The following is a 57,252-nucleotide window of genomic DNA, read 5'->3' on the forward strand; positions in this document are numbered from 1 at the left end:
TGGGAGGTCCGCGACCGGGCCGTCGGGGTGCTGGGCGCCGGGCCGATGGCGGTGCACCAGGCGCTGCTGTGGCGCCAGTGGAGCGCCGACGTCGTGTTCTTCCGCCACACCCGGGCGACGGGCGACGAGGAGCTGGAGCAGCTCGTCGTGCGCGGCATCCGGGTGGTGCCGGGCGAGGTGGCGTCCGTGGAGGTGGTCGACGACCGGGTGGGCGGCGTGCGGCTGGTCGACGGGACGCTGGTGGCGCGCGAGGTGCTGGCCGTGCCGACGCGGATGGTGGCGCGCACGGGGTTCCTCGCGGGGCTCGGGCTGCGGGCGGTCGAGCACCCGATGGGCGTCGGTGAGCACGTGCCCACCGACGCCGCGGGGCGGACCGAGGTGCCCGGGGTGTGGGTGGCGGGCAACGTCACCGACCTGACCGCGCAGGTCGGCGCCGCCGCGGCGGCGGGGGCGGCGGCCGCGGCGCAGATCAACGCCGACCTGGTGGCCGAGGAGACCCGGCTGGCCGTGGCCGCGCACCGGGACGTGTTCTCGGCCGCGTCGGAGTCGCGCGTGTCCGCGCTGGTGGTGGGCGACCGCCGGCACGGCCTGCGGGTGTGAGCGGTTCGCGAGCCGGCGGGGGTGGGCGGTTCGCGAACCCGCGAGGGCCGGCCGCCACCCGGGCGGCCACCCCGACCCGCCACACCCCGACCCGCCACACCCCAGGCACCCACACCCCAGGCACCACTCCGGGCACCCACCCCGGGCACCCACCCCAGGGCACCCACCCCAGGCACCCACCCCCGGCCCCCCCCCCAGGCCCCCACCCCAGGCACCCACCCCAGGCACCCACCCCAGGCACCCACCCCAGGCACCCACTACGTGCGAGCCGCTGAAGCCCCGACCGGGGCACCCGGCGACCGGCAAGCGCATGCCCCTACCCCCCGTAGGCGACGTCCAGCCCGCTCAGCACGCCCGCGAGGTGGCGCCGCACGTCGTCCAGCCCCATCAGCTCGCGGAACGTCGTCCGCAGCGCCTCCGCCTCCGGGCCGCCCAGCAGCAGCTGCTCCTGGGTGAGCACGTTGGCCAGCACCCGGCCGCCCTCGGCGTGCCGCTCCTCCGAGTAGCTGTCCAGCAGGCCCGGCGGCGCCCAGCCCCGAACCTCGGCGGCCAGCTTCCACCCCAGGTTCACCGCGTCCTGCAACCCCAGGTTGAGGGCCTGGCCGCCGATCGGCATGTGCCAGTGCGCGGCGTCGCCGGCGAGCAGCACGCGGCCGCGCCGGTAGCCGGTCACGTGGCCGTGCCGGTTGTCGAACGCGTCGACCCACAGCGGCCGGCCGGCCGAGATGTCCTCGCCGGTGACCTCCGCCCAGTTGGCCACCACCTCGTCGAACGACGGCGGCCCGGACCGCTCCCGGGGCGCGCGGCCGAACGCGTGCACCATGACCCGGGTGACGCCGTTGGCGGTCGCGGCGATGGCCAGGCCACGCGGGAACCGCTCGAACCGCCGGTCCGGGACGTCGATCCCGGCCACGTCCGCGCGCAGCAGCTCCCTGGTCGCGGCCGCGCCCTCGTGCCCGAAACCGGCGAGCCGCCGCACGGTGCTGTCCGCGCCGTCGCAGCCGACCACGTAGTCGGCCACCACGCGGACCGGGCCGTCGGCGGCGCCCAGGCCGCACACCACCCGGTCGCCCTCGTCGGACAGCTCGCACAGCTCGTGGCCGCGCAGCAGCCGCGCGCCCAGCCCGACCGCCCACCCGGCGAGCGCGGCCTCGGTCCGGTGCTGGGGCACCTTCCGGTAGCCCGCCCACGGGCTGTCCACGTCGGACACCGACAGCCGCAGGCCGCCGAAGTGCCCGGACGGCTCCGGCCGGGCGGCCTCCAGCAGGTCGGTCAGCCCGCGTTCGGCGAACAGCTCGGCCGTGCGGGAGTTGAGCTGGCTCGCCCGGGACTCGGTCATCGGGCTCGCCAGCCGGTCGACCACGACCGCGCCCACCCCGCACCGGGCCAGCTCGCCGGCCAGCAGGAGGCCGACCGGGCCGGCGCCGACCACCAGGACCCGGGTCCGCGTCACGCCCGGCGCTCCGCGTAGGTCTTGGCGTGCCCGAGCGTGGCCAGGCTGTTGGCGCTCAACGCCTTCTGCACGAACTCGCGCGCCGCCGGCACGTCCGCGCCCGGGCCGAGGACCGAGGTGATGTTGTCCTCGTTGATGCGCACGGTGTGCCGGGAGGTGACCACGAGCCCGCCGCCGGGCCGCTGGTCGATCTGCCACCGGCCGGTGTGCAGGGTCATCAGCGCGGGCACCCTGATCTGCTTGTAGACGATCGTGGTGGGTGCCAGGCACACGCGGACCGACGTGGTGGTGTGGGTCTTGCCGTCCTTGGTCCTGGTGTCCATGTCCAGCAGTTGCAGGCCGGGCGTGTCCTCCTCCAGCCTGACCCGCGCCACGTGCGGCAGCCGCTCGGACCACCGGTCGGCCTCGTTGATGAAGTCGAACACGTCCCGCGCGTGGCCGTCGACCTCGACGCTGTCGGCGAAGCCGAACAGCAGCCCGTCGTGCGCGCCCTCGGCGGTGGCCTTCAAAGCGGCCAGCTCGGCGTGGCTGTTGCGGTCCACGGCCGCCTCGATCCAGGCCAGCTTCTCCGGGTCGTCGTCCACCGGGCGGTAGTCGTGCAGCAGCCGCACCCGGCACTCGTCGGCGGACAGGGGTTCGACCAGCCAGCAGCCGCCCATGGCGCCGACCGGCGCCTGCGAGACCTCCTGGCGGAACTCGACCCGCAGCCGCCCGGGGTCCAGCTCGCGGCGCGAGGTCCAGGTCTTGGCGGTGCCGTTGGCGGTCGCCCAGATGCGGATGCGCTCGCCGGTCTCGCCGCGCTCCAGGTGCTCGACGTGCACGGTGGGCGGGAAGACCTGCGGCCAGTCGGCCACGTCGGCGATGAGGTCGTACACGGCGCGCGCGGACGCGCGGACGGTGATGTCGTGCTCGACCTCGCGGGCGAGGCTCGTGGTCATCCTTTGCTCCTCGGTGGTCGTCGGTGGGCGGCGGTGGCGGCCTGGGGGATCGACGCGCCACCGCCGCCCGGTTCGGGGGGAACGGGGTCAGAAGTTGCCGAGCCCGCCGCACACGTTGATCGCCTGCGACGTGACCGAGGCCGCGCGGTGGCCGACCAGGTAGCCGACCATGCCCGCCACCTCCTCCGGCGTGGAGTAGCGGCCGAGCGGGATCTTGGCCTGGAACCGGTCGAGCACGTCGTCCTCGCCGATGCCCCAGGCCGCGGCGTAGCCCTGCCGGACCCGCTGCGCCATCGGGGTCTCCACGTAGCCGGGGCACACGGCGTTGACCGTGATCCCGGTCTTGGCCAGCTCGTTGCCCAGCGCCTTGGTGAAGCCCACGACGCCGTGCTTGGACGCGGAGTAGGGCGCGCCGAGCACGACGCCCTGCTTGCCCGCGGTGGACGCGACGTTGACGATGCGGCCCCAGCCCTTGTCGCGCATGCCGCCCACCGACAGCACGTCCCGGGTCATCAGGAACACGCTGTCGAGGTTGGTGGCGATCACGTCGAACCACAGCTCGTCGGCGAGGTCGGCGGTGACGCCGCCACCGCTGCGCCCGGCGTTGTTGACCAGGATGTCGACGGTGCCGTAGCGCTCGACCGCGGCGGTGACGAATCCTCGCACCGCCTCGGGCGAGCGCACGTCGCAGCTCGCGCCGTCGACGTCGTAGCCCTTGTCCTGCAACTGCTTCACCGTGTGCGCCACGTTGTCCGCGTCGCGCGCGCACAGGAACACCCGGTGGCCGAGCTCACCGAGCAGGTCGGCCACCGCGAGCCCGATGCCGCTGGTGGCGCCGGTGACGATCGCGGTCTTGCCGGCGTGGTCCGCCATTGCTCCTCCTGGGTAGGTCGAAAGGGTCACCCCGCCGCGCGGTGCGGTCCGTGCTGCTCGTCGAGCACCTGCCCGACGATCGCGGTGCTGTGCGTGCCGGCCCGGAAGGACTCGTGGGCCAGCACGCGCCGCAGGAAGGCCGTTGTCGTGCGCACGCCCGGCCCGGCGATCCGGAACTCGGCCAGGGCCCGGTCCATCCGGGCCAGCGCGGTGGGCCGGTCCGGCGCCCACACCAGCACCTTGGCCAGCATCGAGTCGTAGCTCGCGGGCACCCGGTAGCCCGGGTAGCCGTGCGTGTCGACCCGCACGAACGGGCCGCCCGGCGGGCTGAACTCCACCAGCCGCCCCGGCGCGGGCGCGAAGTCCCGCTCGGGGTCCTCCACGTTGACCCGGCACTCGATCGCCACGCCGCGCGGCACCACGTCCTGCTGCCGCAGGCCCAGTTCGGCGCCCGCCGCGACCTCGATCTGCGCGCGCACCAGGTCCAGGCCGGTGACCAGCTCGGTGACCGGGTGCTCGACCTGGATGCGGGTGTTGACCTCCATGAAGTAGAACCGCCCGTCCGGCCCGACCAGGAACTCGAACGTGCCGGCGCCGACGTAGCCGACGGCCCGCGCGCCGGCCACCGACACCTCGCCCATGCGCTCGACCAGCTCGCGCGGCAGGCCCGGCGCGGGCGTCTCCTCGACCAGCTTCTGGTGCCTGCGCTGGGTCGAGCAGTCGCGCTCGCCCAGGTGCACCGCGTTGCCGTGCCGGTCGCACAGGACCTGGATCTCGACGTGCCTGGCGGTGGCCAGGTACCGCTCCACGTACACCCGCGGGTCGCCGAACAACGCCTGCGCCACCGCGACGGTCTCCCGGTGGGCGCGCCCGAACTCCGCCGCGTCGTGCACCACCCGCATGCCCCGGCCGCCGCCGCCCGCGGCCGCCTTGATGATCACCGGGTAGCCGATGTCGTCGGCCAGGGACCGCGCCTCGGATGCCGAGCCCAGCGGGTCCAGGCTGCCCGGCAGCAGCGGCAGCCCGGCCCGCGCCATGACCCCGCGCGCGGCCGTCTTGTCCCCCAGCTGGGCGATGACCTCCGGCGGGGGGCCGATGAACACCAGGCCGTTGTCCCGGCACACCTCGGCGAAGTCCGGGTCCTCGGACAGGAACCCGTAGCCCGGGTGGACCGCCTCGGCGCCGGTGCGCAGGGCGGCCTCGACCACCGCGGCGATGTCGAGGTAGCTCTTCCTGGCCGGCGCCGGTCCGATCTGGACGGACTCGTCGGCGTAGGACACCACCGCGGAGTCGCGGTCGTCCGTGGAGTGCACCGCGACCGTGCGGATGCCCATCTCGCGGCACGTGCGGGCCACCCGGAGGGCGATCTCGCCCCGGTTGGCGATGAGGACCTTGTCGAACACGGCCTACCCCGCCGTCCGGTCGGGGGGTGCCAGCTCGAACAGCCGGGTGCCGTACTCGACGGTCTCGCCGTCGGCGGCCAGGGCCCGCGCGACCAGGCCGGCCCGGTCCGCCTCGACCGGGATCATCAGCTTCATCGCCTCGACGATGCCGACCTGCTGGCCCGGCCGCACCCGGTCGCCCTCGGCGACGAACGGCGGCGCACCGGGCTGCGGCGCCCGGTAGAACACGCCGACCGTCGGCGAGGTCAGGTACTCGCCCTCCGGGGCGGGCGGCTCGGGCGCGGCGGGCGCCCCGGCCGCGACGACGGTGACCGGCTGCCCCGCGTCGTCCCACTCCACCTCGACGACCACGTCGCCCGCCTGCACGCGCAGCCGCTTCGGCGCGGTCGGCACGTCGGCCAGCAGCCGCACCACCGAGCGCCGGGTCTCCTCCAGCAGCGCCCGGTGCCCGTCGAGGCGCTCGGTCAGGCCGTTGAACAGCTCGTGGCCGTTGTCGGTGATCACACCCTGCGTCACGGGGTTCCCTCCCTGTCGAACCATTCCGGCGAGCCGAAGGCCCGGAACCTGCGCCACCGCCGCTCCACCAGGTCGTCCCGGTCCAGGGCGGACAGCCGGTCCAGGGCCGCGGCGAGCGCGGACCGCAGCCGGTCGGCCGCGGCGCGGTGGTCGGCCTGGCTGCCGCCCGCCGGCTCCGGCACCACGCCGTCCACCACGCCCAGCCGCAGCAGGCTGCGCGCGTCGACCCGGAGCGCGTCGGCCGCGGTCGGGGCCATCGCCGGGTCGCTCCACAGGATCGAGGCGCACCCCTCCGGGCTGATCACGGAGTACGTGCCCCGCTCGCAGATCAGCACCTCGTCGGCCGCGGCCAGGGCCAGCGCCCCGCCACTGCCGCCCTCGCCGATGACGACCGCCACCACCGGCACGCGCAGCCCGGTCATCAGGCGGATGCTCTCCGCGATGGCCACGGCCTGCCCGTTCTCCTCGGCCTCCACGCCGGGGTGGGCGCCGGGCGTGTCCACCAGCGTGACCACGGGCAGGGACAGCTTCTCGGCCAGCCGCATCAGCCGGGCCGCCTTGCGGTACCCCCGCGGCGAGGCCATGCCGTAGTTGCGCCTGGCCAGCTCGGCGGGCGTGTGGCCCTTCTGGTGGCCGAGGACCACGACCGGGCGGCCGCCCAGCCGGGCGATGCCGCCGACGAGGGCGGCGCAGTCGCCGCCGATCCGGTCGCCGCGCAGCTCCTCGAAACCGTCGAAGGCCAGCGCCAGGTAGTCGAGCGCGGTGGGCCGGTCGATGTCCCTGGCCTGCCGCACGGTTTCCCAGCGGTCCACCGGGGGCAGCCGGTCGGGGTCGCGGATGACGGGGTCCGGACCGGTGCCGGGGTGAGGGGGTGCCTCGGCCGGCCGGGCGGCGCCGGCGGACCGGGCGACGCCGCCCGCCTGCTCTGCGTCGGCCGGTTGCCGGCTCCCGACGGCCCGCCCGCCCTCCCCCTCCCCCTCCCCCTCCACCCCACCCCGCTCCACCCCACCCCGCGCGGCCGCGAGCAGCGCGCCCAGAGCGGCCCGCAGCTCACCCCGCGGCCGGATCGCGTCGACCAGCCCGTGCGCCAGCAGGAACTCCGCCGTCTGGAACGCGGGCGGCAGCTCCTGCCGGATGGTCTGCTCGATCACCCGCCGCCCGGCGAAGCCCAGGCGCGCGCCCGGCTCGGCGACGATCACGTCGCACAGCGTCGCGAACGAGGCCGCCACCCCGCCGTAGGTCGGGTCGGTGACCAGCGAGACGGTCAGCACCCCCGCCCGGTCCAGCCGACCCAGCGCCTGGCTGGTCTTCGCCATCTGCATCAGCGAGACGGCGCCCTCCTGCATCCGCGCCCCGCCGGACGCCGGCACGAGCAGCAGCGGCCACCGCCGCTCCAGCGCGACCTCCGCCGCCCCGGTGACCAGCTCGCCGACCGCCGCGCCGAGGCTGCCGCCCAGGAACCGGAAGTCCATCACGGCCGCGACCACCGGTTCACCGCCGATCCGGCCGGTCACCACCAGCACGGCCTCGGTCAGGCCGGTGGCCCGGCGCGCGGCGGCCAGCCGCTCCGGGTAGGGCTTGCGGTCGACGAAGCCGAGCACGTCGACGCTGCGCGCGGGCAGGTCGACGACCTCCGCGCTGCCGGGGTCGAACAGCAGGTCGACGCGCTCGGCCGCGGTGAGCCGGTGGTGGTGGTCGCACTCCGGGCAGACCCCGCCGCCGCGCGCCAACCGCTTCCCGTACAGCACCGCCCGGCAGCCGGGGCACAGCACCCAGTCGGTGCCGGTGTCCCCCTCCAGGGCTCTGGTCATGCTCTCCCCCTCCTCCGACGCGACGGCACCGCGCCGCCCGCCCTCACCCGCCGTTGATCAGCGCCAGCAGCTCGCGCGGGGTCTTCGCCGACGCGACGGTGTCGTCGAGCGGGACGCCGCTCTCGCGGCTGATCCGCGACGCGGTCTCCAGCAGCGCGATCGAGTCGTAGCCGAGGTCGTCGAACTCGACGTCGAGGATGTCGCCGGCCAGGTCGACCCCCTCGTCGGCGCCGGCGCCCTCGACGAGCACGCGCCGCAGGTCGTCGAGGGTGAACTTGGTGTCCTGCATCTGCTCTCCTCCTGTAGTGGTTCAGCGCCCGTCCCGGACCACGAGCGCCGAGTTGAAGCCGTCCTGGCCGCGGGCGACCACCAGCGCCGTGCGCACCGGCACCTCGCGGGCACCGCCCAGCACGAGGTCGAGCCGGTGGCGCGGGTCGGGGTCGACGTTGACCGTCGGCGGGACGACGCCGTCGCGGATGGCCAGCAGGGCGGAGGCCACGTCGAGCGCGCCACCGCCCGCGCACAGCCGGCCGGTCATGGTCTTCGGCGCGGTCACCGGCACGCCGCCCGGCCCGAACACCGCGGTCAGGGCCTCGGCCTCGACGCGGTCGAGGTCGGCGACCGCGGCGGCGTCGGCGAAGACCACGTCGACGTCGCCCGGTGCCGCGCCCGCGTCGCGCAGCGCCTGCTCGATCGCCCGGCGCAGCGCCGGTCCCCGGTCGGTGCCCGGCCGCGGGTCGAACGTGGCGGCGTACCCGGCGACCTCGCCGTACACCTCGGCGCCGCGGGCGCGGGCCGCCTCCCGGTCCTCGACGACCAGGATCGCGCCGCCCTCGCCGGGCACGTGCCCGGCGGCCCGCGGGTCGAACGGCAGGTACGCCGCGTCCGGGTCGTCTGCCGTGCTGAGCCTGCCGCCGGCCATCTGCGCGACCCAGCCCCACGGGCAGATCGACCCGTCCACGCCGCCGGCGACGACGAGCCTGCTGCCCCTGCGGAGCTGCCTGCGGGCCTGCGCGAGCGAGTCCAGCCCGCCCGCGCCGTCGGTGACGACCACCCCGCTCGGCCCCTTCAGGCCGTGCCGGATGGAGATCTGGCCGGTGTTGACCGCGTAGAACCAGGCGAAGGACTGGTACGCGCTGACGTGCGCGCTGCCCTTGCTCCACAGGTTCCGCAGCTCCTGCTGGCCGAACTCGAAGCCGCCCGCCGAGGACGCGGTGACCACGCCGGTGTCGAACGCGGGCAGGTCGCCCGGCTCCACCCCGGCGTCGGCCAGCGCCCAGTCGGCCGCGACCAGCGCCAGCCTCGTCATGTGGTCGGTCTGCGGCAGCAGCCTGCCGGGCAGGTGGTCCCGGGGCGCGAACCCCGGGACCTCGCCCGCCAGCGTGACCGGGTAGCCGGTGGCGTCGAACCGGCTGACCGGCCCGATGCCGCTGACCCCGGCGCAGGTGGCCGACCAGTAGTCCTCCGTGCCCAGGCCGTTCGGCGCGGTCACGCCGATGCCCGTCACCACCGCGCTCATGCCGCCGGGCCCTCCGGGTCGCGCAGCACCATCGCGCTCTGGAACCCGCCGAACCCGCTGCCCACGGTCAGCACCGCGTCCGTGCGCCACTCCCGGGCGGTGACCGGGACGTAGTCCAGGTCGCACTCCGGGTCCGGGGTGCGCAGGTTCGCCGTCGGCGGCACCACGTCGTACTTCATGGCCAGCACCGAGGCGGCGATCTCCAGCGAGCCGATGGCGCCCAGCGAGTGCCCGATCATGGACTTCACCGAGCTGATCGGCGTGCGGTAGGCGTGCTCGCCCAGGCTGCGCTTGAACGCCGCGGTCTCGTGCCGGTCGTTCTGCTTGGTGCCCGAACCGTGCGCGTTGACGTAGTCGATGTCCTCGGGGTTCATCCACGCCTCGTCCAGCGCCCTGGTGATGGCCTCGGCCATCTCCGCGCCGTCGGGCCGCAGCCCGGTCATGTGGAAGGCGTTGCACCGGGTCGCGAACCCGGCGATCTCGGCGTAGACCTGGGCGCCGCGCCGGCGCGCGGACTCCAGCTCCTCCAGCACGAACACCGCCGCGCCCTCGCCCAGCACGAAACCGCTGCGGGTCCCGTCGAACGGGCGCGAGGCGTGCGCGGGGTCGTCGTTGTCGGGCGTGGTGGCCTTGATGGCGTCGAAGCAGGCCAGGGTGATCGGCGAGATCGGCGCGTCGGTGGCACCCGCGACCACGACGTCCGCCGAGCCCTCCCGCACCAGCTCGCAGGCGTGCCCCACCGCGTCCAGGCCCGAGGTGCAGCCGGTGGACACCACGGTCACCGGCCCCTCGGCGCCCACCTGCCACGCCACCTCGGCCGCGAACGAGCTGGGCACCAGGTGGCCGTACAGGTGCGGGGTCGTGTACCGGTGGTCGACCAGGTGCAGCCTGCCGTCGTCGCTGACCACCCGGTACTCCCGCTCCAGGCTCGTGGTGGCGCCGACCGCGGTGCCGATGGTCACCCCGACCCGGGACGGGTCGAGCCCGGCGAACTCCACCCCGCTGTCCGCGACCGCCTCGGCGGCGGCCACGACGGCGAGCTGGGAGGCCCGGTCCATCCGCCGGACCTGCTGCGGGCCCAGCCCGTGCATCTCCGGGTAGAAGTCGATCTCCGCGGCCACCCGGGAGCGGAACGGCGCCGGGTCGAAGAAGCTGATCCGCCTGGTCGCGGTTCGCCCCTCGGACAGCAGGCTCCAGAAGTTCTTCACCCCGATCCCACCGGGCGCGACGGTGCCCACCCCGGTGATCACTACCCGCCGTGTCACTGGCGATCTCCTTTCACGGCGTCCGCGCGCCCGCGACGGGCGCGCTGGTCGATCGGTCAGCCCTGGGCCGACCAGTGGTAGAAGCGCGTGGCCATCGCGTCCTTGGGCGAGCGCCACGTCCCCGGGTCGTACGCCTCGATGAACTCCTTGAGGTCGTTGCTGATCCGCACGAACTCGGGCTCGCCCTTGGCCGCCTCGACCGCCTCGCCGCCCTGGTCGTCGTCGAAGTCCTGGAGGTGGAAGTACAGGCCCTGGTAGGAGAAGAGCTGGCGCCGGCGCGTGCCCATCCGGTGCGGCATGGCGCCCGCGTCGAACTCGGCGAACAGCCTGGCCACGTCCTCGCCCGACTCCGGGCGCATCCGGGCCACGATCAGCGTGCTGTGCATGGGTGTCAGACCTCCGCGTTCGAGTTGTGGGGTGCGCCGAACCACCGGCGCAGGGCCTCGCCCGGGTCGCCGCCGGGCGCCTCGGCGACCCAGGCCACGTGCCCGTCCGGGCGCACCAGGACCGCCGCGAGGCCGGTCAGGGGGCCGCCGGCCGGCGCGCCGGTGACCACGTCGACCCGGTCGGCCCAGCCGGCCGCGGCCCGGCGCAGGCCCGCGTCGTCGGCCAGGTCCAGCAGCACGCCCCGGCCCCGTCCGGTCCCGACCTCGACCGGCGGCAGCCGGCGGCCGACCACACCGCGGTCGGCCCCGGCGGGCAGTGCCCGCGGCGTGCGGGCGACCTCTTCCACGGCCGCCCCCTCAGCCCCGGTCGAGCGGGCCGAACCACCGCTCCAGCGCCACGGCCAGGTCGCCGCCGCCCGGCGAGGTCCAGGCCACGTACCCGTCCGGCCGCACCAGCACCGCGGCCGTGCCCGCCGCCACGTCGTCGGGCTCCGCCCCGATGACCGCCGCCGTCACGCACGTGACGCGGTCCGACCAGTCCTCGGCGATCTCGCGCACCTTGGGGTCGTCGGCCAGGTCGAGCAGCACGCCCCGGCCGGTGTGCAGCAGCTCGGTGGTCGTCGTCTCACCGGACGAGGTGGTCAGCGAGCGCTTCGGCAGGCGGCGACCGAGCAGCGGGTGGTCGCCCTCGGCCACCTCGTAGGCGACCTCCAGGTGGCTGACCATGCCCGCCAGGTGGCGGCTGACGTCCGGGTAGGCGATCAGCTCGGCGAACACCTCGCGCAGCGGCTCGACCTCCTCGCCGCTGAGGAACAGCACGCCCTGGGCCCTGGTGTTCATCAGCAGCCGCGCCCCGACCGGGTGCCGCTCGGCGTGGTAGCTGTCCAGCAGCCCCGGCGCGGCCGTGCCGCGCACCTCGGCGGCCAGCTTCCAGCCGAGGTTCACCGCGTCCTGCACGCCCGTGCTCAGGCCCTGCCCGCCCGCCGGGAGGTGGATGTGGGCCGCGTCCCCGGCCAGCAGCACGCGGCCGCGCCGGTAGTGCGCGACCTGGCGGGCGGCGTCGGTGAAGGAGCTGACCCACGAGGCGGAGCCGCCGCTGATGTCCTCGCCGGTGAGCCGCTGCCAGGCGGCGGCGACCTCGGCGAAGGTCGGCGGTTCGGCGCGCTCGGTGGGCGGGACGCCGCGCTCGCAGATGATGACGCGGTCCACGCCACCGCCGAGCGGGGCCGACATCACCATGCCGCCCGCCACGCGCTCGCCCAGGAACCGCGGCCGCAGGTCGCAGCCGACCACGTCGGCCAGGTACATCTCGCGCGTGGCCGGCGAACCCGGGAAGTCGAACCCGGCGGCCCTGCGCACCGGGCTCTGGCCGCCGTCGCAGCCGACCAGGTACGCCGCCCGCAGGGTGCGTTGACCATCCGGTGTGGACACGGTGACGTCCACACCGGACCCGTCGTCGTTCAGGCCCGTGAACTCCCAGCCGCGGCGGATGTCCGCGCCCAGTCCCAGGGCCCACTCCTCCAGCACCGCCTCGGTGCGCGACTGCGGGATGCTGCGCGCCCCGAAGTGCGCGCCCTCCAGCACGGTGTAGTCGAACAGCAGGCCGCCGAAGTGGCCCACGGCGCTGGTCTCGACCTCGCCGAACGCGGGCAGCAGCCCCCGCTGGTCGAAGACCTCGACGGTGCGCGCGGTGAACCCCAGCCCCCGCGACTGGCCGGTCGGCTCGGCCAGCCGCTCCACCAGCACGACGCGCGCGCCGCCCAGGCGCAGCTCGCCGGCGAGCATCAGGCCCGTGGGCCCGGCGCCCACGACTACGACATCGGTGTCCATCTCCGGCTCCCCCGTGGTCAAGGTCGATCGGGTCCGATCACCGCGAGGAGCCGGCCCAGCGCGGTGGCGGGCGACGGCATGGCCCGCATCTCCACCGCGACCTCCCGGCTCGCCGCGCGGTAGGACGGGTCGCGCAGCACGTCGGCGACCACCGGCGCGAGGTCGTCGGCCGTGGTGCCCGACATCGGCAGCATGGCGCCCGCGCCGCGCTCGCACGCGGTGCGCGCGTTCGGCAGGCTGTCGTCGGGCAGGGTCAGCACCACCTGCGGCACGCCCGCGTCGAACGCGGTGTACATGGTGCCCATCCCGCCGTGGTGGATCACCAGGTCGCCGGTCGCCAGCAACTGCCGCAGCGGCACCCAGCCCACCGCGGTCACGTGGGGCGGCAGCGGGGTCGGCAACGCCGCGAGGCTCGCGTCACCGGTGGCCAGCACCAGCTCGACGCCCAGGTCGGCGGTGCCCTGGACGACCTCGCGCAGCACGTCGCCGTCGCCGTAGATGCCCGGGATGGATCCCAGGGTGACCACCACCCGCGGCCGCGCGCCGCGGGTGAGCAGCCCGCGGGTCAGCTCCGCGCCGCCGTTGTACGGGGTGTAGCGCATCCGCACGGTCGGCACCCCGGCCGGCCGCACGGGCGCGTCCTGGGTGAACCGCGGCAGCGACGCCGGGCTGAGGTCGACCTCCACGTCCGCCTCGCCGGGCGCCACCACACCGGCCCGGTCGACCGCCTTGAGCAGGTGCACCAGGGCGGGCCGGAACGTCGGCCGCGGCGTGCCGATGCCGTGCAGCACGGCGGGCACGCCGACCGCGCGCGCCGCCACCAGCCCGGCCACGTGCGGCGGCGGGTAGACCACGGCCTCGGCGCCCCACGTGCGGGCGGCGTCGACCAGGCGGTCCAGCATGATCTCGCCCATGCGCCCGAAGACCGAGGCGATGTAGTCGATGTGCTCGGCATCGGTGATCCGGGCGCCCGTGGAGCGCTCGGCCACCATGTGCGCCAGCTTCTCGTAGGTCTGCCCGGCCTCGCCGTCGTCGATCGCGATCGCGGGCAGCCCCGCGCCCACCGCGACGCGCAGCGCCGAGCCGCTCGCCGCGACCAGCACCTCGTGGCCCGCCGCCAGCGCCGCGTGCGCCAGCGGCACCAGCGGCAGCATGTGGGAGGCGCCGGGGATGGTGGTGAACAGCAACCGCACGTCAGCGGCCCCCCATCAACTGCTTCTCGATGAGCTTGCACTGGTGGTAGTCGGGCAGCACGCCCCGCTCGGCCGCCTCGGCCAGGGTGATGGCCACCCGGTCGCGCTCGGACAGGACCGGCTCGATGCCCTCCGGGATCGGCAGGCCCAGGGCCGGGTCGAGCACGGCCAGGGCCTGCTCGTGCGCGGGCACGTAGGAGCCGGTGAGGATGTAGGACATCACCGTCCGGTCGCCGAGCGCGACGAACGCGTGGCCCACGCCGACCGGGAAGTACATGCCGCGGAAGTGGCGCTGGTCCATGTGCACCGCGTCCCACTTGCCGAACGTCGGCGAGCCGACCCGGATGTCGACGACGATGTCGATCGCCTCGCCGGTGGCGCAGTAGACGTACTTGGCCATGCCGGGCGGGGTGGTGGTGTAGTGGATGCCGCGGACCACGCCGCGGCGGGACTCGCTGTGGTTGGACTGCGCGACCGGGAAGTGGTCGCCGCCCACGGCGTCGCGGAAGGCCGGGCCCTGGAAGGGCGAGACGAACAGGCCCCGCTCGTCCGGGAACACGTCCGGGGTGAACTCCAGGGCACCCTCGACCGCGAGTTGGCGAACCTGCATGGTGCTTCCTCCTGGTGGTCTACAGCGTCCTGAGCACTTCGCGCACCGCGCTGATCACCTTGTCCTGCAGGTCCGGTGTCAGCGAGGCGTACATCGGCAGCGAGAAGATCCGGCCGGCCAGGTCCTCGGTCACCGGCAGCGAACCGGCGGGCACGCCGAGGTGGGCGAACCCGGACATGGTGTGCACCGGCCACGGGTAGCTGATGTTGAGGTGGATGTCGTAGCCCTTGAGGCGTTCGATGATCTCGTCGCGGCGCGGGTGCCGGACGACGTAGACGTAGTACACGTGCTCGTTGCCCTCGGCGACCCGCGGCAGCTCCAGCCCCGTGTCGGCCAGCCCCTCGGCGTAGCGGCGCGCGACCTCGCGGCGGGCGGCGACGTAGTCGTCGAGCCTGCGCAGCTTGCGGCGCAGGATCTCGGCGTGCACCTCGTCGAGCCGGCTGTTGTGGCCCGGCGTCTCGACGACGTAGTAGCGCTCCTCCATGCCGTAGTAGCGCAGCCGGCGGAGGTTCCGCTCGACGTCGTCGTGCGGCGTGGTGATCGCGCCGCCGTCGCCGTACGCGCCGAGCACCTTCGTGGGGTAGAAGGAGAACGCGGCCGCGTCACCCATCGTCCCGGCCAGGGCGCCGTGGTGCCGGGCGCCGTGCGCCTGCGCGCAGTCCTCCAGCAGCCGCAGGTCGTACTCGTCGGCGAGCGCCCGCAGCGGCGCCATGTCCACGCACTGGCCGTAGAGGTGCACCGGCAGCAGGCAGCGGGTCCGCTCGGTGATCGCGGCCTCCACCTGGTCGGTGTCCATCAGGAAGTCGTCCTCGCGGACGTCCACGAACACCGGCGTGGCGCCGACCGCGTCGATGGCGACCACGGTCGGTGCGGCGGTGTTGGACACCGTGATCACCTCGTCGCCCGGCCCGACGCCCAGCGCCTGGAGGCCGAGCTTGACGGCGTTGGTGCCGTTGTCCACGCCGACGCAGTGCGCGGTGCCGTGCCGGCCGGCGAACTCCTCCTCGAAGCGGCGCACGCTCTCGCCCAGGACGAGCTGCCCCGAGCGGAAGACCGTCTCCACGGCGTCGAGCACGTCCTCGCGCTCCGCCTCGTACTCGGCCAGGTAGTCCCACACCCGAATGGTCATCAGTGCCCACTCCCCTTCGCCGGAACGGCTGTGAAAATCCCGCGCCCGCCCTGGACGCCCTCGGTGTAGGTGGCGTCGAGGCCGGCGGCGGCGAACGCGCCCTCGTACTCGGCCCGGGTGAACAGCCGGTGCCGGTACCGCTCGCTGACGTGCCGCACGCCGCTCTTCGGGTCGGCGACGAGGAAGTGCACGTCCATGTCCCACATGTCGCCGTCGCGCGCGGTGTGCGAGACGCGGCTGATGGTCGTCCCGCCCGCCTCGACGACGTCCGCGGCGACGTGGCCGTCGAGGAAGTTCTCCCGGAACCAGCGCGGTTCCACCACGACGACACCGCCCGCGGCCACGTGCCGCGCGAAGCACCTCAGCGCGCCGGTCAGCTCGGCCACGCTCGCGCAGTGCGCGATGGAGGCGAACAGGCAGACCACGGCGTCGAACCGGCGACCCAGGTCGAACGACCGCATGTCGCCCCGGTGCAGCGGGACGCCGGGCAGCTTGCCCCCGGCCACCGCCAGCATCGACTCGGACAGGTCCAGGCCCACCACGTGGTCGAACAGCCCGGCGAAGGTCACCAGGTGGGCGCCCGTGCCGCAGCCGACGTCGAGCAGCGAGCGCGCGTGCGGCGCCCGCTCGCGGACCACCTTGGTGACGTACTCGGCCTCGGCGGGGTAGTCCTTGCCGCGCAGCACGTACAGGTCGTCGTGGATCGGCGCGACCTCAGGTCCGTACACGGGTGGCCTCCCGGGTCAGCAACGCGGAGACGGTGCGGTCGACGGCCTCGGCCAGGGGCACCCGGGCGGACCAGCCGCAGGCGCGCCCGAACGGCTCCGGGTCGATGAACACGCCGAGGAAGTCGGTGTCCGGGGCGCCCGCGGGCGGCGGCACCGACACCACCTCGACCGGCGGCTCGCCGGTGTGCCGGGCGACCGAGCGGGCCACCAGGCGGAACACGTCGCCCAGCCGGTCGCCGCGGCCGGCGCCGACCAGCCAGTGCCTGCCGACCAGCGCGTCGGGCCGGTCCAGGGCGGCCAGGAACGCCGCGGCGACGTCCTCGACGTAGGTCACGTCGCGGGCGACCGTGCCGTCGTGCCACATGGTGATCGGCTCGCCGCGCAGCGCCCGGCGGGTCATCGCGCTCACCACGCCCACGTCGTCCGCGGCACCCAGCGCGCTGTGGCCGAACACCGTGGGCAGCCGCAGGCTGACGCCCCGGACCGCACCCGCCGCGGTGGCGTCGAGCAGGACGCGTTCGGCCGCCAGCTTCTGGCGGTCGTACTCGGTGTCCGGCTCGTCCGGCTCGCTGCCGTCGAGCGGGCGGTCCGGCGGCCTGCCGACCTGCGAGGCGGCCCCGGCGAACACCACCAGCGGCGGCTCGGGCCGGGCGCCCAGCACGTCGACCAGGTCCCGCATCACGCCGACGGTCACCGCGGCGCTGCCCGCCGGGTCGCGCTCGGCGTCGCGCCAGCTCCCGCTGCTCTTGACGAAGTGCAGCACCGCGTCCGCGCCGGCCACGGCCTCGGCCAGCCGGGCACGGTCGGTCAGGTCGGCCGGCACCACCTCCACGTCGGCCACCGCCTGCTCGGGCGGCTCGTACGACCCGCGGGCCACGGCGCGCAGCCGGACCGGCCGCCGCGCCAGCAGCCCGGTGACGACCGAGCCCACGTAGCCCGACGCGCCGAGCACCACGACGAGTGGTCGCGTCACCGCGCCGCTCCCTTCACCCCGGCCGCCACCAGGTCCCGCGCGGGCGCGGGCGTGGTGATCAGCGATCCCATGGCGGCCAGGAGGGTCCTGGCCTGCACGTTGACGTAGTGGCTGTGCCGCAGCAGCCCGGTGAGCTGGTGCAGGGTCATCCAGCGGAAGCCGGGGTGCTCGACGAGGTCGTCGGTCTCCACCACCAGGTAGCGGTTGCGGGTGTGGAAGAACCGGCCGCCCTCCTCGGACAGGACCGTGTCGTAGCGGACCGCGCCCGGCGGCGCGCCCAGCACCTCGTCGAGCAGCGGCGGCTTCGGGATGTCCCCGAGCACGTGGTTCTCCGGCGTGCACTGCACGGTCGGCGCCAGCTCGGCGACGTCGGAGAAGCCCGGCTCCACCCTGGTGCTGACCAGCACGTGCAGCACGCCGTGGACGCGGGTCACCAGGAAGGCGGCCAGGCCGACGTCGCGCGCGGCGATCATCGGCTGGTCCCAGCGGCCGACCTCGCGCCCGCCCGCCTCGACCCGGACGCCGACGACGTCGAAGAACCGCCCGCTCTCGTGGGAGATCACGTCGCCGTCGTGGTGCCAGCCCGACAGCTCGGTCAGCGGCACCGGGCGCAGCTCCACGTCGGTGCGGGTGCGCACGTCGGTGATCCAGCTCAGCAGCTCCGGCGTGCCGTGCACGCTGCGCGGGTCGCCGCTGAGGGAGCGGATGAGCGAGAGCGTGAACTCGTCCCGGTCCAGCGCGACCGTCGGGCCCAGGGCCTCCAGCACCGGCAGGCACGACAGCACCGAGCGGGCGTCCATGTTGACCAGGTCCTCGACCCGCAGCAGGTGGTGCAGCTCCGCCGCGGTCAGCCAGCCGAAGCCGTCGAGGACCGGCACCCGGCCGTCCACCTCGACGATCATGTTGCGGTTGCGCTTGCGCAGGAACCAGCTGCCCTGCTCGGACTGGCGGGCGTCGTAGACCACGCGGTGGCGCTGGTGCTCCCGGAAGTACTCCAGGTACGGCACCGCGCTGCCGCCGTGCACGCGGGTGTAGTTGCTGCGCGTGGCCTGCACCGTCGGCGAGACCTGGATGCCGTTGCGGTTGCCGGGCTCGGCCTTGAGCTGCATCAGGTAGTGCGGGACGCCGTCGAACCTCCTGGTCAGGATGCCCAGCACGCCGACCTCGGGCTGGTGGATGATCGGCTGCCGCCACCGCGGCACCGCGCCGCCGGGCACGTGCACCTCGACGCCCTCGATGGTGAAGAACTTGCCGGAGGCGTGCCGGATCACCCCGGTGCCGGGGTCCGCGCGCCACTGCTCCAGCTCGCGCAGCGGCACGCGCCGCGCCTTGGTGAACATCCAGTTCCGGGCCGACTCCACCGACGCGAGGAAGTCGGCCAGTCCCGGCGTGGGGTGTTCCATCTCGCGGACCTCCCGGTTGTCGTCGACGTCAGGGGGAGAGCACGACCTCGGCCTCCGGGAAGCCGTTGAAGGCGAGGTTGGCCCACGGCCGCGGCTCGCGGGCCAGCCGGGCGTCGGGGTAGCGCGCCACCAGCGCGCCCACCGCCGTGGTGATCAGCCGGAGCGAGAAGTCCTTGCCCAGGCAGGTGTGCGGGCCGAAGCTGAACGACAGGAACGGGTCGTCGGGACCCCGGTCGGGCGCCTGGTTGGCCGCGTTGAGGGCGACCAGCAGGCGGGTGCCCGGCTCGACGTGCTCGCCGTCGACCTCCACCCCGGACTCGGCGGCGCACAGCTTGAACCAGCCGTGCGTGCCGGAGTGCCGCTCCAGCATTCGCTGGACGAAGCCGGGGAGCATGTCCGGGTTGTCGTGCAGCTTGCGCCACCGCCCGGGGTCGGCGAGCGTGCGCACCACGACGTTGCCCAGGGTGTGCACGGTGCTGACGTAGCCGGCGTTGACGTGGCCGTAGATGTCGAGCCGGTCGGCGGGCGCCAACTCCGGGCGCAGGCCGAGGTAGCCGGTGATGATGTTGTGCCGGTGCGCGCCGCGCCGCATGTCCTCGCGGTTGCGCTCGACGGCCTCCTGGCAGATCCGCCAGACCTGCGCCAGCTCGTGGACCAGCTTGCGCTGCTGCTCGGGGCCCGGCAGGCCCCACAGCATCTCGATCTGGCCCTGGAGCAGCACGGCCAGGTCGCCGACCAGGTCGGCGGGGATGCCGGTGCGCTCCTCCAGCGAGGAGCGGCGGGCCAGCGGCTCGATGAACCCCGCCACCACGTCCACCGGCCCGGTGCGGCCCTCCAGCGCGGCCAGCGCGTCGTCGACCAGCGCGGTCAGGTGCCGGCCGCGGTCGGCCGCGGCGAACGCCGACCTGGCCTGCCGCCGCTGCCGCCGGTGCTCCTCGCCGTCGAGGAACGCCATGCCCCTGGCGTCGCCCTGGCTGTGGAAGACCTCGCCGAGCCGCCGCCGGACGTCGGGTTCCGGGACGTAGAGCGGTGCCAGCGTGGCGGCGTTGCGGAAGTCGCCGTTGCGGGTGTCGAGCACCTGCCGGGCCGCCCGGTAGCCGCCCACGATCACCACGCCCAGCGCCGGGTCGCGCACCGGGCCGCGGTGCAGCTCCTCGTACACCGCCTCGGGCGTGCCCCGCCCGACCGCCTCCCGGTAGCCGGTGAACTCGCGCATCACCGGCTCACCGCCCCGGCCGCCGACCTGGTGTGCACCGGCCGGAAGGCGTTGGCCCAGCGGGACTTCACCAGCCCGCGACCGCGGCGGCGCAGGGCTTGGACGTCCGCCGGGCGCTGCTCCTCGGGCATGGTGTGGAACGCGTCGTAGGTCTCCTTGCTGTCCCACTGGGCGTAGTTGACGACGGTGGTGCCGTCGATGCCGCGCAGGATGGTGTGCGCGCGGTAGCCGGGCACGGACTTCACCCACTCGTCCGGCGTGGCCAGGACGTCGACCAGCTCGGCCTGGTGCCCGGGGTCGACGCCGAACACGATGATCACCACGTGGTCGTCGCGGTGCGGCCCGATCTCGACCGGCAGCACCAGGTCCGGGTGCGCCTGGCAGGCCACCACCTCAGTCCTGACCAGGTTCACCGAGGTCGAGAGGGCCCGGAACTCCGGGATGGTCTCGCTGCGGAAGGACTGCCCGGCGTACCGGGCCTCCAGCTCCTCCAGGCTGCGCCACTGCACGTAGTTCGCCGTGCCGAACCGGTCGACGCCGGCGTGCACCGTGGAGGAGACCCAGCCGGGGTACGCGGCGTTGTCCACGATGTCCCGCATGGCGTCCACCAGGCGGTCCTGCTTGGTGGCCGAGTCGGTGTCGAACAGGTTGAACACGGTCAGGTAGCCGTCTTCCGGCGAGATGTACGCCACGATGCCGTCCGTTTCGTCGTCTGCGGTGGGCCTTCGACGGGGGCTTTCAAGTCCGGCTGCCGGCGGTCACCTCGGCGGTGATGGTGCGCAGCACGGTGCCCTCGGGGTCGGTGATGGTCGCGACGCTGTCGCCGCGGTAGCCGCCGTCGACCAGCTCGGCCCGGACCTCGATGTCCAGCAGGCCCGCCGCGCCCGCCCGCGGGTCCAGCCGCTCGGTGAGGCGGTAGGTGAACGTCCGCGGCCCGGTCGCGACCCACGTGCCGCGGCCGGTGCTGACCGGCGTGCGCAGGGTGACCGTGCCGTCGTCGGTGAAGGAGACGCTGATCTCGTCGGCGTTCCCGTCGTAGCGCGCCACGCCGGTCCAGTCGCCGACCGGGTTGGCCAACCGCACGTCGGTGGTCATGCCGCGAACCGCCTTTCTGCCATGGGGTGAGGGGGTGGTGCCGGGTCAGCCGACGGCGGCGAGGCCGCTGCCGGACAGGGCCTCGACCGCCTCGGACCACCCGACGCGCTGCCTGATCCGGGCGCGGAACCGGGTCACGTCGGCCCGGCGGTTGACGCCCAGCACGCCGGCCAGCCGGTCGCCGTCGCGGTGGAGCGCGACGAAGCCGCGGCCGTCGGGGTCGCCGAACACGCGCACCCCGTCGGCGCCGGGCACGCCGGCGAACTGGATGCGGGCGCCGTACCAGTCCGACCACAGGTAGGGCACGACCTCGCACGGCTCGCTCGGCCCGGGGGTGACGGCGTTGCGGCCCGCGACCGCGCCCTGCTCGGCCGCGCCGGTCCAGTGCTCCAGCCGCATGTCGCGGTCGAACAGCGGGTTGTGCCAGCGCACCACGTCGCCCGCCGCGTGCACGCCGTCGGCGCCGGTGGCCAGCGCCCGGTCGCACACCACGCCGTCGTCGAGCCGCAGGCCCGAGCCGACCAGCCAGTCCGCGGCGGGTTCGGCGCCGATCCCGACCACGACGACGTCGGCGTCCAGCGCGGTCCCGTCGGAGAGCAGGACCCGCGACACGCGGCCGTCCCCCTCGAACCCGGTGACCGAGACGCCGCACCGGAGGTCGGTGCCGTTGCGGGTGTGCAGCCGGGCGCACAGCTCGCCGAGGGCGGGCCCGAACGCCCGCGCGAGCGGGGTCGGCGCCGCCTCGACGACGGTGACCGCCGACCCCAGCGCCCGGGCGCTCGCCGCGACCTCCGAGCCGATGAACCCGGCGCCCACCACCACGGTGCGCCGCGCCGCGGCGAGGTCGCGCCGCAGGGCCAGCGCGTCGTCCAGGCCGCGCAGCACGTGCACGCCGGCCATGCCTTCGGCGCCCGGCAACGTCCGGGCGCGTGCTCCGGTCGCGATGACCATTGCGTCGTAAGGGATTTCGTCGCCGTCGTCCACGACGACGACCTTGCGGTCCGGGTCCAGGGCCGTCGCCCGCCGCCCGCCGAGCCACCGCGCGCCCAGCTCGGCCGGGTCGCGGTAGAACCGCGGCGCCGCACCCGGCGTGGTGAGGAAGGTCTTGGACAGCTCCGGGCGGTCGTAGGGCGGGTGCGGCTCGGCGCCCAGCAGGGTGATCGAGCCGGTGAACCCGGCGGCCCGCGCCGACTCGACGGCCCGCAGGCCGGCCAGCGAGGCGCCCACCACGACCAGTCGGGTGGTCGTGGCCATCAGCGGTCGAGGGCCAGTGCGGCGATCGGGCAGACCCGCACGGCGTCGCGCGCCCGGTCTTCCTGCCCCGCCGGGACGAGCCCGCCCTCGGGCAGCACGACCAGCTCGCCGTCGTCGTCGAGGTGGAACAGGTCCGGTGCGGCGTCGACGCACATGCCGTGCCCCTCGCACCGGGCCTGCTCGACCGTGATCCTCATGTGCTCTCTCCCTCCGGGAACCCCGCGCCCGGTCACGTGTGCAGGACGACGTCCATCCGCGCGATGCCGCGGATGGTGTTGTGCAGCCGCCACTCCGGTTCGCCGACCTCGATCCGGCGCACCCTGGCCGCCAGCGACCGCAGCAGCGAGTGCGCCTCCAGCCGGGACAGGCCCTGGCCGACGCAGCCGTGGACGCCGTGGCCGAACGCCAGGTGCTCCGCGGCGTCGGGGCGCCGGACGTCGAAGGTGTCCGGGTCCGCCCAGCGGTGCTCGTCGCGGTTGGCCGAGCCGTTGAGCAGCAGGACCCTGGTGCCCTCGGCGAGCGCGACGCCGCCCAGCTCGCAGTCCCGCGCGACCAGCCGGGTGAAGCCGCGCAGCGGTGATTCGACCCGCAGCACCTCGTTGAAGGCGTTGGGGATCAGCGACTCGTCGGCGCGCACCGCGTCCCACTGGTCCGGGTGCGCGCCGAGCAGGTGCAACATGCCGGCCAGCGCGCTGACCGAGGTGTCCAGGGAGGGCACCAGGAAGTCGCCCAGCAGCGCGGGCAGCATGTGCTCGTCGATGCCGACCTCGTGGGCGTCCGCGACGAGCCGCGCGCCCCAGCTGTCCGGCCGCAGGTTGCCCGGGATCGACATCCGGTGCAGGAAACCGCCCATCTCCTGGAGCAGCGGCACCCCGGACAGGGTCCGCTCGTTGGGCGGGCCCAGGGCGTTGAACCCGGCCGAGGCCCAGTCCAGCAGCCGCTCGCGCCCCTCGTCGACCGGCCACCCGAGCAGGTCGGGCACCAGCGACAGCGGGAATGCCTGGCCGAAGTCGGTCACGGCGTCGAACGCGCCGCGCCCGATCAGCTCGTCCACCAGCCGGTCGGCCCACTGCCGGACGTAGTCGTGGAACCGGCGCAGCGCCTTGGGCGTGAGGTGGCGGGAGACCAGCGCCCGGGCCTGCGTGTGGTACGGCGGGTCGCTGGTGATGCAACTGCCCTTCTGGGCCTGGTTGAGCCGGTCGGTGAGCCCCACGCCGGCACCGGACCGGAAGGTCCGGTGGTCGTGCAGCGCCTGGTAGACCTCCCGGTACCGGGTCACGGCCCAGACCTCGTACCGCGACAGCCACACCACCGGGCCGATCGCGCGCAGCTCCCGGTAGTGGCGGTGCGGGTCCAGGATGGCCGCGTCGTGGTAGAGGTCGAGGTCGGACGCGGGAATGGTCGTGGTCACCGAAACTCCATTCGACGGTTCGGTGCTTGGTGAAAATTCAACGTTTTCGCGCCCGGCCGAGGGCCGGCGCGGGGATTGCTTCGGGCCTTGATGGAAATGCGCACAGCCGCGGCGGAGAAGAGCCGGGCGGCCGGAATCGGGGGAAAAATCCCCGTGATCGATCGGCACACTGCGCCGACGTTATGACCAATACTCTTGGCCGACCCGCCCGGTGTCAACACCGCGCGACGGGAACCTCCCGGGAGTCGAACGGGAACCAAATGGGAACGGCCCGGACGAGCATGGCCGGCGAACATCACTCGGATGGGGGCTGAGATGATCGTCGAACATTTGTCGAACCCGGACGCGGTCGCGCACGCGGGCGGCGACGCGGGCCGGCCCGGTGCGGCGCTGGCGCGGGACATCAGGGCCGCGGGGCGCCTGCACGAGGAGCTGGCCGGGCACCTGGTGGCCTGCGCGGGGCCCGCGGAGCGCGTCCGCGGCTCCGGCGGCGTGCCGGGCATCCCGCTCAACACGCGCGCGGTCGACGCCCGCCGGGACCTCCTGGCGGTGCTGTCGAGCTGGTCCGCGCTCGTGGTGGAGGAGCTGGGCGTGGCCGCGCCGGAGCGGTCGGCGCCCGCGCTGGCCGGTTTCCTCGCCGGGCACGCCGACTGGCTGGCCGGGCACGACGCCGGGCCGGACGCGGCCGAGGAGTTCCGGGACCTGGTGCGCCGGGCCGACCGGGTCGTGCACGGGTCGGCGGGCAAGCAGGTGCCGCTGGGCTCCTGCCCGCGGCCCACGTGCACCGGCGCCCTGGTCGCCAGGCTCGGCCCGGCCGACTCCGACCGCGAGTCGGTCATCGTGTGCCTGGCCCGGGACGACCACCGGTGGACGCCGCGGCAGTGGCACGCCCTGGCCTTCACCGCGACCGAGCCCGCGCGGCCGGCCCGGCGACCGCTGGGCGTCACCGAGATCGCGGCCGCGTGGCGGGTGCCGCCGGGCACGGTCTACTGGCTGGCCAAGACGCACGGGTGGCGCAGGCACCGCGACGGCCGGAAGGTCTTCTACGAGCGCGAGGACGTGCTGCGCACCATGGCCACCCGGGAGGGCGCGGCGTGAGGCTGGTCGTCCTCGGCGCCACCGGCGGCACCGGCCGGGCGCTGGTCCGCCGGGCGCTGGCGCTGGGGCACCACGTCACGGCGGCGGTCCGCGACCCGGGCCGCCTGCCGGTGCGCCACGACGACCTCGACGTGCGCACGCCGGACTTCGCCGACCCCGAGGGGATGGCGGAGCTGTTGCGCGGCGAGGACGCCGTGCTGTCCGCGCTGGGCCCGCGCGGCAGGCGCGACGCGGGCGTGGTGGCCCCGCTGACCGGGGTGCTCGCCTCGGCCGCCGGCCTGGCCGGGACGCGCAGGCTGCTCGTGGTGAGCGCGTCCCCGGTGGGCGACGCCCCGGCCGACGAGTCGCCCGCGCACCGGCTGCTGGTCACCCCGCTGGTGCGCCGGGTCTTCCGGACCGTCTACGCGGACCTGGCGGCCGCGGAGCGGCTGCTCGCCGGGAGCCCGGGGCTGGACTGGACCGTCGTCCGGCCGCCGCGGCTGCTCGACGGGCCGGGGACCGGGGAGTACCGGGTGCGCATCGGCGGTTCGCTGCCCCGCGCGACGTCGATCGACCGGGCGGACGTGGCCCGCGCGATGCTGTCGTTCATCACCGACGAGAGGACTTTCCGGCAGGTCGTCGGCATCGCCCGCTGACGGCGCGGGACCTGCCGGGTTCCGGTTCGCCCGAACCGGAACCCGGCGGCGCGCTCAGGCCGAGCGGATCGCGCGGAGGTCGTTGCCCGGCGGGTGCGGCACCGGCACGCCGATCGTCTCGTACAGCCGCATCCCGTTCTCCCAGTGCCGCCGCGACCCCTCCGGGTCGCCGCCGGCGAAGAGCACGTGCGAGATCCCGGTCAGCGCCTTCGCCTTCTCCAGCAGCATCTCGATGCGCTCGGCGAGCAGCGCGGCCTGCCGGTAGTGCCGCAGCGCCGCCTCCCACTCGCCCCGCTCCAGGTGCACGGCGCCCAGCGTGTTGTGCACCGCGGCGGTCGTGGCCTGGTCGCCCAGCGCCCGCGCCACCTCCAGCGCCCGCTGCCCCTCCTCGCGCGCCTCGGCGTAGCGGCCCTGGCGGCGCAGCACGTCCGCGCGCCGGGCGTGCACCACCGCCTCGCCCGTGGTCACCCGCGTCCGCCGGGCCACCTCGCCCGCCCGGGCCAGCAGGTCCAGGGCCAGGTCGAGGTCGCCGAGCAGCATGTGGCACCGCGCCTGGTCGGACAGGCCGATCATCTCCGCGTACTGGTCGCCGGTCTCGCGGGCGCAGGCGAGCACCAGCTCGGTGGTGTGCAGGGCCTCGTCGAGCCTGCCGAGCGTGGCGTGCGCCGACCCGAGCATCGCCAGCACGGTCGACAGCTCGGCCCGCAGCCCGGTGCGCTCGCAGATGCCCCTGGCCAGCTCCAGGCTGTCCACCGCGTCCCGGTAGCGGCCGAGGATCTTGTGGAACATGCCGATCCGGGCCAGGCAGCGCGCCCGCGCCACGTCGTCGCCCGCCGCCTCGGCCAGTGCCAGCGCCCGCTCCGAGCACTCCAGGCCGCGCCGGGTGCGCCCCAGGTCCAGGTACGGCGTGGCGAGCGCGCACAGCGCGACGCCCTCCAGGTCGCCGCGGCCCAGGTCGCGCGCCGCCGCCACCGACCGCTCCAGCAGCTCGACCTCGTCGTTGACGTCGCCGCGCAGCCGCAGGTAGGGCGCCATGGCCGGGGGCAGGCACGCCACGTAGTGCCGCTGCCCGGCCTGCTCGGCCCACGTCAGGGACTCCACCAGGTTGCCCCGCTCGGCGTCGAACCAGGCCAGCGCGTCGGCCACGGTGGCGATCGGCGGCAGCACCACCCTGGGCGCGGCGGCCTCCTCGTCCCGGACCGGGACCCGGCCGGGCTGGACCAGCTCCGCCGCGTGCTCGGCGGCGCGCAGGTAGTACCGGAGCAGCCGGTGCAGGTCGGTGGTCCCCGGTCCGGGTGCGCGGCCGACCGGGCGCGGCCGGACCAGCTCGCGCAGCAGGTCGTGGAACAGGTAGCGGCCGGGCACCCGCTGGACCAGCAGCCGCGCGTCGAGCAGGGCCTCCAGCAGCCGCCGCGCGGTCTCCACCGGGATGCCCGCCAGCACGGCGGCCGAATATTCGTCGAAGTCGACGCCGGGGTGGTTGCCCAGCAGCCGGTAGAACTGCCGCTGCCGCGGTTCCATCGACTCGATCGACAGGGCCAGCACCGAACCCACGCTGCGGTCGCCCTCGACCAGCTCGTCGAGCACCGACGTCTCGTCCCGCAGCCGCCGGACCAGCCACTCGATCATCCACAGCGGGCGGTTGCGCAGCCGGGTGGCCGCGATCCGCACCGCCAGCGGGAGCTGGCCGCACACCGACACCAGCTCCGCGGCCCAGCCCGGCTCGGCCGCGACGCGCTCCTCGCCCAGGATCGCCTTGAGCATGGCCGTGCAGTCCGCGGTGGACGGCAGGCCCAGCGAGAGCTGCACCGCGCCGTCCAGGCCCAGCACGGTGCGGCTGGTGATCAGCGCCAGGCACCCGCCCGCGCCGGGCAGCAGCGGGCGCACGTGGGCGGCGTTGGTCGCGTTGTCCAGCACCAGCAGCAGCTTCCGGCCCGCGGTCCGCACCCGCCACAGCGCGGTGCGGCCGGGCAGGTCGTCCGGGATCTCCTCGCCGGGCACGCCGAGGGCGCGCAGCAGCGTGTCGAGCGCGTGCGCGGGCGCCACGGGCTCGTGCCCGGGGGTGAACCCGCACAGGTCGACGAACAGCTGGCCGTCCGGGTAGCGGTCCGCCAGCCGGTGCGCCGCGTGCACGGCCAGCGTGGTCTTGCCGCCGCCGCCCATGCCGTCGATGGCCACTATCGCGAGCTTGCGCCCCGGCTCCGGCGGCACCGCCGCGAGCAGGGCGTCCAGCTCGGCCCGCCGGCCGGTGAAGTCGGGCAGGTCGTAGGGCAGCGAGGACGGCGCGGGCGGCGCCGGCGGCACGGCCGGTGCCGCCGGCACGGCGGTCCGCTCCGGTTCGGCCGCCCCGGCGCGCGGGTCCAGGCCCGGCGCGCTGCGCAGGATCTCCTGGTAGCGGCGGTTGACCTCCGGGCCGGGGTCGATGCCCAGCTGCTCGGCCAGCAGCCGGCGCAGGTCGTTGTAGACCTCGATGGCCTCGGCCTGCCGGCCGGAGTGGTAGAGCGCCACCATCAGCAGCCCGCGCGGCCGCTCGCGCAACGGGTGCTCGTCGACGAGCGCCAGCAGGTCGTCGACGACCTCCCGCGCCTCGCCGAGCTTGATGCGCAGCTCGATGAGCCGTTCCCGGGCGACGAGCCGGCGTTCCTCCAGCACGGTGATCGCGGACTGCGCGCCCGGGATGCGCAGCCCCTCCAGCACCCCGCCGCGCCACAGCGCCAGCGCCGCTTCGAGGTGTTCGACCTCGTTCGGCACGTCCCCGGACGCCCGGCACGACCGGGCCTCGGCCACGTGGCGCTCGAACTGGTGCAGGTCGAGGCTGTCCTCGCACAGCACCGCGCAGTAACCCGGGTCCTCGGTGCGCAGGAACGCCGCCGCGCCCGGTATCCGGGTGCGCAGGTCGGACACGATCTTGCGGACCTGGTGCGCCGCCGTGTCCGGCGGGTTCTCCTCCCAGGTCGCCTCGATCAGCCGCGGCAGCGACACCACCCGCCCCGCCTTGACCAGCAACATCCCCAGCACGCGCCTGCTGCGGGCCCCGCCCAGGTGGACCGACCGGTCCCCCGAGGTCGCTTCCAGTGGGCCCAGCACGCGAAACCGCATCAAAGCACATCCCCCCAGAACAGAGCTTCGATCGCGTGTCGCCCCGCGAATGCGAGGCAAGTTCACCGTTTTGTCGCAATTCCCCCCGAGGTCAAATACCCAAGCCGGGGACTGTAACGTCTCCACAACAGACTGTCAACGCGGCCAATTCCATTCAAGGCCCGAGCCGGTGACGTCCACGATCGGCCGCATGTCGAAGAGCTATAGAACCCGGTCCGGCCCGGTCCCCCGACCGGGCCGTTCACCCGCCCCGCCCTGCTCACGGCCCGCGCGTCCACGTTGTGAACCCCACGTTGCACGCCTACCGCAACGCGTAAAATCTCCGGACGAACCGGACGCGGTCCAACGAATGAGGTGCTAGCGCTCGGCCGGGGGCAAATATCCGTACAGGAATGCGCGGACGACCTCCTCGGCGACTTCGTCGAGCTCCGCCTCCCCCAGCTCGCGGCCGGCGTCCCTGGCCCGCGCGGCGAGCGTGGCGTTGAGCAGCACCGCGAAGTGGTGCGCGGCGAAGTGGGGGTCCTCGGCGCGCAGCAGCCCCCGGTCGTGCATGGCGGCCATCCGCGCGGCGAGCGTGCGCTGCACGCGCCGGGGCCCGGCCTCCTGCCACGCCTCGAACAGCTCGCGCGGGAAGTGGTCGTGCTCGGCGTTGATCCGCCGGACGATCGCGAAGTGGTCGACGAACTCCGGCAGCGGCCGCACCCAGGTCCTGGCGAGTTCGACCAGGGCGGTCTCCGCGTCGGTCACGTCGGACAGGTGGCGCTCGATGATCGCCTCGTGCGCCTGGACCACCCGGCGGGAGCTCTCCGTCACCACGGCGGCGAACAGGTGCTCCTTGTTGTCGAAGTGGTTGTAGATCGTGCGGGTCGACACGCCCGCCTCCGAGGCGATCATGTCGATGCTCGCCATCAGGTAGCCGACCCTGCCGAACACCTCCCGGGCGGCGCGGGTGATGTCCCCGTGCTTCCGGGACAGGCCGCGCTGCGGCCGCTCCACGTCTTGATCAGCCCTGGTCAAGGCGCCTCCCGAGGTCGTTTTGCAGATACCGTTTTACAACTTTGCCATGCACGTTGTACTTTACCCGACATGAGCGGTCGCCGACCCACCGAGCCGACCGAGGCGGACCCCCGACCCGGTGCCGCCCCGGTCGCCGCCACCCCGCCCCGGCACCCCCTGCCGGCGCGGTTCACCGTCCTGCTGGGCTACCTCGTGGTGCCCATGGCGCTGTCCGGCACCACCATCGCCCTGCCCCACGTCGCCACCACCCTCGGCGGCAGCGGCGAGGCGTTGCAGTGGGTCCTGACCGGTTACTTCCTGGCCGCGTCCTGCCTGATGCTGGTCGCCGGCTCGCTCGGGGACCTGTTCGGCCGGCGGCGCGTCTACCGGATCGGCGCCGCCACCTACGTCGCCGGCACGGTCGCGTGCGCGCTGGCCCAGGACGTCCTGGTGCTCGACGTCGCCCGGACGGTCTGCGGCATCGGCGCGGCGGGCATCATGGCGGGCGGCGGCGCGATCCTGGCCCAGACCTTCGAGGGCGAGGCGCGCACCAGGGCGTTCGCGCTGGTCGGCACCTCGGTCGGGGTCGGCCTGGCGTTCGGCCCGACGCTGTCCGGCTGGCTGGTCGACGCGTTCGGCTGGCGCGCCATGTTCGGCGCGTTCGCCGCGGCCGCCCTGGTCGTGCTGCTGGGCACGCTGTTGTCGGGCGAGTCCGCGGCGGCCACCCGGCCCCGCCTGGACCTGCCCGGCGCGGCCACCCTGGTCGTCGCGCTGGCCGCGCTGATGTGGGGCCTGAACCAGGTCACCGGCCTGGGCTGGACGAGCCCGGTGGTGCTCGGCTGCCTCGCCCTGAGCGCGGTGGCGTTCGCGGCCTTCGCCGCGGTGGAGCGGCGCCGCGAGTTCCCGATCGTCCCGCTGTCCCTGCTGGGCGACCGGCGCTTCGCCGGCTGGCTGGTCGCCGCGCTCACCACCGCGGTCGGCACCGCGGGCGTGCTGGTCTACCTGCCCACCTACCTCCAGTCGGCCGGTGGCGTCTCCCCCGGTGACACCGGCGCGGTCATGCTGGCGATGACCCTGCCGATCCTGGTCACCCCGCCGCTGGCGGGCAGGCTGGTCACCGGCGGCGCGTCGCCGCGGCTGCTCATCGCGGGCGTCATGGCGCTGTTCGCGGCGGGCAACGCGTGGCTGACCACCCTCGACGCCTCGGGCGTGCCGCCCGTGCTCGGCCCGCTGGTGCTCATCGGCATCGCCAACGGCGTCGCCGCGGGCATCGTCGACGCCCAGGCCATGGACCTGGTCCCGGCCGAGCGGGTCGGCATGGCCTCGGGCCTGCTCCACACCATGCGCGGCGGCGCCAACACCCTCGTGGTCACCCTGTTCGGCGCGGCGCTGGTGAGCGTGGTGCAGGCCGGCGTCGGCGACCGCGCGCTGGCCGGGCGCGTCGTCGCGGGCGACCCCGCCGGCCCCGACCGCGCCGCGCTCGTCGCCGAGTACACCTCGGCGTGGCAGGTGGTGCTGTGGTGCGTCGCCGCGCTGTGCGCGCTGGCGGGCCTGGCGGTGCACCGGATGCTGCGCCCCCACGACCGCCCTTGAGGACGCACGACCCGTTCGAGAACCGCCACAACCACGGAAAGGACAAGCGGTGCGCACAACGCCCATGGGCGCCGGCGGCCTGGTCGTCCCGGTGCAGGGACTGGGTTGCATGCGGATGACCGCGCCCGGCAACCCGGTCGACGAGTCCGCGGCGTCCGCCGTCGTCAACCGGGCGCTCGACCTCGGCGTCACCTTCCTCGACACCGCCGACATGTACGGCGAGGGCCTCAACGAGGAGATCGTCGGCCGGGCGGTGCGCCACCGCCGCGACGAGGCGGTCATCGGCACCAAGTTCGGCGCCGTGCGCGACGCGGACGACAACTGGACCATCCGCGGCGACGCGGCGTACGTGCGCACCGCGTGCGAGGCGAGCCTCAAGCGGCTCGGCGTGGACGTGATCGACCTGTACTACCTCGCCCGCCGCGACCCGAAGGTGCCGATCGAGGAGTCGGTGGGCGCGATCGCGGAGCTGGTCGCCGAGGGCAAGGTCCGCCACGTCGGGCTGTCCGAGGTCACCGCGGAGGAGCTGCGCGCCGCCCACGCGGTGCACCCGATCACCGCCCTGCAGTCCGAGTGGTCCCTGTGCTCCCGGCGGGTCGAGCCGGTGGTGGAGGTCTGCGCGGAGCTGGGCGTGGGCGTGGTGCCGTACTCCCCGCAGGGCCGCGGCCTGCTGGCGGGCGGCCGGGACTCGCTCGGCCACTACTCGGCCGCGGCGTTCGCGGCGCTGATCGACCTGCTCGGCGAGCTGGCCCGGCGCCACGGCGCCAAGCCCGGCCAGGTGGCGCTGGCCTGGGCCCAGCACCGGGCCGACGTGTGGGGCATCCCGGTCGTGCCGATCCCCGGCACCACGAACGTCGACCATCTGGAGTGCAACGTCGGGGCGCTCGACATCGCGCTGGGCGCGGACGAGCTCGAAGCACTGGAAACCGCGGCCGCCGAGTAGGCCGCGAACCCGGGGAAAAGGAAGAGGAACAGCACGATGTCGACTCCCACCCTCAAGCTCGCCGTCATCCTCGGCAGCGTCCGGGAAGGCCGGCGCGGGCCCGTGGTCGGCCGGTGGTTCCGGCAGCAGGCCGAACAGCACGGGCAGTTCGACGTGGACTACATCGACCTGGCCGAGGTGCCGCTGCCGCTGGCGCTGCCGGCCCTGCCGCCGCTGATGGGCGAGCCGGAGCGGCCCGAGGGCCTGGCCGCGGTGACCGGGAAGCTGGCCGCCGCCGACGCGTTCGTGATCGTGACGCCGGAGTACAACCACAGCTACCCGGCCTCGATCAAGACCCTGGTCGACTGGCACTTCACCCAGTGGCGGGCCAAGCCGGTGGCGTTCGTGTCCTACGGCGGCATCGGCGCCGGCCTGCGGTCGGTGGAGCACCTGCGCGCGGTCTTCGCCGAGCTGCACGCGGTGACCGTGCGGGACTCGGTGTGCTTCCCGCAGTACTGGGAGCTGTTCGACGCCGAGGGTCAGCCGCGCGACGCCGAGGGCGCCAACGGCGCGGCGAAGGTCATGCTCGACCAGCTCGCCTGGTGGGGTTCGGCGCTGCACCTGGCGCGCGAGACCAGCCCCTACCCCCAGGGCGACTGATCGTCCCGAGACGGCCGGTCGGGCGGCGGGGAGTGTGGAGGCTCCTCCCGCCGCCCGACCGGTGCGGGAAGTCGGTCCGCTGAATGCCCGAGCGCCCCGCCCTCGCGGTGGGGTCCCTGGTGGCGGGCGGGCATTCGCCGACGCGATCAACGGCGATGGCGACGCGGTTTCGGGCCGTCCGAGCGGGCGGCGAGGGTAATGAGGCTCCCCTCGCCGCCCGCTCATCCCCCTCGGCGTTCAGGACGCCACGAAGTCGGCGATGCGCGAGAGCACGATCGTGTCGGCCAGGAAGCCGATGTGCGTCTGGCACGCCACGGTGTTGTTGCTCGCGCCGCTGAGCGCCGTGCTGGTGTACGGCAGGATGACGCCGTCGCACGGCGAGTACCAGGTGGCGTAGCGGGTGCTGCCCGGCGTCTCGTCGCCCGAGCTGATCTGGGCGATGAACGACGAGCCCGGGTACATCTGCCGGCAGGTCTCGTAGATCAGGCACGCGCCCGCGGCCGTGGTGCCGTGGTTGGCGCCCGCGATCGAGGCCAGGTGGCTGACGCTGGTGTTGCCGCCCAGCACCTTCAGGTAGTACTGGCTGACCAGGCCGCCCATCGAGTGGTTCACGATCGCCACCTTCGACGCCCCGGTGCGGGACTTGACGTCGTTGACGAAGGTGGCCAGGCCCCGGGCGTTCTGCGTGTTGTCGCCGTAGGAGTTGTACTCGTAGGCGAACAGCCGGCTGCTCGACCAGCCGGCCGCCCGGAACACCGACATCGCCGTGACCCAGTTCGACGCGCTGCCGGTGTAGCCGTGCACGAACACCACCGGTGTCGTGGTGGCGGCGGTGGCGGCGGGTGCGGGTACGAGCACGAGCGAGGCGGTCAGTGCCGCGAGTGCGCTGAGGAAGCGACGCATGGGCCCTCCAGGACAGGGTGGGTGCGGGACCCGCCCAGCGTCCCGCCGTCAACCGGCCGGTTACATCCGTGCAACCACCGGTTCACCGTTCACCGGGGCCTGGGTGTTGCCCGTGGTACCAGGGGTTTTTGCGGTGCTTTGCGGTGCCCTGGGCGTTTTCGCGGCGGCCTCGGTGCGTTTTCGCGGCGGCCTCGGTGTCCCGCGGCCTCCCGCGGTCACCCCGGCAGGTTGCCCCACACCTCGGCCGCGAAGGTCCTGGCCGCGGCGCAGGCGTCGTCGATCCGGCCGCCCGCGCCCAGGGTGACCACCACCAGCACCAGCTCGTTCAGCCCGTCCTCGAACGGGACGTGCTCGGTCTCGGCCGCGCACAGCACCGCCGAGCCGACCCTGGTCACGGAGGTGGGCCGCCCGCCGATCTCCTCCCGCGTGACGTCACCGCCGTCGGGCTCGGCCATCCTGCCCACCGAGTGCAGCACCCTCACGCGCGGCGGGGACGGGTCGTTGGCCCGCGCCCAGCGGCACTGGTGCCCCGACGGGTACTTCCGGGCCCTGGCGCCGGCCAGGCCGGGCAGCCGGGCGACCGTCGAGTCGGCCAGCCCGCGGCAGGCGTCGACCGCGCCGAGCGACTTCGGCCCGAAGTCCCGGTGCACCACGTCCCCGGCCAGCACCCGGTCGGCGACGGCGCGCACCAGGGCGTCGGCGATCGCGCACAGCTCGGCGCCGGTGGTGCCGCCGGAGGAGCGGTTGTCGGCGGACACGGACAGCGTCACCTGGTCGGGGAAGACCAGCACGCGCTCGCAGTGCAGCTCGTCGCCGGGCACCTCGACGACGTCCAGCCCCTCGTAGAAGGTGAGCCGGCCGGTCAGCTCGGCGCGGTCGATCACCCGGTCCAGGCTGCCCGCGACCACGTCCACCCCGGTGCCGGCGGGCGTGGTGAGCTTGAGCAGGCAGTAGTCCAGCGACTCGGTCGGCCCGACCTCGGCGGCGCCGAACCGCGCCAGGTCGGCCGGTTCGACCTGGCCGCACGGGTCGACGGTGGTCATGTCGCCGAGCAGGCGTTCGGCGGTGGGTTCGGGCGGGGGCGTGGAGGTGGGGTCCGGCACCGGCACGGCGGAGCCGGGCACCACCGCGCTGCACCCGCCCAGCACGAGGGCCAAGCCCGCCACGAGGACAGCTCCGCGCACCCCGACCATGGACGCAGGGTAGGCGACGGGATGGGCTTTCGGGCGGTTTCGACCGGTCCGGGTGCGGTTGTCCCCCTCGGTCCACTGTGGACGACGGGGTCGACCTCGTCCGGTCAGCGCATCGGTGGCACCCACTCGGTCGATCACGCGCCCCCCGGCCGGATTCCCTTGGCGCGCCCGGGGAGCGCCGGCTAGGGTGGCCGGTGTGACGGACTTCAAGCTCCCGCTCTACGGGGCCGACACCGAACGCGGCGACCTCGCTCCCTGAACTCGCCCGGTTCCCGGCGTCCACCGTCACCCCGTCCCAGGGAGTTCCCGTCATGCCCAGCGCGAGCACGCGCGCGTTCGTCCGCGCCCTGCCCAAGGTCGAGCTGCACGTCCACCTGGTCGGCTCCGCCGACGTCGACACCGTCCTGGCCCTGGCCCGCCGCCACCCGGAGGCCGGCGTGCCCACCGACCGCGCCGAACTGGAGCGGTTCTACGCCTTCCGCGACTTCGACCACTTCCTGGCCGTCTACTGGGCGGTGCAGTCGATGATCCGGGGCCGCGACGACGTCCGCGCCCTGGTGACCGGCCTGGCCGCCCGGCTGGCCGGGCAGAACGTCCGCTACGCCGAGGTCACCGTCACCCCCTACAACCACCTGCTCGACGGCGTGCCCGGCGACGAGCTGCTGACCGGGCTCACCGAGGGCCGCGCCGAGGCCCTGGCCGACCACGGCGTCGAGCTGGCCTGGTGCTTCGACATCCCCGGCGAGAAGGGGGTGGTGGCCGGGCGCGAAACCCTGGTGTTCGCCCTGCGCGACCGCCCGGACGGCCTGGTCTCGTTCGGCCTCGGCGGCCCGGAGGTGGGCGTCGGCCGGGCGCAGTTCGCGCCGTTCTTCACCGCCGCGCGGGAGGCCGGGCTGCACAGCGTGCCGCACGCGGGCGAGACCACGGGACCGGCCACCATCTGGTCGGCGCTGCACGACCTGGGCGCCGAGCGCGTGGGCCACGGCACCAGCTGCACCGCCGACCCCCGCCTGCTGGAGCACCTGGCCGGGCACCGCGTGCCGCTGGAGGTGTGCCCGACCTCCAACGTCCGCACCCGGCAGGTCCGCTCGCTGGCCGAGCACCCGGTGCGCCGGATGCTCGACCACGGCGTGGTGGTCACCCTGAACACCGACGACCCGCCGATGTTCGGCACCACGCTGGAGGACGAGTACGTGGCGGTGGCCGACGCGCTCGGGTTGCTGCCCGCGGAGGTCGCGGGGTTGGCGCGCAACGCCGTCGAGGCGTCGTTCCTGCCGGGCGGGCGCAAGGCGGAGCTGCTGGCCGGGATCGACGCGGTCGTCGCCGGGACCTGAGCGCGGCGCCGGCCGCGACGGCGCCGGTTGGCGTCGATCGGCACCGGTTGGCACCGGCCGGTGCCGGTTGGTGTCAGTCGGTGTCCGTCGCGGCCAGCACCGCCAGCCGTCGGCCGTCCGGGTCGAGGACGGCCAGGCCGATGCTCCACACCACGCCCGCGAACCAGTCGGTGTCGGCCTCGAAGCCGTACCAGGCGCACTCACCCACGCGCGCCCCGACCTCGCCGGCGGACGCGCCCACCGGCGTCCCGACCAGACCGGCCAGGGAGTTCCACGCCGCCAGGCGACCGCGCGCACCCCGGTGGCCGGAGCTGTACGCCCCTCCCCCGGACGCCGCGGCGAACAGCACCTGCCACGCGTGGGCGGGCGGGCAGGCGACGACCCGCGGTACGTCCCCGCCGTCCAGGCACTCCAGGTCCAGCGCCGCCAACGCGCTCGGCACCGAGTCGGGGGCCAGGGGCGTCGCCGGTTCGAACACCCGCGCCTCGATCCGCCCGTTGGACTCGTCGACCCAGTTGTCCACCGCCTCGGTCACCGCGTCCGCCGCCGCCACCTCCGCCATCGGCGGCACGGGCTCCCCCGGCGGGATCGACCGCCCGGCGGGCAACCCGAACGGCACGGCCGCGCCGGTGCCCGTGACGCTGTAGCTCGGCAGGAGCGGTTCCCCCTCCACTTCGGACAGTTCAAGGGGGAGCCACCCCAGCGGGTGGTCGCGCCAGTGCGGCGAGGTCGCCCACCCGGCGATCCCCGGCACCTCGGCCACCGCGACGCCGCGGAGCACCAGTTCGTGGACCAGGCAGGCGCGCAGCTCCTCCACGGCACCGCCCGGCGCGCCGTCCCCGGCGAAGACCACCGCCAGGTCCGCGACCGGCCGGCCGGCGGCCAGCAGCGAGGCGACCCGACCGGCCAGGTCCCGACCGGTCGGCACCTCGGCGACCAGGCGGACGGCCTGGGCGACGTCGCCGGTGCCGAGGGCCAGCGACCGCACCAGGCGCTGGAACACGCTCCGGTACTGCCACGCCGGCCTCACGGCGGTGCCGTGGGCCCGCGCGAGCGCGATGCCGAGGTCGGCGACGAACGCGGCGTCACCCCGGGCCAACCGGCGGTCGACCTCCCGCCACAGCCCGTTGACGTCGGTCAGTCCGGTCAGCCCCGACACGATCTCCGCGATCCGCTCCCCCACGACGCGGGAGTCTAGGCAACCGGCTCAACCGACCCGGCGAGGAATTCGCCCGGGTCGCGGCGGGCAACGGGCGCCGCCCGCGTGCCGCTGCCCTGCCGCCGCACGATCCGCCCGTCCCGGGTGAGCACGTCGTGGGCGGCGACCGCGGTGGTCCGCCCGACGACCGGGGCGTCCGGCGGCGAGCGGTCCCGCCACCAGGCCAATTGTTCCGGATTGGCCCTCGTCCCGGCCCGGCGGCCGCCCGAGGATGGTCGGCATGACCACCCACCCCGAGACCAGGGCCGTCCGGGTCGGCGCGCCCGAACCGGGCAGCCGGCCCGTCTCCGTGCCGATCCACCAGACCGCGATCTACGCCTTCGACGGGCCCGCCGACGTGGGCGCCGCGATGAGCGGGCCGGACGGCGCCTTCTCCTACAGCGGCTACGGCAACCCGACCGTGCGGGCGTTCGAGGACGCGATGACCGCCCTGGAGGGCGGCGCCGCCGCGCTGGCCACCGGCTCCGGGTCGAGCGCCACGTCCTCGGTCCTGCTCGCGGCGCTGCGCACGGGCGACCACGTCATCGCGCAGCGCGCCCTCTACGGCGGCACGTACGCCGCGCTCCAGGACCTCGCCGCGAACTGGGGCGTCGAGGTGACCTACGTCGAGGGCGCCGACCCGGCGGAGCTGGCGGACGCCCTGCGCCCGAACTCGCGCCTGCTGCTGCTGGAGACCATCGCCAACCCGACCGGGTTCGTGCCGGACCTGCCGGGGCTGCTCGGGGTGGCGCGGTCGGCGGGGCTGACCACGGTGGTGGACAACACCTTCGCCACCCCGCTGCTGTGCCGGCCGATCGAGCACGGCGCCGACGTGGTGGTGCACTCGGCCACCAAGTACCTGGGCGGCCACCACGACGTGGTGGGCGGCGTCGCCGTGTTCGCCGACGCCGGGCGGTACCGGGAGACGTGGGCGCGGGCGACCCGGCTGGGCACCGTGGCCGACCCGTTCAGCGCGTGGCTGGTGCTGCGCGGGATCAAGACCCTGGCGCTGCGCGTGCGCAGGCAGTGCGAGACGGCCGGGTACCTGGCCGAGCGCCTGGCGGGGCACCCGGCCGTCACCGCGGTCCACCACCCCGGTCTGCCGTCCCACCCGAGCCACGCGCGGGCGGCGCGGCTGCTCGACGGGTACGGCGGCACCCTGGCCTTCGACCTGGCCGGCGGGCTGGAGGCGGCGCACGCCTTCATGGGCGGGCTGCGACTCGTGCTCAACGCGGGCTCGCTGGGCGGCACCGAGACGGTGACCATGCACCCGGCCACCACCTCGCACCGGCACCTGGACGACGACGCGCTGGCGGCCGCGGGGATCGGCCCCGGGACGGTCCGGATCGCGTGCGGCATCGAGCACCCCGACGACCTGTGGGCCGACATCTCCCGCGCCCTGCGGTGAACCGCCGGCCGACCCGCCGGTCCGCGCCGGGCGGTGCGGCGGGTCGGCCGGTGACATCGCCGCCCGGTGTTTTCACCTCGGTGCACCGCCACCCCTGATACCGCTTTCGTGCGGATCCGGGGTGTGTGCCAGAACACCCCGGTGCGCGGCGCCTCGGGATCGGTTCCGACCGCGTTTTCCACCCGTTCCGGCGAATCCGCCACGCCCGGCGGGCAGGCGCGATCGAAAATCCGTTCGAATTCGCGGGCCCTGCCGCCCACCCTCCGGGCGATACCCGCGCCACGTCGCCGGACCCGTGTAACCAGTGCGTCCGACCGGCCGATACAGCGGGTGAGCGACTGGGGGAAACCATGGGGACGACGAGGGAGGACCGCGACCAGCGGGTGCTGCGCGTGATCTTGGCGGCGCTGCTGCTGACCGGTGCGACGAACGCGGTGGTGGCCGTGACCGACGCGGTGACGTGGGCGTGGTGGGCGGCGGGCCTGTGCCTGCTCGGCGCGCTGCCGGTGGCCGCGGCGGTGCCGGAGGCGGAGGAGCCGGAGCTCGGCGCGCGGGTGCCCACCGGGGGCGCCGGCCGTCGGTGAGGGCTCCCGCCTTTTTCACAGAGTTGACCGAATATTCGGGTTAGACAAATGTCATAACGGCGCACCGGCGAGGCGCCTCGTTCTCGGGCGGGATCACCCGCGCCGTGATGTCACCGTGATCACACCACAGGCGCCCGCCGCAGTTGATCACAGTTGACCCGGGGGGTCGCCGCGACTGCGAGCGCGGGTCGCTTTCGACACCGAACCGGAGTACCGGGACGAGTGATTGTTAGGCCGTTTTCGCACGTCAACGCGACTTCGTCACTCGATGTGCGAAATTCGTCTCCGATCACTACTCCGTTGTGCCACCATTGACCCGTTCGCGCGGAGCGAGGGGCCGCCGAACCTGACCCAGCGCAGTCATCTGGGTCCGTTCTCGGACTGGGCAGATCATCAGGGGAGGAAGATCTCTATGTCCACGACCACGGAGCAGTTCCTGGGGGAAACCGTCCCGCAGGAGGGCACCACGCCCACGCCGACCGCGCCGCCGACCGCGCTGCCGGTCGTGCCGGAGGAGCCGCGGGACGCGGAGCACGACCACGAGCACGAGCACGGCGAAGGCGAGCTGACCACCACGTGCCTGACCGGTGGTTGCCCGCAGTCGCCGCGGTCCTGAGTTCACCGCGCCGGGCACCACGCCCGGTGTGATCGCGCCCGCCGGCCGGGGTCTCCCGGTCGGCGGGCATTCTCCGGTCCTGTTTTGTGCTGTGATGGGTAGGTGCCGGCGATTCCATCGCGTGACGAGGCCCGGATCATCCGTGAAGCGCGAGAAGTGCACCGCAGCGGGGTGGTCGCCACCTGCTCGGGCCGGCATCGCGAGGCGCTGCGGCTCCTGCGGCGCGCCCGCGCCCTCGTGGACTCGGTCGACCCCGTCGACCCGGACGTGCGGGGCGAGTGGCTGGTGGTCCGCATCCGGGTGTCCTCGACGCTGGCGGCGGTGACCGCCGAGGCCGCCGGCCCCGCCGCGGGGCTGGCCAGGCTGGTCGAGGTCCGGGAGATGATCGACGACGTGGTCGACCCGCTGCTGCGGGCCGAGCTGTGGGGCAGCGTGGAGCACAACCGCGGCCTGCTGCTGCTCAGCGCCGGGTTGCTCGACGAGGGCATCGGGGCGCTGGACTCCGCGCTGCGGCACGAGCAGGCCCGGCTCGCCGCGGGCGAACCCGCGGCGCGACTGGTCGAGCCGATCGTCAAGACGCTGTCGACCAGGAGCAACGCCCACGGCAAGCTCGGGCTGGTCGCCGAGGCGCGGCAGGACCTCGACCGGGCCGTCGCGCTGGCCACCGAGCACGGCCTGACCACCGGCGCCGCCGACGCCAGGCACCAGCTCGGCCTGCTGGAGCTGCGCGTGGGCGACGTCCCGGCGGCCCTGCGGCGCTTCGAGGAGTGCGAGCGCGCGTACCGCGCCCTGGGCCTGGACGTACCGCTCGTGGTCGGCCTGAGCCGGGCGCAGGCGCTGCTGACCGCGGGCCTGGCCGACGAGGCGGGCAACCAGCTCGACGCCGTGCTGCCGGTGATGCGCGCCGAGCACAGCACCACCCGGGAGCTGGCGACCGCCGAGCTGCACCGGGCCGTGGCCGCGTTCATGACCGACGACCTCGACCTGGCCCGGCGGATGGCGTCCTCGGCGCGGCGGCGGATGCGCCGGTGGGGCTGCGCCACGTGCGTCGCGGACGCCACGCTCGTCGGCCTGCGCGTCGACACCGCGGTGGCGCTGCGCTCCGGCCGGGTCCCCCGGTCGCTGCCCCGGCGCGTGCTCGACTTCGCCGAGGAGCTGCCCGCGCCCCGGCTGGCCCAGCAGGCGGCGGTGGCCCGGATGCTGGCGGCCCGGCTGGAGGTCCGCCGCGGGAACACCGACGCGGCCGCGGCGATCCTCGGCGCGGTGCCCCGGCCCGGCCGGCTCACCCCGATCGACCAGCGGATGCTGCGCCGCCTGTGCCGGGCCGAGCTGGCCGTGGCGCGCGGCCGGACCGCGGCCGCGCTCGCCGAGATCGGGGCCGGCCTGACCGACCTCGAACGCGTGCGCGACCGGATGGGCGGCCTGGAGCTGCTGTCGGGCACCGCGCTGCACGGCCGGGAGCTGGCCGAGCTGGCCGTGCACCTGGTGCTCGACGGCGGCAGCGCGCGCCGGCTGTTCTCCTGGCTGGAGCGCACCAGGGCGCAGACCTACCGCTACGAGCCGCTGGTCGGGGTGGACAACCCGGAGCTGGCCGAGCGGATCGCGGAGGTGCGCAGCCTCACCCAGTCGATCCACCAGGCCGAGCACGAGGGCCACCCGACCGCCGCGCTGCGCGCCCGCCACGCCGAACGCCTCCGCGAGGCCAACCGGCTGGGCTGGCACAGCGGCCGCTGGGGCAGGCCGCGCCCGGTCGCCGCGCCGGCCGAGGTGATGGCGCGGCTGGGCGAGCGCGCCCTGGTCAGCTACGCCTCGTCCGAGGACCGCCTGGTCGCGGTCGTCGTGGTGGGTTCGGCGGTCCGGCTGGCCCGGCTCGGGTCGGCCGAGCGGGCCGCGGAGAGCGCCCGCACGCTCAACGCCGACCTCAACGCCCTGGCCCCCGACCACCTGCCCGAGCCGCTGGTGCAGGTGATGGCGGCCTCCGCCCGCAAGCAGGCGGACCGGTTGGACGCGCAGCTCGTCCAGCCGCTGGCCGAGCTGGTCGGCGACCGGGAGCTGGTGATCGTGCCGACCGGCGCGCTGTACGCCGTGCCGTGGGGCGTGCTGCCCACCCTCCAGGCGCGGCCCGCGGTCGTGGCGCCGTCGGCCACGGCGTGGCTGGCCGCCGAACGCGCCGAGTACCGGCCCGGGCGGACCGTGCTGGTCCGCGGCCCCGGCCTGCCCGCGGCCGTCGGCGAGATCGACAAGCTGGGCGCGCACTACAGCACCGCCAGGCTCATGTCCGGCAAGGGCGCCGCGGTGTCGACCGTGCTGCGCGAGCTGGACGGCGCCGAGATCGCGCACCTGGCCGCGCACGGCATCCACGAGCCGGAGAACGCGCTGTTCTCCCGGCTCGAACTCAGCGACGGGCCGCTGTACGCGCACGAGGTGGCCGGGCTGGACCGCCCGTCGCGGCAGGTCGTGCTGGCCGCCTGCGAGCTGGCCCTCAACCGCATCCGCCCCGGTGACGAGCCCCTGGGGTTCGCCAGCGCGCTGCTGGCCGGCGGGTCGCAGACGGTGATCGCGCCGTTGAGCCGGGTGGGCGACCAGGCGTGCGCGGCCGCGATGGACGACTACCACCGCAGCCTGGCGTCGGGGGCGCGGCCGGCGGAGGCGCTGGCCGACGCGATCGCCGTCGACCCCCTGCGGCGGCCGTTCGTCTGCCTGGGCAGCGGGCAGGGGTGAGAGCGGTCCACTGAGGACTGTTCGGGTCGGGGCGGTCGGGTGTTGCGAACCCCGGCGGTGGTGCGCTACCATGGCGGTGTCTCCGGCGGATGTTGGCCACGCCTCCCGCGGGGACTTCCCCCAGGTGCGGATCGCGACCGCCGCGTTCACCGCCTTCACCCCGGCCCGCGCGTTCAGCGGGCCGTCCCGTCCGGGAAGGACGCAACCCCGCCATGACCGCAACACTGACCAGAGCAGAAGAACCGACCACCGTCCACACCGAAGTCAGCGGCATCCTGGACGTCGTCGGCACGACCGCCCACCTCCGCACGACCGGCTACCTGCCCGCCCCGGGCGACCCGGTCGTCCCCCGCGCCCTCGTCGACCGGCTCGGCCTGCGCCGCGGCGACCTGGTGTCCGGCACCGCCCACACCACCGCCGGCCGCCGCGGGCAAGCGCGCACCGCGCAGGTCTCGCGGGTCGACCGGGTCAACGGCCGCGACCCCGCTTCGCCCCGACCCGCGTTCACCGACCTGGTGCCGCTGCACCCCGCCGAGCGCCTGCGGCTGGAGACCACGCCCGAGGACCTGACCACGCGGGTGATCGACCTGCTGATGCCCGTCGGCAAGGGGCAGCGCGCCCTGGTGGTGGCCCCGCCCAAGGCGGGCAAGACCTCGGTGCTGAGGTCCATCGCCCGCGGCATCCGCGCCAACCACCCCGAGTGCCACCTGATGCTCGTGCTCGTCGGCGAGCGCCCCGAGGAGGTGACCGACCTGCGCCGGGCCGTGCCGGGCGAGGTGGTCGCCTCGACGTTCGACCGCTCCCCCGCCGACCACGTCGCGGTCGCCGAACTGGCCGTCGAGCGCGCCAAGCGACTCGTCGAGCAGGGCCGGGACGTGGTGGTGCTGCTGGACTCGCTGACCAGGCTGGGCCGCGCCTACAACCTGGCCGCGCCGCCGTCCGGGCGCGTGCTGTCGGGCGGCGTGGACTCCGGCGCGCTGCTGCCGCCCAAGCGCTTCCTGGGCGCGGCGCGCAACGTCGAGGGCGGCGGTTCGCTGACCATCTTCGCCACCGCGCTGGTGGAGACCGGTTCGGCCGGCGACACGCTGATCTTCGAGGAGTACAAGGCGACCGGCAACGCCGAGCTGAAGCTGGACCGCAGGCTCGCCTCGCGGCGGGTGTTCCCCGCGGTGGACGTCGCGCAGTCCGGCACGCGCCGCGACGAGCTGCTGATGACGCCGGAGGAGCTGGCCGTCACGAACCGGCTGCGCCGGGCCCTGGACGGTCGCGAGGTCGACGTGCTGCTCGACGGCCTGCGCAAGACCCGCACGAACGCCGAGTTCCTGGTCCAACTCGCCCGCGGGTGATGCCACGCCAGGGGGATTCCCGGCCGCCGCACCCACGAGCGCCCCCGCACCACCGGGACTCCCGGCCACCGCACCCACGAGCGCCCCCGCACCACCGGGACTCCGGCCGCCTCGCGCCCTCGGGGCCCGCGCCCGGATTCCCGCCGCGTCTCCCTCCCCCACCGGTAATCCGCTCGTCACCCCCGGCCCCCGTCCCTAGACTCGGGGCCCATGGAGAACACCGCACCGTGACGTCGGCACCCACGCTCCGCGCGCTCAACCACGACGTGTGGCACGCCTTCCGGAGCGCCTACGCCGCCCTCGACGCGCCGGCCTTCCTCGCCCTGCACGGCGAGGACCTGATCCGGGCCGGCGGACCGGCCGGCGAGGTCCAGGGCCACGCCGAGTACAGCGCCGTGACGACCTCGTTCTTCGAGCGGGTGTCCGGCAACGGCGACGCGATCGCCATCGAGTTCCGCTTCACCGAACGCCTCGCGTCCGACACCGCCGCGAGCGAACGCGGCCTGTTCCGCCTCACCCTCACCAAGTCCGGCGAGACCAGGGACGTCTACGGCCGGTTCCACGTGTTCAGCCGCAGGACCGACCGGTGGCGGATCGTGGTCGACTACGACTCCGACGAGGGCGGCACCGCGACGGCGGAGGCGTTCGACGCCGCCACGCCCGTGGACGACGTGGACGCCTTCGTCCGCTAGGTCTTTCGTCCAATCCGGACACTTCGGGCCTTCGGGCCTTCGGGCCTTCGGGCCTTCGGGCCTTCGGGCAGGACCGCGCACGCCTGCGGGCACCCCTCCGACCGGTGGCCGATCGGCGGTTGACGGGGCCGCCGGTCAGTGGTGCAGTACACCCAGACCGGAAAGCGCTTTCCACTCACAGTCCCGATGAGGAGGAGCGGATGGCTGCCGTGAACCGACGAACCTTCCTGGGCGGCGTCGCCGTGGCCGCGTACGCCGCGCCACCCGCAACAGCAGCACCGGAAGCACCGGAAGCACCGGAAGCACCAAACCTCCCGAACCCCCCGCGCGAGGTCACCCTGCACTGGCTGGAGGGCGGCACCCCCGCCACCCACGCGGGCACCACCTGGGGCGTGCCCTGGCCGCGCGGCACCTTCACCCCCGACCAGCGGTTCACCCTCACCACGACCACCGGCACCCCGGTCCCGCTCCAGACCTGGCCCACCGGCTACTGGCCCGACGGCTCCCTGAAGTGGACCGCGCACGCCATCAGCGGCCCGACCGCCGACCGGGAGTACCGGCTGGCCCCGGGCACCCCGCCGGCCCCCGAGCACCCCGTCACCGTCGAGGAGCGGGGCGGTCGGGTCACCGTCCGCACCGGCGTGGTCGAGGTGACCCTGCGCACGCGCGGCGCCGACCTGGTCGACCGGATCGTCCGCGGCGGCCGGGCCGTGGTCCGGCGCGGCCGCCTGGTCTGCCTGCGCCAGGACGGCGACGGCGACGCCGAGACCACCCGGCGGCAGCGGTTCGTCAGCGCGGTGCGCGACGTGGTCGTCGAGCAGCGCGGTCCGGTGCGGGCGGTGGTGCGGGTCGACGGGGTGCACCGGGACGACGGCGGGCGGCGCGAGTGGCTGCCGTTCTCCGTCCGGTTCTACTTCTTCGCCGGCAGCGACGCCGTCCGGATGACCCACACCTTCGTCTGGGACGGCACCGAGGACGACTTCCTGCGCGGGCTGGGCATCCGGTTCGAGGTGCCGATGACCGACCCCCTGCACGACCGGCACGTCCGGTTCGGCGGCGAGGACGGCGGGCTGCTGCGCGAGGCGGTGCGCGGCGTCACCGGCCTGCGCCGCGACCCCGGTGCCGAGGTCCGCCGGGCCCAGGTGGCGGGCGAGCGGCTGCCCGACCCGTCGACCTGGGACGCGCGGGTCAGCAGCCGGCTGGAGCTCATCCCCGCCTGGGGCGACTACAGCCTCGGCCAGCTCAGCGCCGACGGCTTCACCGTCCGCAAGCGCACCAAGCCAGGCCACGCGTGGGTGACCGCGGACGGCGGGCGGCGGGCGCCCGGGTTCGGCTACGTCGGCGGGCCGAGCGGCGGCCTGGCCTTCGGGCTGCGGAACTTCTGGCAGCTGCACCCCACGCAGCTCGACGTGCGGGGCGCGGCAGGCGACCGCGCCGAGGTGACCGTCTGGCTGTGGTCGCCCGACGCCCGCCCGATGGACCCGCGCTTCTACCACGACGGCCTGGGCATGGACACCCACCCGGAGCAGTTGGAGGGCCTCCAGATCACCTACGAGGACTACGAGCCCGGGTTCGGCACCGCCCACGGCGTCGCGCGCACCAGCGAGCTGACCCTGTGGGCGCTCGGGTCGACGCCGGCCAACGACCGGTTGGCCGCGATGGCCGAGGCCGTGCGGTTGCCGCCGCTGCTGGTCGCACCGCCGCGACACCTGCGGGACGCGGGCGTGTTCGGCGACTGGTCGCCGGTCGACCGCTCGACGCCCGCCCGGGCCGCGATCGAGGACCGGCTGGACTTCCTGTTCGAGTTCCACCGCGACCAGGTGGAGCAGCGGCGCTGGTACGGGTTCTGGGATTACGGCGATGTGATGCACAGCTACGACGCCGACCGGCACCAGTGGCGCTACGACGTGGGCGGCTACGCGTGGGACAACTCGGAGCTGTCCACCGACCTCTGGCTCTGGTACGCCTACCTGCGCAGCGGCCGGGCCGACGTGTTCCGGATGGCCGAGGCGATGACCCGGCACACGGGCGAGGTCGACGTCTACCACGCGGGGCCGTGGCGGGACCTGGGCAGCAGGCACAACGTGCTGCACTGGGGGTGCAGCGCCAAGCAGCTGCGCATCAGCACCGCGGCGAACCGGCGGTTCCACTACTTCCTCACCGCCGACGAGCGGGTCGGCGACCTGATGCGGGACCTGGTGGACGCCGACCGGACGTTCCTCGCCCTGGACCCGCTGCGCAAGGTCCGCACCGAGCCCTACGAGCCCGATCCGCGCGCACTGGCCGTCGGCCTGGGCACCGACTGGGGCGCGCTGGCCGCGGCGTGGTTCACCGAGTGGGAGCGCGGCGGCGACCCGGTCGCGCGGCAGAAGCTGCTGGGCACGGTGGAGGACATCGCGCGGCTGCGGAACGGGTTCGTCACCGGCGAGGCGCTGTACGACCTGGGGACGGGTCGGTTCGCCACCGACCGGGTGCAGGTGAGCGTGTCGCACCTGTCCGCGGTGTTCGGCCTGGCCGAGATCTGCGCCGAGCTGGTGGACGCGCTGGACGTGCCCGGGTTCGAGCGGGCGTGGGTGCAGTACTGCCGCCTCTACGGCGCCACGCGGGAGGAGCAGCAGGCCGAGGTCGGCGGCTCGTGGGACCTCGGGTTCCGCCAGATGCACTCCCGGCTGACCGCGTACGCGGCGGCCCGCACCGGGGACGCGGCGCTGGCGCGGCGGGCGTGGGACGAGTTCTTCGCGGGCCAGGACGGGTACGGGCCGGGGCTGCCGTGGCGGTCGACGCGCGTGGGCGGGGCGGACGCGCTGCGGCCGGTGGACGAGGCGGTGTTCGTGTCGACCAACGCGTCGGCGCAGTACGGGCTGGCCGCGATCCAGAACCTGGCGCTGATCGGGGACGCGCTGCCGCCGGACCGGGTGGACCGGTGAGGTCCCGGTCGACGCGTGCCCTCGGGGATCGGGCGGGCGTCGACCGGGGTCGGGGCAGTCGGACTCGCGGCAGCCGGACTCGCGGCAGCCGGACTCGCGGCAGCCGGGCGGGGGTGGAGCTCCGGCGCGCCGGCGGCGACGGTGGGCGTGCGCGCGGGTCCTCCCGGCCCGACCCGGTTCCGCGATCCCGGGTCCACCGCGCGGGTCCTCCCGGCTCGCCCCGGTCCCGCGATCCCGGGTCCACCGCGCGGGACCGGGTGCCGGGCGTTCCCCATACCAGGTGGGGCGGACTCCGCCGGTCGAGTGGTTTGGGTCGGAACGACCACTCGAACGAGTTAGGTTTCCGAGTGTGAAGCGGTTGGCGTGGCTCGTCGTCCTCGCGCTCGTCGTCGGTCTGGTGGCGCCCACCCCGGCGGCGGCGCACACCTCGGCGCACCTGCGGTGCGCGGCCGAGCTGGACTGCACCGCGGCCGAGATCGACCGGATGACCACGGACGAGCGGCTGGAGTTCCTGCGCGCGCTGCAACGCGGGCCCGCCGCCGCGCTGGGCGCGTCCGACCGGTGGCGCAACATCGAGGGCGTCATCGCGTTCTTCCGCGACCGCGACCTGGGCGCGCCCGGCACCTGGGTCTCGCACGTGGACGCGGCCATCCTGGAGGGGATCGAGCGCGGGGTGGCCATCGCGCTCGGCCGGTCCGCGGACGGGTTCGGCAACCCGGGTTCGGCGCGCTGGGCGAGCTACCTGACCAGGTTGCACCGGGGCGAGCTGACCGCGCGCCACGCGCACGACCGGGCGTGGGCCGAGGCCGAGCAGTCCTCCACCGACCACGGCGTCCGGCTCGCCGAGCAGGTCCACGGCCTGCGGCCCACCGGGGTGGAGCGCCGGTTCTTCCTGTTCTCCGAGTTCTACCGCTGGACGCTGCGCAACCGGCCGGTCGTGCTGGACCTGCTGCTGGTCTACGGCCTGCTGGTGCACCCGGACCTGGCGCCGCGCCGGGTGCCGTTCCTGGACTGGTTCACCGACGTGCGCGAGTCCGCACCCGGCTACAAGGGCTCGCAGATCGCCTTCGCGTACGCCGGGTTCGACCCGGTGGGCGGGGTGATCGGCACGATCGAGCTGGTCCTGGTCTACCTGCCGGAGCTGTTCGAGGAGTTCCTGGCCCGCCGGTGACCGCGCCCGGTCGCGGGCGGGCACGACCGGGTCGCCTGCCACCGCGGCCGGGTCACGGCCGGCGCTCGCCGAGGCGGACGACCACCACGCCGAGCAGGGTGAGCACGCCGCCGAGCAGCTGCACCGGCCGCGGCGCCTCGCCGAGCAGCAGCCAGGCGAACACCAGCGCGGCCAGCACCTCGGTGAGCGCCACGAACGACGCCAGGCGGGCGCCCAGCCTGCGGATCGCGGCGATGCCGGTGGCGTAGCCGAGGGCGGCGGTCACCACGCCGAGCAGCACGACCGGCACCCACCAGGGCGCGGTGAACCCGTCGAACGCCGCGGGGGCGGTGCTCGCGGTGAACGGGACCAGGCCGACCGCACCGGCCAGCAGCAGGACCAGGCCGCCGAGCAGCAGGCCGCCGGAGGCCAGCGCGGTGCCGGGCAGGCCGTCCTCCTCGCGCGCCGAGAGCACGAAGTACGCGGCCGCGCCGACCATGGCGCCCAGGGCCCACAGGATGCCCGCGACGTTGGCCCGCGCGCCGGAGAGCAGGTCCAGCACCAGCAGCAGGCCGACGACGGCCAGCAGCGCGCCGAGGACGGTGAGCCGGCCGGGGCGCTGGTGGTGCCGCAGCCAGAGCCACCCCACCACGGCCACCGGGGCGGTGTACTCGACGAGCAGCGCCACGCCGACCTCCATGCGCGCCACCGCGTTGAAGAAGGCGAGCTGGCACCCGGCGACCGCGACCAGGCCGTACCCGACGACGACGCCCGCGTTGCGGCGCAGCAGGTGGGTGCGGCCGCGCAGCTGGAGGACCGCGAAGGGCGCCAGGACCAGCCCGGCCAGCAGCACCCGGGCCGCCACCGCCGCGGCGGCCGACCAGCCGGTCTCCATCAGGCCGCGGCCCAGCGGCCCGGACAGGCCGAACGCCGAGGCGGAGAGGACCGCCAGCCCCAGCCCGGTGCCCCACTGCGTGTTCGTGCGTGTGTCATGCGTCATCGCCGCCATGGCTCATGACGCTATGGACCGACCCGGTAACCTGTCAACGTGCTTTTCACCCATGACACGACCGCCTCCCTGCTGGCCGCGGTCGAGCTGGTGAACACGGCGGTGGAACCGGACACGATGACCGACCCGGCGCAGCTCGACGCGTTCTACGCCAGGCACCGCTACACCGGCTCGCGCACGCACGACACCGGCGAGCTGGACGCGGTCCGCGCCCTGCGGGCCCCGCTGCGCCGCCTGCTGACCAGCGACCGCGACACGGCGGTCGAGCTGGTCAACGAGACCCTGGCGGCCTACCGGGCGGTGCCCAGGCTCGTCCGGCACGACGGGCTCGACTACCACATCCACGTGGTGCACCCCGACACGCCGTTCGCCGACCGGATCGCCGCCGAGACGGCCATGGCGATGATCGACGTCATCCGGGCCGACGAGATGAGCAGGCTGTCGGTGTGCGCCGACGAGACCTGCGACGGCATCGTGCTGGACCTGTCGCGCAACCGCTCGCGCCGCTACTGCAGCACCACCTGCGGCAACCGGCTCGCGGTGGCCGCTTATCGGGCCCGGAAGCGGTAGCTCGACAGCGGTGGACGAGGGCGGCGGGGTCGAAGAGGGCGGGGTCGAAGAGGGCGGGGTCGAAGAGGGCGAGGTCGAAGAGGGCGAGGTCGAAGAAGGCGGTACCGAGGGCCGAAGCGCCGAGAGGAGCCGAAGCGCCGAGAGCGGCGGGGCCGATCGACCCGGCCGCCCGGCCGCCCCCGCTCAACTCCGGTTGGCCGCCTCCGCCGTCTCCGCCAACCACCGCTCGTCCAGCGGCGACCCCGGGAACCGGGCCAACCGCCGCATCGGGATGGCCCGCACCATCCGCCCCGCCTCCGGGTCGTCGAGCATGCCCTCCATCCCGGTCCCGGCAACCACTCCCCGCAGCCGCGAGGCCGCCCACGGGTGGGCCAGCCACTGCTCGGCCGTCGAGTCGGCCGACAGGGGCGGGACGATCCGCTCACCGGCCAACCGCACCCCGGCGCGGCACCGGATGTCCCGCGACGACGCGCCCACCAGCACGGTGAACCCACCGGGCTCGACCACCCAGCGCCCCACCCCGGTGTGCCAGAACGCGAAGGCCCGCGAATCGAGCGGCAGGACCACCCTGGTCGACTCCCCCGGCGCCAGGTCGACCTTGGCGAACGCCCTCAGCTCCCGCTCCGGCCGGAACACGCTCGCCTCGTCGTCCGACACGTAGACCTGCACGACCTCCTTGCCGCGCCGGTCGCCCGCGTTGGTCACCACCACCGACACCCGCGCGCCGCTCCCGTCGACCTCCACCTCCAGGTCCCGGTAGTCGAACCGGGTGTAGGACAGCCCGTGCCCGAACGGGTACGCGACCGGCAGCCCGTGGGCGTCGTACCAGCGGTAGCCGATGAGCAGGCCCTCGCCGTAGCGGACCACGTCGTGCTCGCCCGGGAAGTTGCCGATCGTCGGGTTGTGCTCCAGGGCGACCGGGATCGTCTCGGCGAGCTTCCCGGACGGGGTGACCACCCCCAGCAGCAGGTCCGCGACGGCGGCGCCGCCGGCCTGACCGGGCAACCACGCCTCCAGCAGGGCGTCGGCGTGCCGCTGCCACGGCTCGACCTCGACCACCGAGCCGTTGGACAGCACCACGACCACCCGCTCCGCGACGGCCGCCACCGCCTCCAGCACGGCGACCTGCTCCCCGGGCAGGCGCAGGTGGGTGCGGTCGTAGCCCTCGGACTCCCCCGAGTCCGGCAGCCCCAGGAACACCGCGGCCACGACGCCCCGCGCGGCCTCCACCGCCTCGGCCAGCAGCGCTCCGGCGTCGCCGGAACCGTCGAGGGTGAAGCCGGGCGCGAACCGGATCTCGCGCCGCGCGGTCCGGCGCAGCGCGGTCAGGGCGTCCTCCACCCGGGTCGCGGTCACCCGGGACGAACCGCCGCCCTGGAAGCGCGGCGTGCGGGCGAACTCGCCGACGACCGCGAGCGGGCCGCCGTCGGGGTCGAGCGGCAGCGCGCCGTCGTTCTTCAGCAGCACCGCGGACTCGGCCGCGGCCTCCCGGGCCAGGGCGTGGTGCGCGTCCTCGTCGTAGGTGGCGCCCGCCGCCGGTCGAGCCTTGGCGACGAGCTCCAGCACGCGTGCCGCGGCGCGGTCCACCTCGGCCTCGTCGAGCGCGCCGGCGTCGAGCGCGGCCAGCAGGGCGTCCCGGCCGGTCCCGCCCGACGAGGGCATCTCCAGGTCCAGCCCGGCGGCCAGCGCCCTGACCCGGTCGTAAACCGCGCCCCAGTCGGAGACCACGCACCCGTCGAAGCCCCACTCGTCGCGCAGCACCCCGGTGAGCAGCCACCGGTGCTGGGAGGCGAACTCCCCGTTGACCCGGTTGTAGGAGCACATGACCGTCCACGGCCGCGCGCGGGTCACCACGCGCTCGAAGGCGGGCAGGTAGACCTCGCGCAACGTCCGCTCGTCCACCTCGGCGGACACCGACATGCGCGCGGTCTCCTGGTTGTTGGCGGCGAAGTGCTTGACCGACGTGCCGACGCCCTGGCCCTGCACGCCCTCCACCACGGCCACGCCCAGCTCACCGGCCAGCAGCGGGTCCTCGGAGAAGTACTCGAAGTTCCGCCCGCACAGCGGCGAGCGCTTCATGTTCACGCCCGGCCCGAGCACGACCGACACGCCGAGCGCCCGCGCCTCCCGCCCCAGCGCGGCGCCGATCCGCCGCAGCAGGTCGACGTCCCACGAGCAGGCGGTGGCCGCGGCGACCGGGTAGGCGGTCGACGGGGTCGCGCCGAGCAGGCCGAGGTGGTCGGCGTCCTCGGGTTGGCTGCGCAGGCCGTGCGGCCCGTCGGAGAGCACGACCCGCCCGACGCCCAGGCGCTCCACGGCCCGGGTGCGCCAGAAGTCGGAGCCGTCGAGCAGGCCGACCTTCTCCTCGCGCGTCAACTGCTCCAGCACGGCCGGCACGTCGAGGTGGGGGGTCATGCCCCAGCAGTACCACGTGCCCGCGGGCCCCGCTCAGCGGTTCGCCGGCCCCGCGAACGCCAGCCTGCCCAGCAGGTCGCGCCCCTTCTCGGCGGTCCGGGGCTCGCACAGCACGTCGTAGCGGGTGGCCACGAGCTGCGTGGTCGAGGCGAAGTCGCGCCTGCCGCGCAGCGACGCGTACCCGACCGCCGCCGTGACCAGGCCGAAGAGCACACCCGTGACCAGGCCCGTCAGCAGCGGCGACAGCAGCGGCCCGGTGCTGAACACGCCGAGCAGCAGGCCGACGAACAGGCCGAACCAGGCGCCCGAGGTGGCGCCGCCGGCCAGCACCCGGCCCCAGGTCAGCCGGGCCGTGACGCGCTCGACGACCATGGGCTGCACGCCGACGATCGTGACGTCCTGGACGGGGAACTCGCTGTCGGCCAGGTGGTCCACCGCGCGCTGCGCCTCGGCGTAGGTGGCGTACGAGCCGATCGGCCACCCGGTGGGCGGCACCGGCACCCCGATCGGGCCCCGCTGCCCCAGTGAGGCGGTTGAGTTGATCACCGCTGTCACCTCCGTTGAAGACTCGTGGCGAGATGCCCTCACCTCGTTGGACGAACCGGCACGACCGGGTGTTCCCGCCGGCGGGGCGACCCGGCTCACGCCCGGGTCGGGTCCATCCCGCCCTCGCCCGCGGGCGTCGACTCGTCCGGCCGCGTGTCGGCCGTGCCGGACTGCTCGTCGGCGGCGCTCGGCCGGGCGTGCTCGTCGGCGAAGTCGGGTTCGGCCTCCTCGTCGGCCGCGGTCACGGGGTCGGGCTCCGGTGTGCTCACCCACCCCGGTTACCCCCGGGTTCGGCGGTGAACCCACGCGAAACGGGAGGGCCCGGGGAACCCGGACCCTCCCGTCGGACGTGCGGTGGCTCAGCCGACCCGGCAGGTCAGGCTGGGCCAGCTCCAGTTGCCCCCGTGCTGGATGGTGAAGCCGAAGGTGTTGCCGTTGCCGTTGGGGCGTGCGGTCATCACGTTGCCGCTGGAGTCCCAGGTCGGGCTGGTGTTCCAGGTGGCGATGATCCGCTGCGGAGAGCTGACGGTGACCGTGACGACCCAGTTGTTGGTGCCGGAGACGGTGACCTGGCCGTTGAAGCGGTCGCTCCACTTCTGGCCCTCGGCGTAGGTCGCGGTGCAGCCGCCGGGGTCGGGGTTGGACGAGGTGGTGGTCGGACCGGTCGGGCTGGTCTGGCTGGTGGTGGTCGGGTTGGTGCCCGAGGCGCTGTTCAGGGCGTTGAGGACCGAGGTGTAGGCGGCCTTCTTGTTGCCCGAGCCGTCGAACAGCAGCGGGGTGCCCGAGGAACGCCACGAGTCGCTGTCGCGGATGCCCCACACGGTGATACCGGTGCAGCGCGCGACCGCCAGGCACGCCTGGACCACGCCCTGGTACTGCTGGGCCTGGCTCGAACCCGAACCCTCGATGTCCAGCTCGGTGATCTGCACGTCCACACCCAGCGCGGCGAAGTTCTGCAGCGTGGTGTGGTAGTTCGACGGCACCGGGTTGCCGCTGTTGAAGTGCGCCTGGAACCCGACACAGTCGATCGGCACGCCACGCGACTTGAAGTCCTGCACCATCCGGTACACACCCTGGGTCTTGGCGTGCGACCAGTTGTCGGTGTTGTAGTCGTTGTAGCACAGCTTCGCGTTCGGGTCGGCCGCCCGCGCCGCCCGGAACGCCGCCTCGATCCAGTCGTTGCCCGTGCGCTGGAGGTTCGAGTCACGCCGACCGCCGGAGCTGCCGTCGGCGTACGCCTCGTTGACCACGTCCCAGGCGTAGATCTTGCCCTTGTAGTAGGTGGCGACCTGGGTGACGTGGTTGAGCATCGCGTTGCGCAACGCCGTGCCGGACATGTTCTGCATCCAGCCCGGCTGCTGCGAGTGCCACGCCAACGCGTGCCCGCGCACCCGCTTGCCCTGGTTGCGGGCGTGGTTGACGATCCGGTCACCGTTGCTGAACGAGAACTGGTTCTGGTTCGGCTCCGTGGCGTCCATCTTCATCTCGTTCTCAGCCGTGACCATGTCGAACTCACGGTTGAGGATGCCCACGTAGGTCGAGTCGCCCAGCTTGTTCGCCGCGACCGCCGTGCCGAAGTAGCGCCCGCTCTGCTGCGCCGCCGCGGCGAGCGTGGAGGCGGCGCCACTGGCGGGGGTCGCCACCAGGACGGCGGCACCCGCGGCGGCGGCCACCAGGGTCGACACCAGGGCGACCCGTGATACCGACTTCACTGTCAGCGTCATTTTCAGTGCTTTCTGAGGAGCACCCGCGAAAGCGCGGGTGTGCGGCCTGGAACCATCAACAGTATTAACCGGGACATATCACCGGATCAAGCCCCGGAGGAGCTTCCGGGCAAAGCCAAAAGTATCGAAAAGATGCGAAACTACACTCACGGTGCACCCTGTGGCGCCAATCACCAATTCAAGCGCTCCGCTGGGCTCAAGAATTCCCCGGAATGTTTAGCGGGGTGTGCTCGAACCAGTCGAACCACGCGGTGCCGGCGGTGGCGTACAGGCCGATCACCCGACCGGTGAAGCCGGTGGCGACCTCCGTGGACAGGTACCTGCCGTCCAGCTCGGCCAGCGGCTCGTCGCCGACGTGGAAGACGAGGTAGTCGGGCGCGGCGACGTGCAGCCCCGTCGGCTCGTCCTCGGCCTGCGGGAGCTGCCGGGTCCAGTGGGTGGTGATCGCGAGGGTCACCGGGCCCGGCGGCACCGGGCGCGTGGCCGTGGTCTGGCGCAGCGGCCCGATGCGGGCGATGACGCTGACCTGCCCGTCCGCGACCTCCAGGTCGTAGTGGTGGGCCTCGTCGAGGCGCACCGACAGGCCGGCGCGGCCGGAGCCGGGGTCCAGCAGGACGGCGGTGCGGCTCTCCGGGTACCGCTGGCGCCGGCCGACGAGGGTGGCGCCCGGCCGGTCCAGGGTGGACCCGGTGGCGTGCAGGGCCAGCCACCCCGGGCGCTCGGTCAGCGACCACGAGCCGTCCGGGCGCGACCGCGGCGAGATCCAGGCGGGTGCGAGGTCGGGTGCGTCGAAGTCGTCGCGCGCCGGGTCCGCCTCGACCGGGTGCCAGCCGCTCGGCGCCCGTTCCCGCAGGTTGACGGGGTCGACGTGCGGCCAGCCGTCCTCCCAGCGCACGGGGGTCAGGAAGGTCTCGCGGCCCAGCACGTGGAAGTTGGGGCTGTAGCCGCGCGGGCGGGTGGCGAGCAGGACCATCCACCACTGGCCGTCCGGGGTGGTGACCAGGTCGGCGTGGCCGGTGCTCTGGATCGGGCGGTTGGTGCCGCGGTGGGTCAGGATCGGGTTGTGCGGCGCGCCCTCCCACGGGCCGCGCGGCGAGCGGGCCCGCGCGATGGCCACGGTGTGGCCGCGCTCGGTGCCGCCCTCGGCGATCAGCAGGTACCACCAGTCCCCGACGCGGTACAGGTGCGGCGCCTCCGGCCACTGCAACCCGGTACCGGCCCAGGCGGGGAACGGCCCCTCCAGCACCTTCCCGGCCGCCGGGTCGACGCGGGCGACCTGCACGCCGTGGAAGCTGGGCCCGCTGGCGCCCGCGAACGCGGACCAGCAGTTGCCGTCCTCGTCCCACACCAGGTCGGGGTCGATGCCGGGCAGGTCCAGCCACACCGGGTCCGACCAGGGGCCCTCGGGGCGCTCGGCGCTGACCACGAAGTTGCCGCCGCTGGACACGTTCGTGGTGATCATCCAGAACCGGCCGTCGTGGTGCCGGATCGTGGGCGCGTAGATGCCGTCGGACGCCATCGCGTCGGCGGGCAGGGGCAGCTGCGAGGGCCGGTCCAGGACGTTGCCGATCTGCCGCCAGTGCACCAGGTCCCGGCTGTGGAAGATCGGCACGCCCGGGAAGTACTCGAAGCTGGAGCACACCAGGTAGTAGTCCTCGCCGACCCGGCACGCGCTGGGGTCGGGGTGGAACCCGGGGATGACGGGGTTGTCGAACAACGGCGTGTCGGGGGTCGATGACGTCATGGTTTCCCTTGTTGTGCGAGGGCTTCAGCCCTTGAAGGCGCCGTCGAGGATCCCGGCGACCATGCGGCGGCCGACGAGGACGAACAGGACGACCAGCGGGATCGTGGCCAGGAACGAGCCGGACATGGCCAGGCCCAGGTCGACGTCGTAGCTGTTCTGGAGCGCCTTGATGGCGATCTGGGCGGTGTAGCGCTCCGGGGACTTGAGCACGATGAACGGCCACAGGAAGTCGTTCCACGCGGTCACGAACCCGAACAGGCCCAGCACGAACGCGGCCGGCCGCACGATCGGGAACGCGATGCGCCAGAACACCTGCCACGTGTTCGCGCCGTCGATCGTGGCGGCCTGCACCAGCTCGTCGCTGATCGTGGCCGTGATGTGCTGCCGCATCCAGAAGATGCCGAACGCGCTGGCCAGGCCGGGCACCACCAGGGCCTGGAGGGTGTCGACCCAGCCCAGCGTCGACATGATCATGTACTGCGGGATGACCGAGAGCTGGGTGGGCACGGTCATGGTCAGCACGACGACCAGGAACAGGGCGTTGCGGCCGGGGAAGCTCAGCT

At 74.5% G+C, this 57,252-nt stretch carries 52 protein-coding genes and 1 pseudogene (2 of these 53 only partly in view); 16 read left to right on the top strand and 37 right to left on the bottom strand.

The features are described from left to right. Window positions 1-600, top strand: the 3' portion of a protein-coding gene (locus tag EKG83_RS32265; RefSeq protein WP_033436028.1) for an NAD(P)/FAD-dependent oxidoreductase. The gene continues 423 nt to the left of window position 1, outside the view; the window shows 600 of its 1,023 coding nt (coding positions 424-1,023); its start codon lies off the left edge, out of view; it ends in the stop codon at window positions 598-600. A 316-nt stretch (window positions 601-916) separates the two neighbouring features. On the opposite strand, the gene EKG83_RS32270 is transcribed toward EKG83_RS32265, so the two are convergent. From EKG83_RS32270 to EKG83_RS32385, 24 genes are all read right to left on the bottom strand, one after another. After that, entirely contained in the window at window positions 917-2,053 is a 1,137-nt protein-coding gene (locus tag EKG83_RS32270; protein ID WP_051767098.1) for an FAD-dependent monooxygenase, read from the bottom strand. Beyond that, window positions 2,050-2,991 carry an aromatase/cyclase gene (locus EKG83_RS32275; protein ID WP_033436018.1) on the bottom strand — a complete coding sequence of 314 codons (942 nt, stop codon included), beginning with the start codon at window positions 2,989-2,991 and terminating at the stop codon, window positions 2,050-2,052. The genes EKG83_RS32270 and EKG83_RS32275 overlap by 4 nt, the downstream gene beginning before the upstream one ends. Before the next feature lie 87 nt (window positions 2,992-3,078). Beyond that, window positions 3,079-3,864, bottom strand: a complete 786-nt coding sequence (locus EKG83_RS32280; protein WP_033436017.1) for an SDR family NAD(P)-dependent oxidoreductase — start codon at window positions 3,862-3,864, stop codon at window positions 3,079-3,081. Window positions 3,865-3,890: 26 nt separating this feature from the next. After that, window positions 3,891-5,267 carry an acetyl-CoA carboxylase biotin carboxylase subunit gene (locus EKG83_RS32285; protein ID WP_033436016.1) on the bottom strand — a complete coding sequence of 459 codons (1,377 nt, stop codon included), beginning with the start codon at window positions 5,265-5,267 and terminating at the stop codon, window positions 3,891-3,893. Window positions 5,268-5,270: 3 nt separating this feature from the next. Beyond that, a complete protein-coding gene (locus tag EKG83_RS32290; protein WP_228122301.1) occupies window positions 5,271-5,783 on the bottom strand; it encodes an acetyl-CoA carboxylase biotin carboxyl carrier protein in 513 nt (170 codons plus the stop codon). Continuing rightward, window positions 5,780-7,594, bottom strand: coding sequence for an acetyl-CoA carboxylase carboxyl transferase subunit alpha (gene accA, locus EKG83_RS32295; RefSeq protein ID WP_153278594.1), 1,815 nt, complete (start codon window positions 7,592-7,594; stop codon window positions 5,780-5,782). Before accA ends, EKG83_RS32290 begins: the two co-directional genes overlap by 4 nt. 43 nt (window positions 7,595-7,637) lie before the next feature. Next, entirely contained in the window at window positions 7,638-7,883 is a 246-nt protein-coding gene (locus EKG83_RS32300; protein WP_033434845.1) for an acyl carrier protein, read from the bottom strand. Between the two features lie 21 nt (window positions 7,884-7,904). Continuing rightward, the gene (locus EKG83_RS32305; RefSeq protein WP_033434846.1) at window positions 7,905-9,113 is read right to left on the bottom strand and encodes a ketosynthase chain-length factor; all 1,209 of its coding nucleotides are present in this window, start codon (window positions 9,111-9,113) and stop codon (window positions 7,905-7,907) included. Next, the gene (locus EKG83_RS32310) at window positions 9,110-10,378 is read right to left on the bottom strand and encodes a beta-ketoacyl-[acyl-carrier-protein] synthase family protein (protein ID WP_033434847.1); all 1,269 of its coding nucleotides are present in this window, start codon (window positions 10,376-10,378) and stop codon (window positions 9,110-9,112) included. Before EKG83_RS32310 ends, EKG83_RS32305 begins: the two co-directional genes overlap by 4 nt. A 56-nt stretch (window positions 10,379-10,434) precedes the next feature. After that, the gene (locus tag EKG83_RS32315; protein ID WP_033434848.1) at window positions 10,435-10,764 is read right to left on the bottom strand and encodes a TcmI family type II polyketide cyclase; all 330 of its coding nucleotides are present in this window, start codon (window positions 10,762-10,764) and stop codon (window positions 10,435-10,437) included. A gap of 5 nt (window positions 10,765-10,769) precedes the next feature. Continuing rightward, a complete protein-coding gene (locus tag EKG83_RS32320) occupies window positions 10,770-11,111 on the bottom strand; it encodes an aromatic-ring hydroxylase C-terminal domain-containing protein (protein WP_033434849.1) in 342 nt (113 codons plus the stop codon). Window positions 11,112-11,121: 10 nt separating this feature from the next. Continuing rightward, a complete protein-coding gene (locus EKG83_RS32325; RefSeq protein WP_033434850.1) occupies window positions 11,122-12,594 on the bottom strand; it encodes an FAD-dependent monooxygenase in 1,473 nt (490 codons plus the stop codon). Between the two features lie 17 nt (window positions 12,595-12,611). After that, a complete protein-coding gene (locus tag EKG83_RS32330) occupies window positions 12,612-13,787 on the bottom strand; it encodes a nucleotide disphospho-sugar-binding domain-containing protein (protein WP_033434851.1) in 1,176 nt (391 codons plus the stop codon). A gap of 1 nt (window position 13,788) precedes the next feature. Continuing rightward, a complete protein-coding gene (locus tag EKG83_RS32335; protein ID WP_033434852.1) occupies window positions 13,789-14,397 on the bottom strand; it encodes a dTDP-4-dehydrorhamnose 3,5-epimerase family protein in 609 nt (202 codons plus the stop codon). Window positions 14,398-14,416: 19 nt separating this feature from the next. Further along, the gene (locus EKG83_RS32340; protein ID WP_033434853.1) at window positions 14,417-15,526 is read right to left on the bottom strand and encodes a DegT/DnrJ/EryC1/StrS family aminotransferase; all 1,110 of its coding nucleotides are present in this window, start codon (window positions 15,524-15,526) and stop codon (window positions 14,417-14,419) included. After that, window positions 15,526-16,254 (bottom strand): class I SAM-dependent DNA methyltransferase, encoded by a 729-nt coding sequence (locus tag EKG83_RS32345; protein WP_033434854.1) that lies wholly within the window; start codon window positions 16,252-16,254, stop codon window positions 15,526-15,528. The genes EKG83_RS32340 and EKG83_RS32345 overlap by 1 nt, the downstream gene beginning before the upstream one ends. Then, entirely contained in the window at window positions 16,241-17,227 is a 987-nt protein-coding gene (locus EKG83_RS32350) for an NAD-dependent epimerase/dehydratase (RefSeq protein ID WP_033434855.1), read from the bottom strand. The genes EKG83_RS32345 and EKG83_RS32350 overlap by 14 nt, the downstream gene beginning before the upstream one ends. Then, a complete protein-coding gene (locus EKG83_RS32355) occupies window positions 17,224-18,630 on the bottom strand; it encodes an NDP-hexose 2,3-dehydratase family protein (protein ID WP_084717051.1) in 1,407 nt (468 codons plus the stop codon). Before EKG83_RS32355 ends, EKG83_RS32350 begins: the two co-directional genes overlap by 4 nt. Window positions 18,631-18,658: 28 nt before the next feature. Further along, window positions 18,659-19,846, bottom strand: coding sequence for a cytochrome P450 (locus EKG83_RS32360; RefSeq protein ID WP_033434856.1), 1,188 nt, complete (start codon window positions 19,844-19,846; stop codon window positions 18,659-18,661). Further along, on the bottom strand, window positions 19,846-20,538 hold the full coding sequence (locus tag EKG83_RS32365; RefSeq protein ID WP_033434857.1) for an antibiotic biosynthesis monooxygenase family protein: 693 nt from the start codon (window positions 20,536-20,538) through the stop codon (window positions 19,846-19,848). Before EKG83_RS32365 ends, EKG83_RS32360 begins: the two co-directional genes overlap by 1 nt. Before the next feature lie 46 nt (window positions 20,539-20,584). After that, on the bottom strand, window positions 20,585-20,941 hold the full coding sequence (locus EKG83_RS32370; RefSeq protein ID WP_051766834.1) for a hypothetical protein: 357 nt from the start codon (window positions 20,939-20,941) through the stop codon (window positions 20,585-20,587). Window positions 20,942-20,986: 45 nt separating this feature from the next. Continuing rightward, a complete protein-coding gene (locus EKG83_RS32375; RefSeq protein ID WP_033434858.1) occupies window positions 20,987-22,195 on the bottom strand; it encodes an NAD(P)/FAD-dependent oxidoreductase in 1,209 nt (402 codons plus the stop codon). Further along, window positions 22,195-22,392: a ferredoxin gene (locus EKG83_RS32380; protein WP_033434859.1), complete on the bottom strand. Its 198-nt coding sequence runs from the start codon at window positions 22,390-22,392 to the stop codon at window positions 22,195-22,197. Before EKG83_RS32380 ends, EKG83_RS32375 begins: the two co-directional genes overlap by 1 nt. 32 nt (window positions 22,393-22,424) lie before the next feature. Continuing rightward, window positions 22,425-23,606, bottom strand: a complete 1,182-nt coding sequence (locus tag EKG83_RS32385) for a cytochrome P450 (protein WP_033434860.1) — start codon at window positions 23,604-23,606, stop codon at window positions 22,425-22,427. 303 nt (window positions 23,607-23,909) lie between these two features. Between EKG83_RS32385 and EKG83_RS32390 the strand changes: the two genes are divergently transcribed. Both EKG83_RS32390 and EKG83_RS32395 read left to right on the top strand, forming a co-directional pair. Beyond that, entirely contained in the window at window positions 23,910-24,704 is a 795-nt protein-coding gene (locus tag EKG83_RS32390) for a helix-turn-helix domain-containing protein (RefSeq protein ID WP_153278595.1), read from the top strand. Further along, the gene (locus tag EKG83_RS32395; RefSeq protein WP_033434861.1) at window positions 24,701-25,339 is read left to right on the top strand and encodes an NAD(P)-dependent oxidoreductase; all 639 of its coding nucleotides are present in this window, start codon (window positions 24,701-24,703) and stop codon (window positions 25,337-25,339) included. The genes EKG83_RS32390 and EKG83_RS32395 overlap by 4 nt, the downstream gene beginning before the upstream one ends. A 54-nt stretch (window positions 25,340-25,393) precedes the next feature. On the opposite strand, the gene EKG83_RS32400 is transcribed toward EKG83_RS32395, so the two are convergent. Both EKG83_RS32400 and EKG83_RS32405 read right to left on the bottom strand, forming a co-directional pair. Next, entirely contained in the window at window positions 25,394-28,348 is a 2,955-nt protein-coding gene (locus tag EKG83_RS32400) for an AfsR/SARP family transcriptional regulator (RefSeq protein WP_194282954.1), read from the bottom strand. A 447-nt stretch (window positions 28,349-28,795) separates the two neighbouring features. Further along, on the bottom strand, window positions 28,796-29,455 hold the full coding sequence (locus EKG83_RS32405) for a TetR/AcrR family transcriptional regulator (RefSeq protein ID WP_033434862.1): 660 nt from the start codon (window positions 29,453-29,455) through the stop codon (window positions 28,796-28,798). A gap of 69 nt (window positions 29,456-29,524) precedes the next feature. Here EKG83_RS32405 and EKG83_RS32410 point away from each other — a divergent pair, with 69 nt between their 5' ends. The 3 genes from EKG83_RS32410 to EKG83_RS32420 are packed head-to-tail and all read left to right on the top strand — an operon-like array spanning window position 29,525 to window position 32,609. Next, a complete protein-coding gene (locus EKG83_RS32410) occupies window positions 29,525-31,027 on the top strand; it encodes an MFS transporter (RefSeq protein WP_051766837.1) in 1,503 nt (500 codons plus the stop codon). Window positions 31,028-31,076: 49 nt separating this feature from the next. Then, window positions 31,077-31,970: an aldo/keto reductase gene (locus tag EKG83_RS32415; RefSeq protein WP_033434863.1), complete on the top strand. Its 894-nt coding sequence runs from the start codon at window positions 31,077-31,079 to the stop codon at window positions 31,968-31,970. Window positions 31,971-32,006: 36 nt separating this feature from the next. After that, entirely contained in the window at window positions 32,007-32,609 is a 603-nt protein-coding gene (locus tag EKG83_RS32420) for an NADPH-dependent FMN reductase (RefSeq protein WP_033434864.1), read from the top strand. Window positions 32,610-32,846: 237 nt separating this feature from the next. Here the strand turns inward: EKG83_RS32420 and EKG83_RS32425 are convergent, their stop codons facing one another. Both EKG83_RS32425 and EKG83_RS32430 read right to left on the bottom strand, forming a co-directional pair. Next, a complete protein-coding gene (locus EKG83_RS32425) occupies window positions 32,847-33,512 on the bottom strand; it encodes an esterase/lipase family protein (protein ID WP_033434865.1) in 666 nt (221 codons plus the stop codon). 215 nt (window positions 33,513-33,727) lie between these two features. Then, entirely contained in the window at window positions 33,728-34,705 is a 978-nt protein-coding gene (locus EKG83_RS32430) for a DUF3558 family protein (protein ID WP_084717052.1), read from the bottom strand. A gap of 311 nt (window positions 34,706-35,016) precedes the next feature. Here EKG83_RS32430 and add point away from each other — a divergent pair, with 311 nt between their 5' ends. Then, the gene (gene add / locus EKG83_RS32435) at window positions 35,017-36,039 is read left to right on the top strand and encodes an adenosine deaminase (RefSeq protein WP_033434867.1); all 1,023 of its coding nucleotides are present in this window, start codon (window positions 35,017-35,019) and stop codon (window positions 36,037-36,039) included. Between the two features lie 73 nt (window positions 36,040-36,112). On the opposite strand, the gene EKG83_RS32440 is transcribed toward add, so the two are convergent. Together EKG83_RS32440 and EKG83_RS32445 are read right to left on the bottom strand one after the other, a co-directional pair. Next, a complete protein-coding gene (locus EKG83_RS32440; RefSeq protein WP_033434868.1) occupies window positions 36,113-37,222 on the bottom strand; it encodes a DUF6183 family protein in 1,110 nt (369 codons plus the stop codon). A gap of 11 nt (window positions 37,223-37,233) precedes the next feature. Continuing rightward, window positions 37,234-37,425 carry a hypothetical protein gene (locus tag EKG83_RS32445; RefSeq protein ID WP_033434869.1) on the bottom strand — a complete coding sequence of 64 codons (192 nt, stop codon included), beginning with the start codon at window positions 37,423-37,425 and terminating at the stop codon, window positions 37,234-37,236. 53 nt (window positions 37,426-37,478) lie between these two features. Between EKG83_RS32445 and EKG83_RS32450 the strand changes: the two genes are divergently transcribed. The 8 genes and pseudogenes from EKG83_RS32450 (at window position 37,479) to EKG83_RS32485 (ending at window position 48,702) form a co-directional block, all read left to right on the top strand. Continuing rightward, window positions 37,479-38,645 (top strand): trans-sulfuration enzyme family protein, encoded by a 1,167-nt coding sequence (locus tag EKG83_RS32450; RefSeq protein ID WP_033434870.1) that lies wholly within the window; start codon window positions 37,479-37,481, stop codon window positions 38,643-38,645. A gap of 350 nt (window positions 38,646-38,995) precedes the next feature. Then, window positions 38,996-39,229 (top strand): hypothetical protein, encoded by a 234-nt coding sequence (locus EKG83_RS32455; protein ID WP_033434871.1) that lies wholly within the window; start codon window positions 38,996-38,998, stop codon window positions 39,227-39,229. Between the two features lie 412 nt (window positions 39,230-39,641). After that, window positions 39,642-39,845, top strand: coding sequence for a hypothetical protein (locus EKG83_RS32460; RefSeq protein WP_033434872.1), 204 nt, complete (start codon window positions 39,642-39,644; stop codon window positions 39,843-39,845). A gap of 156 nt (window positions 39,846-40,001) precedes the next feature. Continuing rightward, a complete protein-coding gene (locus EKG83_RS32465) occupies window positions 40,002-42,566 on the top strand; it encodes a CHAT domain-containing protein (protein WP_228122302.1) in 2,565 nt (854 codons plus the stop codon). A 161-nt stretch (window positions 42,567-42,727) separates the two neighbouring features. Beyond that, window positions 42,728-43,912 (top strand): annotated as a pseudogene (gene rho / locus EKG83_RS32470) (transcription termination factor Rho); the annotation flags it as partial. A 227-nt stretch (window positions 43,913-44,139) separates the two neighbouring features. After that, window positions 44,140-44,604, top strand: coding sequence for a nuclear transport factor 2 family protein (locus EKG83_RS32475; RefSeq protein WP_033434874.1), 465 nt, complete (start codon window positions 44,140-44,142; stop codon window positions 44,602-44,604). 200 nt (window positions 44,605-44,804) lie between these two features. Further along, a complete protein-coding gene (locus tag EKG83_RS32480; RefSeq protein ID WP_033434875.1) occupies window positions 44,805-47,531 on the top strand; it encodes an exo-rhamnogalacturonan lyase family protein in 2,727 nt (908 codons plus the stop codon). Window positions 47,532-47,880: 349 nt separating this feature from the next. Next, a complete protein-coding gene (locus tag EKG83_RS32485) occupies window positions 47,881-48,702 on the top strand; it encodes a hypothetical protein (RefSeq protein WP_033434876.1) in 822 nt (273 codons plus the stop codon). 52 nt (window positions 48,703-48,754) lie between these two features. Here the strand turns inward: EKG83_RS32485 and EKG83_RS32490 are convergent, their stop codons facing one another. Further along, window positions 48,755-49,681 carry an EamA family transporter gene (locus EKG83_RS32490; protein WP_211269257.1) on the bottom strand — a complete coding sequence of 309 codons (927 nt, stop codon included), beginning with the start codon at window positions 49,679-49,681 and terminating at the stop codon, window positions 48,755-48,757. A gap of 48 nt (window positions 49,682-49,729) precedes the next feature. Between EKG83_RS32490 and EKG83_RS32495 the strand changes: the two genes are divergently transcribed. Continuing rightward, window positions 49,730-50,260: a CGNR zinc finger domain-containing protein gene (locus EKG83_RS32495; protein ID WP_033434878.1), complete on the top strand. Its 531-nt coding sequence runs from the start codon at window positions 49,730-49,732 to the stop codon at window positions 50,258-50,260. Between the two features lie 183 nt (window positions 50,261-50,443). On the opposite strand, the gene EKG83_RS32500 is transcribed toward EKG83_RS32495, so the two are convergent. The 6 genes from EKG83_RS32500 to EKG83_RS32525 form a co-directional block, all read right to left on the bottom strand. After that, entirely contained in the window at window positions 50,444-52,675 is a 2,232-nt protein-coding gene (locus EKG83_RS32500; RefSeq protein ID WP_033434879.1) for a glycoside hydrolase family 3 C-terminal domain-containing protein, read from the bottom strand. Window positions 52,676-52,708: 33 nt separating this feature from the next. Continuing rightward, window positions 52,709-53,221 carry a general stress protein gene (locus tag EKG83_RS32505; protein ID WP_084717054.1) on the bottom strand — a complete coding sequence of 171 codons (513 nt, stop codon included), beginning with the start codon at window positions 53,219-53,221 and terminating at the stop codon, window positions 52,709-52,711. Window positions 53,222-53,316: 95 nt separating this feature from the next. After that, window positions 53,317-53,490, bottom strand: a complete 174-nt coding sequence (locus tag EKG83_RS32510; protein WP_153278596.1) for a hypothetical protein — start codon at window positions 53,488-53,490, stop codon at window positions 53,317-53,319. Window positions 53,491-53,580: 90 nt separating this feature from the next. Next, window positions 53,581-54,945, bottom strand: coding sequence for an endo-1,4-beta-xylanase (locus tag EKG83_RS32515; RefSeq protein WP_153278597.1), 1,365 nt, complete (start codon window positions 54,943-54,945; stop codon window positions 53,581-53,583). A 196-nt stretch (window positions 54,946-55,141) separates the two neighbouring features. Then, window positions 55,142-56,689: a glycoside hydrolase family 43 protein gene (locus EKG83_RS32520; RefSeq protein WP_033434881.1), complete on the bottom strand. Its 1,548-nt coding sequence runs from the start codon at window positions 56,687-56,689 to the stop codon at window positions 55,142-55,144. A gap of 24 nt (window positions 56,690-56,713) precedes the next feature. Further along, window positions 56,714-57,252: the 3' portion of a carbohydrate ABC transporter permease gene (locus EKG83_RS32525; protein WP_033434882.1), read on the bottom strand. Its footprint extends 310 nt past the window's final position; the window shows 539 of its 849 coding nt (coding positions 311-849); its start codon lies beyond the right edge, outside the window; the stop codon is at window positions 56,714-56,716.

Origin of the sequence: Saccharothrix syringae, from assembly GCF_009498035.1 — a bacterium.
GTDB lineage: Bacteria > Actinomycetota > Actinomycetes > Mycobacteriales > Pseudonocardiaceae > Actinosynnema > Actinosynnema syringae.

Coding starts and splice junctions, on each gene's coding strand:
- EKG83_RS32275 (WP_033436018.1), bottom strand. CDS start 2,991: ATGACCACGAGCCTCGCCCGCGAGGTCGAGCACGACATCACCGTCCGC.
- EKG83_RS32280 (WP_033436017.1), bottom strand. CDS start 3,864: ATGGCGGACCACGCCGGCAAGACCGCGATCGTCACCGGCGCCACCAGC.
- accA (WP_153278594.1), bottom strand. CDS start 7,594: ATGACCAGAGCCCTGGAGGGGGACACCGGCACCGACTGGGTGCTGTGC.
- EKG83_RS32300 (WP_033434845.1), bottom strand. CDS start 7,883: ATGCAGGACACCAAGTTCACCCTCGACGACCTGCGGCGCGTGCTCGTC.
- EKG83_RS32305 (WP_033434846.1), bottom strand. CDS start 9,113: ATGAGCGCGGTGGTGACGGGCATCGGCGTGACCGCGCCGAACGGCCTG.
- EKG83_RS32315 (WP_033434848.1), bottom strand. CDS start 10,764: ATGCACAGCACGCTGATCGTGGCCCGGATGCGCCCGGAGTCGGGCGAG.
- EKG83_RS32325 (WP_033434850.1), bottom strand. CDS start 12,594: ATGGACACCGATGTCGTAGTCGTGGGCGCCGGGCCCACGGGCCTGATG.
- EKG83_RS32335 (WP_033434852.1), bottom strand. CDS start 14,397: ATGCAGGTTCGCCAACTCGCGGTCGAGGGTGCCCTGGAGTTCACCCCG.
- EKG83_RS32340 (WP_033434853.1), bottom strand. CDS start 15,526: ATGACCATTCGGGTGTGGGACTACCTGGCCGAGTACGAGGCGGAGCGC.
- EKG83_RS32355 (WP_084717051.1), bottom strand. CDS start 18,630: ATGGAACACCCCACGCCGGGACTGGCCGACTTCCTCGCGTCGGTGGAG.
- EKG83_RS32360 (WP_033434856.1), bottom strand. CDS start 19,846: ATGCGCGAGTTCACCGGCTACCGGGAGGCGGTCGGGCGGGGCACGCCC.
- EKG83_RS32370 (WP_051766834.1), bottom strand. CDS start 20,941: ATGACCACCGACGTGCGGTTGGCCAACCCGGTCGGCGACTGGACCGGC.
- EKG83_RS32375 (WP_033434858.1), bottom strand. CDS start 22,195: ATGGCCACGACCACCCGACTGGTCGTGGTGGGCGCCTCGCTGGCCGGC.
- EKG83_RS32380 (WP_033434859.1), bottom strand. CDS start 22,392: ATGAGGATCACGGTCGAGCAGGCCCGGTGCGAGGGGCACGGCATGTGC.
- EKG83_RS32390 (WP_153278595.1), top strand. CDS start 23,910: ATGGGGGCTGAGATGATCGTCGAACATTTGTCGAACCCGGACGCGGTC.
- EKG83_RS32400 (WP_194282954.1), bottom strand. CDS start 28,348: ATGTTGCTGGTCAAGGCGGGGCGGGTGGTGTCGCTGCCGCGGCTGATC.
- EKG83_RS32410 (WP_051766837.1), top strand. CDS start 29,525: ATGAGCGGTCGCCGACCCACCGAGCCGACCGAGGCGGACCCCCGACCC.
- EKG83_RS32420 (WP_033434864.1), top strand. CDS start 32,007: ATGTCGACTCCCACCCTCAAGCTCGCCGTCATCCTCGGCAGCGTCCGG.
- EKG83_RS32425 (WP_033434865.1), bottom strand. CDS start 33,512: ATGCGTCGCTTCCTCAGCGCACTCGCGGCACTGACCGCCTCGCTCGTG.
- EKG83_RS32430 (WP_084717052.1), bottom strand. CDS start 34,705: ATGGTCGGGGTGCGCGGAGCTGTCCTCGTGGCGGGCTTGGCCCTCGTG.
- add (WP_033434867.1), top strand. CDS start 35,017: ATGCCCAGCGCGAGCACGCGCGCGTTCGTCCGCGCCCTGCCCAAGGTC.
- EKG83_RS32450 (WP_033434870.1), top strand. CDS start 37,479: ATGACCACCCACCCCGAGACCAGGGCCGTCCGGGTCGGCGCGCCCGAA.
- EKG83_RS32455 (WP_033434871.1), top strand. CDS start 38,996: ATGGGGACGACGAGGGAGGACCGCGACCAGCGGGTGCTGCGCGTGATC.
- EKG83_RS32460 (WP_033434872.1), top strand. CDS start 39,642: ATGTCCACGACCACGGAGCAGTTCCTGGGGGAAACCGTCCCGCAGGAG.
- EKG83_RS32480 (WP_033434875.1), top strand. CDS start 44,805: ATGGCTGCCGTGAACCGACGAACCTTCCTGGGCGGCGTCGCCGTGGCC.
- EKG83_RS32490 (WP_211269257.1), bottom strand. CDS start 49,681: ATGACGCATGACACACGCACGAACACGCAGTGGGGCACCGGGCTGGGG.
- EKG83_RS32500 (WP_033434879.1), bottom strand. CDS start 52,675: ATGACCCCCCACCTCGACGTGCCGGCCGTGCTGGAGCAGTTGACGCGC.
- EKG83_RS32515 (WP_153278597.1), bottom strand. CDS start 54,945: ATGACGCTGACAGTGAAGTCGGTATCACGGGTCGCCCTGGTGTCGACC.
- EKG83_RS32520 (WP_033434881.1), bottom strand. CDS start 56,689: ATGACGTCATCGACCCCCGACACGCCGTTGTTCGACAACCCCGTCATC.